Source organism: Trinickia sp. (genome assembly GCF_051953955.1).
GTDB lineage: Bacteria > Pseudomonadota > Gammaproteobacteria > Burkholderiales > Burkholderiaceae > Trinickia.
Map to the genome: position 1 here is coordinate 1 of NZ_JBQCIF010000022.1, position 53,468 is coordinate 53,468.

General features: G+C 64.2%; 41 protein-coding genes. 20 read left to right on the forward strand and 21 right to left on the reverse strand.

Translation table 11 applies throughout. From position 1 onward, the window contains the following. The coding region (locus tag ACTHNZ_RS04030; RefSeq protein ID WP_440541209.1) for a citrate/2-methylcitrate synthase at positions 1-294 on the reverse strand (294 nt) is incomplete at its 3' end. Between the two features lie 35 nt (positions 295-329). Next, positions 330-1,220, reverse strand: coding sequence for a methylisocitrate lyase (prpB, locus tag ACTHNZ_RS04035; RefSeq protein WP_440541248.1), 891 nt, complete (start codon positions 1,218-1,220; stop codon positions 330-332). A gap of 223 nt (positions 1,221-1,443) precedes the next feature. On the opposite strand from prpB, the gene prpR reads away from it, so the two are divergent. Further along, complete coding sequence (gene prpR, locus ACTHNZ_RS04040) at positions 1,444-3,423, forward strand: propionate catabolism operon regulatory protein PrpR (RefSeq protein WP_440541210.1); 1,980 nt, start codon at positions 1,444-1,446, stop codon at positions 3,421-3,423. A 102-nt stretch (positions 3,424-3,525) separates the two neighbouring features. On the opposite strand, the gene ACTHNZ_RS04045 is transcribed toward prpR, so the two are convergent. Continuing rightward, positions 3,526-3,840 (reverse strand): HigA family addiction module antitoxin, encoded by a 315-nt coding sequence (locus ACTHNZ_RS04045; protein ID WP_440541211.1) that lies wholly within the window; start codon positions 3,838-3,840, stop codon positions 3,526-3,528. 12 nt (positions 3,841-3,852) lie between these two features. Further along, complete coding sequence (locus ACTHNZ_RS04050; RefSeq protein WP_440541212.1) at positions 3,853-4,131, reverse strand: type II toxin-antitoxin system RelE/ParE family toxin; 279 nt, start codon at positions 4,129-4,131, stop codon at positions 3,853-3,855. 271 nt (positions 4,132-4,402) lie between these two features. Between ACTHNZ_RS04050 and ACTHNZ_RS04055 the strand changes: the two genes are divergently transcribed. Then, positions 4,403-4,648 (forward strand): hypothetical protein, encoded by a 246-nt coding sequence (locus ACTHNZ_RS04055; RefSeq protein ID WP_440541213.1) that lies wholly within the window; start codon positions 4,403-4,405, stop codon positions 4,646-4,648. A gap of 100 nt (positions 4,649-4,748) precedes the next feature. Here ACTHNZ_RS04055 and ACTHNZ_RS04060 read toward each other — a convergent pair whose 3' ends face one another. Then, the gene (locus tag ACTHNZ_RS04060) at positions 4,749-5,453 is read right to left on the reverse strand and encodes a glutathione binding-like protein (RefSeq protein WP_440541214.1); all 705 of its coding nucleotides are present in this window, start codon (positions 5,451-5,453) and stop codon (positions 4,749-4,751) included. A 167-nt stretch (positions 5,454-5,620) separates the two neighbouring features. Next, complete coding sequence (locus ACTHNZ_RS04065) at positions 5,621-7,792, reverse strand: TonB-dependent receptor (protein WP_440541215.1); 2,172 nt, start codon at positions 7,790-7,792, stop codon at positions 5,621-5,623. Positions 7,793-8,130: 338 nt separating this feature from the next. On the opposite strand from ACTHNZ_RS04065, the gene ACTHNZ_RS04070 reads away from it, so the two are divergent. From ACTHNZ_RS04070 to ACTHNZ_RS04095, 6 genes are all read left to right on the forward strand, one after another. Further along, positions 8,131-10,038: an SPFH domain-containing protein gene (locus ACTHNZ_RS04070; RefSeq protein ID WP_440541216.1), complete on the forward strand. Its 1,908-nt coding sequence runs from the start codon at positions 8,131-8,133 to the stop codon at positions 10,036-10,038. A gap of 73 nt (positions 10,039-10,111) precedes the next feature. Beyond that, positions 10,112-11,188 carry a protease modulator HflC gene (hflC, locus tag ACTHNZ_RS04075; protein WP_440541217.1) on the forward strand — a complete coding sequence of 359 codons (1,077 nt, stop codon included), beginning with the start codon at positions 10,112-10,114 and terminating at the stop codon, positions 11,186-11,188. Next, positions 11,185-12,303, forward strand: a complete 1,119-nt coding sequence (locus ACTHNZ_RS04080) for an SPFH domain-containing protein (RefSeq protein ID WP_440541218.1) — start codon at positions 11,185-11,187, stop codon at positions 12,301-12,303. Before hflC ends, ACTHNZ_RS04080 begins: the two co-directional genes overlap by 4 nt. Further along, positions 12,300-14,246, forward strand: coding sequence for a heavy metal translocating P-type ATPase (locus ACTHNZ_RS04085; protein ID WP_440541219.1), 1,947 nt, complete (start codon positions 12,300-12,302; stop codon positions 14,244-14,246). The genes ACTHNZ_RS04080 and ACTHNZ_RS04085 overlap by 4 nt, the downstream gene beginning before the upstream one ends. 491 nt (positions 14,247-14,737) lie before the next feature. Continuing rightward, positions 14,738-15,550 (forward strand): response regulator transcription factor, encoded by an 813-nt coding sequence (locus ACTHNZ_RS04090; RefSeq protein ID WP_440541220.1) that lies wholly within the window; start codon positions 14,738-14,740, stop codon positions 15,548-15,550. Between the two features lie 4 nt (positions 15,551-15,554). Further along, positions 15,555-17,894, forward strand: coding sequence for a sensor histidine kinase (locus ACTHNZ_RS04095; RefSeq protein WP_440541221.1), 2,340 nt, complete (start codon positions 15,555-15,557; stop codon positions 17,892-17,894). Here ACTHNZ_RS04095 and ACTHNZ_RS04100 read toward each other — a convergent pair. The 6 genes from ACTHNZ_RS04100 to ACTHNZ_RS04125 all read right to left on the reverse strand — a co-directional run bounded on the left by ACTHNZ_RS04100 (position 17,889) and on the right by ACTHNZ_RS04125 (position 24,172). Further along, entirely contained in the window at positions 17,889-18,869 is a 981-nt protein-coding gene (locus ACTHNZ_RS04100; protein ID WP_440541222.1) for a HEAT repeat domain-containing protein, read from the reverse strand. The two genes, ACTHNZ_RS04095 and ACTHNZ_RS04100, sit on opposite strands and share 6 nt — an antisense overlap. A gap of 93 nt (positions 18,870-18,962) precedes the next feature. Beyond that, on the reverse strand, positions 18,963-19,763 hold the full coding sequence (locus ACTHNZ_RS04105; protein ID WP_440541223.1) for an ABC transporter ATP-binding protein: 801 nt from the start codon (positions 19,761-19,763) through the stop codon (positions 18,963-18,965). Next, positions 19,760-20,623, reverse strand: a complete 864-nt coding sequence (locus ACTHNZ_RS04110; protein ID WP_440541224.1) for an ABC transporter permease — start codon at positions 20,621-20,623, stop codon at positions 19,760-19,762. Before ACTHNZ_RS04110 ends, ACTHNZ_RS04105 begins: the two co-directional genes overlap by 4 nt. A gap of 47 nt (positions 20,624-20,670) precedes the next feature. Continuing rightward, the gene (locus tag ACTHNZ_RS04115; protein WP_440541225.1) at positions 20,671-22,098 is read right to left on the reverse strand and encodes an ABC transporter substrate-binding protein; all 1,428 of its coding nucleotides are present in this window, start codon (positions 22,096-22,098) and stop codon (positions 20,671-20,673) included. Positions 22,099-22,147: 49 nt separating this feature from the next. After that, the gene (locus ACTHNZ_RS04120) at positions 22,148-22,393 is read right to left on the reverse strand and encodes a 4Fe-4S dicluster domain-containing protein (protein WP_115534835.1); all 246 of its coding nucleotides are present in this window, start codon (positions 22,391-22,393) and stop codon (positions 22,148-22,150) included. Between the two features lie 39 nt (positions 22,394-22,432). Further along, positions 22,433-24,172 (reverse strand): fumarate reductase/succinate dehydrogenase flavoprotein subunit, encoded by a 1,740-nt coding sequence (locus ACTHNZ_RS04125; RefSeq protein WP_440541226.1) that lies wholly within the window; start codon positions 24,170-24,172, stop codon positions 22,433-22,435. Positions 24,173-24,419: 247 nt separating this feature from the next. Here ACTHNZ_RS04125 and ACTHNZ_RS04130 point away from each other — a divergent pair, with 247 nt between their 5' ends. From ACTHNZ_RS04130 to ACTHNZ_RS04140, 3 genes are all read left to right on the forward strand, one after another. After that, the gene (locus tag ACTHNZ_RS04130) at positions 24,420-25,322 is read left to right on the forward strand and encodes a LysR substrate-binding domain-containing protein (protein WP_440541227.1); all 903 of its coding nucleotides are present in this window, start codon (positions 24,420-24,422) and stop codon (positions 25,320-25,322) included. Positions 25,323-25,548: 226 nt separating this feature from the next. Then, the gene (locus ACTHNZ_RS04135) at positions 25,549-26,886 is read left to right on the forward strand and encodes a dicarboxylate/amino acid:cation symporter (protein ID WP_440541228.1); all 1,338 of its coding nucleotides are present in this window, start codon (positions 25,549-25,551) and stop codon (positions 26,884-26,886) included. Continuing rightward, entirely contained in the window at positions 26,883-28,394 is a 1,512-nt protein-coding gene (locus tag ACTHNZ_RS04140; RefSeq protein ID WP_440541229.1) for an aspartate/glutamate racemase family protein, read from the forward strand. The genes ACTHNZ_RS04135 and ACTHNZ_RS04140 overlap by 4 nt, the downstream gene beginning before the upstream one ends. Here the strand turns inward: ACTHNZ_RS04140 and ACTHNZ_RS04145 are convergent. Both ACTHNZ_RS04145 and ACTHNZ_RS04150 read right to left on the reverse strand, forming a co-directional pair. Next, positions 28,317-29,279 carry a LysR family transcriptional regulator gene (locus ACTHNZ_RS04145; RefSeq protein ID WP_440541230.1) on the reverse strand — a complete coding sequence of 321 codons (963 nt, stop codon included), beginning with the start codon at positions 29,277-29,279 and terminating at the stop codon, positions 28,317-28,319. The two genes, ACTHNZ_RS04140 and ACTHNZ_RS04145, sit on opposite strands and share 78 nt — an antisense overlap. Next, positions 29,264-30,142 (reverse strand): MBL fold metallo-hydrolase, encoded by an 879-nt coding sequence (locus ACTHNZ_RS04150; protein WP_440541231.1) that lies wholly within the window; start codon positions 30,140-30,142, stop codon positions 29,264-29,266. Before ACTHNZ_RS04150 ends, ACTHNZ_RS04145 begins: the two co-directional genes overlap by 16 nt. Before the next feature lie 253 nt (positions 30,143-30,395). Between ACTHNZ_RS04150 and ACTHNZ_RS04155 the strand changes: the two genes are divergently transcribed. The 4 genes from ACTHNZ_RS04155 (at position 30,396) to pbpC (ending at position 41,291) form a co-directional block, all read left to right on the forward strand. Then, positions 30,396-31,409: a succinylglutamate desuccinylase/aspartoacylase family protein gene (locus ACTHNZ_RS04155; RefSeq protein WP_440541232.1), complete on the forward strand. Its 1,014-nt coding sequence runs from the start codon at positions 30,396-30,398 to the stop codon at positions 31,407-31,409. A 38-nt stretch (positions 31,410-31,447) separates the two neighbouring features. After that, positions 31,448-32,803 carry an MFS transporter gene (locus ACTHNZ_RS04160; RefSeq protein ID WP_440541233.1) on the forward strand — a complete coding sequence of 452 codons (1,356 nt, stop codon included), beginning with the start codon at positions 31,448-31,450 and terminating at the stop codon, positions 32,801-32,803. 100 nt (positions 32,804-32,903) lie between these two features. Then, the gene (locus tag ACTHNZ_RS04165) at positions 32,904-38,966 is read left to right on the forward strand and encodes an alpha-2-macroglobulin family protein (protein WP_440541234.1); all 6,063 of its coding nucleotides are present in this window, start codon (positions 32,904-32,906) and stop codon (positions 38,964-38,966) included. 12 nt (positions 38,967-38,978) lie between these two features. Then, the gene (gene pbpC / locus ACTHNZ_RS04170) at positions 38,979-41,291 is read left to right on the forward strand and encodes a penicillin-binding protein 1C (protein ID WP_440541235.1); all 2,313 of its coding nucleotides are present in this window, start codon (positions 38,979-38,981) and stop codon (positions 41,289-41,291) included. 13 nt (positions 41,292-41,304) lie between these two features. Here pbpC and ACTHNZ_RS04175 read toward each other — a convergent pair whose 3' ends face one another. The 3 genes from ACTHNZ_RS04175 to ACTHNZ_RS04185 form a co-directional block, all read right to left on the reverse strand. Next, entirely contained in the window at positions 41,305-42,798 is a 1,494-nt protein-coding gene (locus tag ACTHNZ_RS04175) for an MFS transporter (protein WP_440541236.1), read from the reverse strand. 107 nt (positions 42,799-42,905) lie between these two features. Next, complete coding sequence (locus ACTHNZ_RS04180) at positions 42,906-44,147, reverse strand: MFS transporter (protein WP_440541237.1); 1,242 nt, start codon at positions 44,145-44,147, stop codon at positions 42,906-42,908. 141 nt (positions 44,148-44,288) lie between these two features. Then, positions 44,289-45,464: a hypothetical protein gene (locus ACTHNZ_RS04185; RefSeq protein WP_440541238.1), complete on the reverse strand. Its 1,176-nt coding sequence runs from the start codon at positions 45,462-45,464 to the stop codon at positions 44,289-44,291. A gap of 35 nt (positions 45,465-45,499) precedes the next feature. On the opposite strand from ACTHNZ_RS04185, the gene ACTHNZ_RS04190 reads away from it, so the two are divergent. After that, the gene (locus ACTHNZ_RS04190) at positions 45,500-45,772 is read left to right on the forward strand and encodes a hypothetical protein (protein ID WP_440541239.1); all 273 of its coding nucleotides are present in this window, start codon (positions 45,500-45,502) and stop codon (positions 45,770-45,772) included. Positions 45,773-45,945: 173 nt separating this feature from the next. On the opposite strand, the gene ACTHNZ_RS04195 is transcribed toward ACTHNZ_RS04190, so the two are convergent. The 3 genes from ACTHNZ_RS04195 to ACTHNZ_RS04205 all read right to left on the reverse strand — a co-directional run bounded on the left by ACTHNZ_RS04195 (position 45,946) and on the right by ACTHNZ_RS04205 (position 49,105). Continuing rightward, a complete protein-coding gene (locus ACTHNZ_RS04195) occupies positions 45,946-47,220 on the reverse strand; it encodes a DUF445 domain-containing protein (protein ID WP_440541240.1) in 1,275 nt (424 codons plus the stop codon). A gap of 251 nt (positions 47,221-47,471) precedes the next feature. Then, positions 47,472-48,446, reverse strand: a complete 975-nt coding sequence (locus tag ACTHNZ_RS04200) for a LysR family transcriptional regulator (RefSeq protein ID WP_440541241.1) — start codon at positions 48,444-48,446, stop codon at positions 47,472-47,474. A 92-nt stretch (positions 48,447-48,538) separates the two neighbouring features. Further along, positions 48,539-49,105, reverse strand: a complete 567-nt coding sequence (locus tag ACTHNZ_RS04205; RefSeq protein WP_440541242.1) for a GNAT family N-acetyltransferase — start codon at positions 49,103-49,105, stop codon at positions 48,539-48,541. Positions 49,106-49,563: 458 nt separating this feature from the next. On the opposite strand from ACTHNZ_RS04205, the gene ACTHNZ_RS04210 reads away from it, so the two are divergent. The 4 genes from ACTHNZ_RS04210 to ACTHNZ_RS04225 all read left to right on the forward strand — a co-directional run bounded on the left by ACTHNZ_RS04210 (position 49,564) and on the right by ACTHNZ_RS04225 (position 53,040). Then, on the forward strand, positions 49,564-50,373 hold the full coding sequence (locus tag ACTHNZ_RS04210) for an alpha/beta hydrolase family protein (RefSeq protein WP_440541243.1): 810 nt from the start codon (positions 49,564-49,566) through the stop codon (positions 50,371-50,373). A gap of 229 nt (positions 50,374-50,602) precedes the next feature. Then, entirely contained in the window at positions 50,603-51,124 is a 522-nt protein-coding gene (locus ACTHNZ_RS04215) for a PAAR domain-containing protein (RefSeq protein ID WP_440541244.1), read from the forward strand. Beyond that, positions 51,121-51,849 (forward strand): VRR-NUC domain-containing protein, encoded by a 729-nt coding sequence (locus ACTHNZ_RS04220; RefSeq protein ID WP_440541245.1) that lies wholly within the window; start codon positions 51,121-51,123, stop codon positions 51,847-51,849. Before ACTHNZ_RS04215 ends, ACTHNZ_RS04220 begins: the two co-directional genes overlap by 4 nt. Positions 51,850-51,858: 9 nt before the next feature. Next, complete coding sequence (locus ACTHNZ_RS04225; protein WP_440541246.1) at positions 51,859-53,040, forward strand: DUF3396 domain-containing protein; 1,182 nt, start codon at positions 51,859-51,861, stop codon at positions 53,038-53,040. 225 nt (positions 53,041-53,265) lie between these two features. On the opposite strand, the gene ACTHNZ_RS04230 is transcribed toward ACTHNZ_RS04225, so the two are convergent. Further along, positions 53,266-53,468, reverse strand: a 203-nt coding sequence (locus ACTHNZ_RS04230; RefSeq protein ID WP_440541247.1) for a hypothetical protein, incomplete at its 5' end; no start/stop codon positions are given.

Below are 53,468 nucleotides of genomic sequence, written 5' to 3' on the forward strand. Positions count from 1 at the left end.
CTCCAGCGCGCCCTTCACCGGCGCGGGCAGGCCGCGCAGGCGCTTCAGGCGGGCCTTGTAGTTCTGCAGTTCGGTCCAGTTGGGCAGCACGCCGTACACCAGCAGATGCGCCACTTCCTCAAAGCAGCCCTTGGCCGCCAGGTCGTGGATGTCGTAGCCGCGGTAGTGCAGGTCGTTGCCTGTGCGGCCGACCGTGCAAAGGGCAGTGTTGCCGGCCGTGACGCCCGAAAGCGCGACCGATTTCTTCGGCTTGAACGTGCCGGCGGCCGGCGCTTCCTTTACTGCTTCAGTCATGGTGTTGTCTCCAGCTTCGAGAGTCGAACGATTGATTATTTGGTCGCGGCGAACAGCGCGTCGAGCTTGTCTTCGTAAGCGTGATAGCCGAGGTATTCATACAGGTCCTCGCGCGTTTGCATCGTCGGCACGGCCGCCTTTTGCGTGCCGTCGCGGCGCACCGTCTCGTAGAAGTTGAGCGCCGCGGCATTCATCGCACGATAGGCGCCGCAGCAATAGAGTGCGATATCGACGTTGGCGGATTTCAATTCGTCGGTCGTGAAAAGCGGTGTCGAGCCGAACTCCGTCAGGTTCGCGAGAATCGGCACTTTGACGGCCGCTTTGAACTTGCGGTAGTCGTCGAGCGTGCGCATCGCCTCGGGAAAGATCATATCGGCACCGGCCTCCACATAAGCGACGGCGCGCTCGATGGCCGCATCGATGCCTTCCGACGCCGCGGCGTCGGTGCGCGCCATGATCACGAACGAATCGTCCGTCCGCGCATCGACGGCCGCCTTCACGCGGTCGACCATCTCTTCCTTCGGCACGCACTCTTTGCCGGGGCGATGTCCGCATCGCTTTTGCCCGACTTGATCTTCGAGGTGAACGGCGGCCACGCCAGCCTTGATGAACGAGCGAATGGTGCGGGCGATATTGAAGGCGCCGCCCCAGCCCGTGTCGATGTCGACGAGCAGCGGCAGCGTGCAGGCATCGGTGATGCGGCGCGCGTCGATCAGGACGTCTTCCATCGTACTGATGCCGAGATCGGGAATGCCGAGCGAATTGGCGGCCACGCCGCCGCCCGACAAGTACACCGCCTTGAAACCGGTGGCTTGCGCGAGCTTCGCCGCGTAAGCAGTGATCGCGCCGACGACCTGCAACGGCTGTTCGTTGGCCACGGCCGCGCGGAACGCCGCGCCGGCACGCAGGGGTTGCTGATTACCTATTTCCACGTTAGCTCCCAGAAAGGTGGAACCCATAGAGCAAGGTGCGGACCAGGTGGGCTCGCACCGCCTAACTGCTTGATTTTGCGGGAACGCCTCGCGGTTCGCGCGCCCCGGTGTTTTCAGAAGTGAAATTTATGATTTCATAAAAGAAACATGGCGAGCATAATACGGCCTGCGCCTTCCTGCGCCTGCACTGTTCAATGCAACGACGGAGTTTGCCGCTGTGAGCCGTCTTCTCCCCCATCATTTCTCCGATGTTTCTCCGCGGCCGCGAATTTGGGCGTTCGGCATCAGCCGCTTGCGCGACCTGTTGTTCGAGATCGCGGGCGAATATGACGAGCGCGCCGATCTGCGCGTGATCGCGCGCGCTTACGACGATGCCGTGCGCGAAGTCGAGACGGCGGGGGCGAGGCGCCCGGACGTGATCCTCGCGGGCGGATCGAATGCAGCCTACCTGAAGACGCGGCTGTCGGTGCCGGTGGTTCAGATCAGCCCGACGGGCTTCGACGTCATGCAGGCGCTGGCGCGGGCGCGCAGGCAGGGCGTACGGCAAGTGGCGCTCGCCATGCCGGGCGAGACGCCGCCCGAAGTGCGCGATTTCGTTTCCGTTTACGGTCTCGATGTCGTGTTCACGTCGTATCGGTCGGCGGAGGATGCCGAGGCCTGTGTGCGTGCCTTGCGGGAGCAAGGTGTCGGCGCAATCGTCGGGCCGGGGCTCATCGCCGACTTGGCCGCCGCGTCCGGTATCGACACCGTGTTCCTTTATTCGCATGCGTCGATACGACGAGGCTTCGAAACGGCGATGGACCTGTCCGAGGCCACGCGCGCCGAGGCAAAGCGCCGCCGGCACATCGACAATTTGCTGCAGCACTTGCGCGACGGCGTCGTCGCGCTCGATGCCGACGGCCGCGTCGAGGCGATCAACCGCCGGCTTGCCGATGCGCTCGGCATCGAGGTCGCGCATGCCGTCGGGCAGCCGCTTGCCGAGCAGGTGCCCGACCTCGCACGGACGTTGCCCGATGCGGATGGCGACGTGCTCGTTTTGATACGCGGCGTCAGCTACCTCGTGCATCGCGGCCCGCTGGTGGGCGACAGCGGGGAAGACGGTGTCGTGCTGACGTTCCAGGAATCGCGGGCAGTCGAACGGCTCGATCGCACGTTGCGGTCGAAGCAATTGACGCATCAATTTTCGGCGCGCTATCGGCTCGACGATCTGATCGGCGAAAGCGACTCGATGCAGCGCGTGAAGACGCTCGTGAGGCGCTACGCCAAATCCGATGCGACGGTGCTCGTGCTCGGCGAGAGCGGAACCGGCAAAGAGATGGTGGCGCAGAGCATTCACGGGCTCAGCGCACGCCGCGAGTTTCCGTTCGTCGCCATCAATTGCGGCGCATTTCCCGAGGCATTGCTCGAGAGTGAGTTGTTCGGCTATGAAGAGGGCGCGTTTACGGGCGCGCGCAAAGGCGGCAAGGCCGGACTCATCGAAGCGGCGCACCGGGGCACGTTGTTTCTCGATGAGATCGGCGAAATGCCGTTGCCGCTGCAAAGCCGCCTGTTGCGCGTGTTGCAGGAGCGGGAGGTCGTGCGGCTCGGTTCGACGGAGCCGACGCGCGTGGATATACGCGTCGTTGCGGCGACGCACGGCGCGTTGACGGAGCGAATCGCGGGCGGGACGTTCCGTGCCGATCTGTACTACCGCTTGAATATTCTGAGCATGGCGTTGCCGCCGCTGCGCGAACGGACCGACGACATGATGCCGCTTGCCACGGCGCTGTTCATGCAGGCCGTGCGGCGCGAGCCGCGGCTGTCGGCTCGCGTTCGGGGAGACGAGGCGGGAGCGAACGTCCTCGCGCGTGTTCACGACGTATTGTGCGGCTATGGATGGCCCGGCAACGTGCGCGAGTTGCAGAACGTCGTCGAGCGGATCGTCGTCGAGTTGGCCGATGACGAAACGTCGAACGGCAGTCTTGCACCGCTCGAAGTGGATGCAATGCGCACGATCGCGCCGGAGTTGTTCGCGAGCAGTGCGAGCGGGGCGGGCGATCGGACCGATGCGCAAACGTTGCGCGAGCGCAGCCGGCACGTCGAGGCCGATCAGATACGCGCGGCGATCGCGACGTGCGGCGGCGATCGCGACGCCGCGTGCCGTTTGCTGGGAATCAGCAAGACGACGTTATGGCGCAAGCTCAACGCCGTGAAATAAGCTGCGGACGTCAGGCTCGCCGAGCGCGCCACGTCCAGCGTGCACCGTCGCATTCCGGCCGCGTTGAATCACCGATGATGCTCGGGCCGTGCGAACGGCTCGTTATGCCGCGATCGATTCGCGCGGGCTGACGAGCTTTTCGATTTCTTTGCCGTGCGCGGCGGACGCTGTTTTGAGATCGAATGCCAACTGCAGATTGAGCCAAGTCTCGGCATCGCCGCCGAAATACCGAGCCAAGCGAAGCGCGGTGTCGGGCGTGATGCCGCGCCGTTCGCGCACGATGTCGTTGATGCGGGCCGGTGTGACGTGCAATGCGACCGCCAGTGCGTTTGCCGTCATCCCTAGGGGGACGAGATACTCCTCCCGCAAAATTTCGCCCGGGTGGATCGGACGCATTCCATTGTGAAAGCGCGTCATATTCGCTGTTCCTTAGTGATAGTCCACGAGTTCGACGGCCTCGGGGCTGTCCGGTGTCCAGACGAAACAAACGCGCCACTGACCGTTCACGCGGATGCTGTACTGGCCGGCGCGGTTGGCGCTTAGCGGCTCCAGCCGATTCCCAGGCGGGGAGCGCAGTGCATCGAGCGAGGCAGCCGAGTCGAGCATCTGGAGCTTTCGCTCGGCGATCGCACGGATGTTCGCGAATCGCCGGACGCCGCGGCCCTCGTAGAGCAGCCGAGTGTCGGTGCATTTGAACGACTGAATCATGATGGATGATATATCGTTTATCGATAAATGGCAAGTTAAGGGCGGCTGCATTTGCGAGGCAGCGGGCTGCACCCTACTGGAGAATCGGCGTCTTGCCGCCGGTATGACGGAATCTCGGACGATGTCACGCGCCCTTGCGTGGGCGATGGCTTCCGTTTCGCGTCGTGGCCGAGGTTGTCGCGCACCGAACATCGGTCGCCACCGCGTTTGTGCTAGCTTGAATTCGCGAGTCGCGCCCCCAATAATCCTGCGACTCAACGTGAGGTGTCACATGAAATCGAATCGCAAGATCGTTCTTTTATTCTCCGCGCTGCTCGCGTTCGGAGCGGCTGGGACGGCTAACGCAGTGGGTTGTATGAGCGGTGCCGTGGTGGGCGGTGTGGCCGGCCATTATGCGGGCCACCATGGGGTAGCCGGTGCCGTCGGCGGATGCATCGTCGGACACCATCTGGCGAAGAAAAAAGCGCAGGAGAAAAAGGAAGCGAAGCTTCGAGCGCAGCAAGCACAAGTGCAGTGAGCGCAGGCCCCGTGCGCGTTCGCGCAATGAAAGATGAGGGCGGCGGGCGCGGGCCCGCCGTCGGGTGAGGCGGGGGCAGCGGCACCCGCTGCCGGCGCCGCTATCCCCGGCTAGGAATATCGAGCCCGCGCATCACGGCGGGCCTCGCCAGAAACACATCGAGCGCGCGCTTCACGTGCGGGAAATCGCCGAAGCCCACGAGCTCTCCCGCTTCGTAGAACCCGATCAGATTGCGGACCCACGGGAACGTGGCGATGTCGGCGATCGTATAGTGCTCGCCCATGAGCCATTGCCGCTCGCCCAGCCGCTCGTCGAGCACGCGCAATAGGCGCCGCGCTTCGGCCACGTAGCGATCGCGCGGGCGCTTGTCTTCATAGTCCTTGCCCGCGAACTTGTTGAAGAACCCGACCTGGCCGAACATCGGCCCGATGCCGCCCATTTGGAACATCAGCCATTGAATGGTCTCGTAGCGGCCGGCTTCATCGAGCGGCATGCATTGACGGCTCTTGTCGGCCAAGTAGATCAGGATCGCGCCCGATTCGAACAGTGCGAGCGGCTTGCTGCCCGGGCCGTTCGGATCGATGATCGCCGGAATCTTGTTGTTCGGGTTCAGCGAGCGAAACTCGGGCGTCATCTGATCGTTCGCGTCGAAGCGCACGAGATGCGGTTCGTACGCGAGCCCCGTTTCCTCGAGCATGATCGACACTTTGACGCCGTTCGGCGTGGGCAGCGAATACAGCTGAATGCGCTCGGGGTGCTGCGCCGGCCATTTGCGCGTAATCGGGAAGGCGGAAAGATCGTTCATGCGTTGTCCTTGAGAACGGGGCGACGTCCGCGCCTTGCCATGGCTTGCGGGCGCTCACCGAGGATGAAGGCGAGTCCGATCGAGATTCTAACCGTCGAGGGCGGCGGGCGTGAGCAAGGCCGCCGCGTGCGCTTTCGGTTCCTCCGGCCGTTGCGTCCGCAGCGTCCTCAAAAGTGTTTCGTGATGCCCGCGTAGATCGCGCGCTGCGGTCCATATTGGGGCGCGCCTACCCCGATGCCCGAGCCGTCGCGCAGCTGGTAGACACGGCCGAACGCGTTGATGAGTGCGACGCGCGCATCGACCTTGCCGATGAACGGCCCGTTCAAGTGCTCGACGATGCCGAGGTCGACTTGCGCGTACCACGGCAGACGATCGGTGTTGGCAAACCCGCTGCGCAGCCCGCTTCCGACGATCGCGTCGGCCGTGAACGTGGTCCTGCCGATCGCATAGGCGCCGCCGAACGATGCCGTGATGCGTTGATCGTGGTCGAGGTACACCCAATGATTGGCGATATACGCCGACTCGTCGGGGCCGAAATTGAATTGCGCCGATTCGATGTTCTTGCCCTGCGCGCGGCTGTATGCCACGTTCAGATAAGCCGACGCGTTCTTGTGCCGATAGCTCGCCGTGAATTCGAGCCCGTAGGTGCGGCCCGTTGCATAGTTGAACGGCGTGTAGATCAGTGCGGAGCCGAACTGGCCTTCATCGAGCAGATCCGACGAACGCTTGTAATAGGCGTCGAGTCCAAGCGTCAACGCGCGCGTCACCCGCTGGCTGATGCCGATGTCGAAGTAATGGCTGCGCTCGGGTTTGACGGGATCGTTTTGCGGCGATGGGCTTTGATTCGTCGTGCCGTTGAATACGCCGACCGTCGAATTGGAGACGAGTTCGAACGGCGGCGGCGTGAAGTAGCGTGCATAACCGGCATGGATCGTCGTGGCGTTGGTCGGCTGATAGACGAGCCCGATGCGCGGGCTGACCTGGCCCGCTTGCACGTACTGGTTCATGCGATCGAGCCGTAGACCGTAGTTCAGCGTCACCTTCTCGCTGATCTTCCATTCGTCTTGTGCGTAAAGGCCGAACAGATAGCCCGTTTTGCCGGTCGAATCGTGGACGGTGAAAGGTTGGTCGGACAGCTGATTGCCCGCGGAGTCGATCGGAAATACGGCGACGTCGTTGTCGAATACCGCGCGTTCTTGCTGCAGCATGAGCCCTGCGCGCAGCGTATGCCGATCGGTCAAGCGATACGTCGCATCGGCTTGGATGCCGTTTGCGCGATTGCTGTGAAAGTCGTTCGAGGCGACGCCGTTGAAGATCAAATCGCCGGTCGGATCGGGATTGAAGTGCGTGCGCGTGTATCGCGTGAAGAACGCCACTTGATAGTCGAGCGCGGCGCCGTTGGTCCCTTGAATCGCCATCGCGGCGAAATTCGTGAGCTCGGATTGCGTCTCGTTCAGGGACGCCGAATCGAACGACGACGTTCCGTTCAACGTGAATGCTCCCGTCAAGCCCGGCGTATTGGGGATCTCGAATCGATTGCTTGCCGTCCCGAACATGACGGCAACCCGTGTGAGCGGATTCAGCAGGTACGACAGATAGCCGAACGCGTTGCCCTGCCGGGTGTGATCGTGCAGCGGGTTGCCGTTCGACGTCGGTGCCTCGATGCCCAGATTGTTTTCGCCGAGCGTGCCGCTGAAGTAATAGCTCAGCGGGCCGGCCGAGCCGAATACGTCCGCGCTCGTTTGCAGCGTTCGATGGCTGCCGCCATAAACGTCGATCGTCCCGCCGTTGCCGATATCGCCGGACTTGGTGCGGATGTCGACGATGCCGGCCGTGCGATATCCGTATTGCGCAGGCAACGCGCCCGTTACGAGGCTGACTTGATCGACGATGCGCGTATCGAACGATTGACCGAACCCGCTGATCGGCTCCGGGATCACGATGCCGTCGAGCCGATACTGCAAGTTCGCGTGCTCGCCGCGGACGTGCAACTGGCCGAATGAATCGTTCGTGACGCCTGGCGCCTGGAGCAGCACCTGGTTGAGCGGCGTGTCGGATCCTTTCGGCATCGTCGCGATATCGGCGTCGGAAATGCGATAGACGCTGCTGCCTATTTCGGGCGACAACGCGTTGCGCGCCCGGTCCAGACGCTGCGCGTGCACGCTGACGACGGGCATGCTGACTTCCGCGGCATCCGCAGGCTTCGCTGCGTCGCTTGCCGCCTGCGCGGCGACGGCGCCGGTTGGAGCGGGGCCCGAATCGGCGGCCCGCGCGACGAGCGCCGGGCCGAGCATCGGTAGGATCAACAACACTTGAGCGGGGCGGACGGGACGATTCATTGCTGTTTTCGACGATGAGGCCAGGGACTCGAACGGGATGCGCTCGGCGCGGCGGGGCCATGGAGCGCCGGGCGTATTGGATATTGGATTTTGTTTGATACGATATAACGTATCAAACGATTCGCGTTCGGAGGCCGCGAGCCGCCGAAGTTCACGACGCGGGCGCAATGATATAACGTATCATTTAGAAGATGCAAGCATCCGGGGATCGACCCGCGGCGGTCTTGAGTTTCGGCGGCCGGCAAGCTACATTCACCACCCACGTTTGCCTGCCGGCCGCAACAGTCCCGGTATTCGAACCACCCCATACCCCATACCCCAGACTTAGAGGACGCTCGATGTCGTTTCCGGCAGGGCGCAATACCGAATCCATCGGTGACGAGACGCGAGCGCTCGCGTGGAGTGCAGCCGTCGCTGCCGGCCTTGGCGTGTCGTTCCTTCTCCTGAGTTTCATTGGGGCCTTGCCGCTGGACGGGCGCTGGTACGGGCCGCTTGCCGGCGCGTGGCTCAATTTGTTCATCGTCGCCAACGGTGCGCGTTTGTCGCTGCAAGGCCGAGCCGTGCGAGCGCGCACGGCAAGCTGGGGCCTATTGGCGCGCACCGCGTGGCGGGCGGCGCGCCGGCAGCAGGGATCGGCGGCGTTCTTCGTTGCCTTGCGCTCGGTTTCGTGGCAACCGTGGGGGGCGCTGCTCAGTGCCTGCTTCGCCTTGGCCGCCACCGCGGCAGCCTGGCGGCCATTGCCGCCGGCCACGTTGATTCGTGCGCTGGTTTCGCCCGAACCGGCCATCGCCGACGCCGCCGTTTTGCTCGTGCTCGCCTTCGTGACGCTCGTTGCGGAGCGCACCTGTCATGCCCAGGCGGCGCGTTCGCCCGTCTTGGCTTCATTGGCACGAATGTTCCGTGTGGTTTTGCTCGTCACGATCGTGGCGGCGGCATCGAGTGCTTGGCTAGCCTACGCGGGGGCGGCGCCGAATTGGCCGCTGCGCTTGGCTGCCGCGTTTTGTGTGGCCATCGCGCTCGAATTCGTCGTGCGAGCGGCCGTGCTCTTTTTCCTGCCGCCCGCTAGCCGCGCCGACATGACTCGCGTGCCGAACAGTGCGATCGCGAGCGTCGTTCGATGGCAGCCGTCGCCGTTCGCCGCGCTCGGCGGTGCGGTGCGTCGGCAATACGGCATCGACCTGCGGCAGAACTGGGTGTTGCGCAGCGTGGTGCGGCTGCTGCCGGCGGCGCTCGCGTCGATCGTCGCCGCCGGATGGCTCCTTTCGTCGATATCGTTCCTTTCCCCCGATCAGCGCGCGGTCTACGAACGGTTCGGCGAACCGGCGGCAGTGTGGCAGCCGGGGCCGCATATCGGTCTGCCGTGGCCCTTCGGCAAAGTGAGGCATGTCGATAACGGCGCGGTGCATCAACTGATCGTGTCCGGCGGGGCGGCGGGCGAGAGCAGCGCCGCATCGCCCTCGGTGCACGCCGACGATCCGACTCCCGAAGCGTCGAATCGGCTCTGGGATGTCGCGCATCCGTGGGAGACGACGCAAGTGATCGCGGGCGGAAGCGGCGATCGGCAGAGCTTTCAGATCGTCAGCGCCGACGTTCGGCTCGATTACCGAATCGGCGCCTCCGATGCCGACGCGCGAGCCGCGCTTTATCGAGCGAGCGATGCCGAGCGCTTGGTCCGCTCGATCGCGAACCGCGAGGTCGTGCACTATCTCGCCTCGCACACGCTGGCCTCGCTGCTGGAAACGCGTCAAACGGCGATCGCCGACGTCGTGCAGGCGAACGTCCAGCGGCAACTCGATCGGCTCGGGGCCGGCGTCGAAGTGGTGGCCGTGGTGATCGAAAGCATTCATCCGCCGGCGGGCGCCGCGAGCGCCTATCACGGCGTTCAAGCCGCGCAAGTTCGAGCGCAAGCAAGCGTGGCGCAGGCCCGCGCCTACGCGGCAACCGAACTCGGCGATGCGCATGAGCGCGCGCAAGACGACGTTGCGCAAGCGCAGGGCGAGGCGGCCGAGACGCTGGCTCGGGCGCGCGCGCAGCAGACGGACTTCGATGCCGATCTCGGCGCCGCTCGGCTCGGCGGCCCCGCTTATGCGCTCGAATATTACCTGCGCAAGCTGCAGGGCGGCCTGCACGATGCGCGATTGACCGTCATCGACGACAGGCTCGCGCAAGGCAATCGCGCCACGCTCGATCTTCGCGCCGCGTATGCGGCCGGCGACTTGGCTGGCGTCGCGCACCCCAATCATTGAATGTCGACGAGCGCTTCATGACTTCGCTTGGAGCCTGTATTCCGCACGCGTCGAATCGCTACAAGGTGACACGTTGAGTCTCTTTCATTCGCATGCTCACGGCCACGATCACGGTCATCATCATCACGGTGAGGATGATCACGACGATGGCGCCCCCTCCCATCACGACGATCCGCATCGGCAGCGCCGTTTCGCCCTGCGCGTCGCGTTGGCCGTTCTTTGTGTGATCGTGGCCGCGGCGGTGGCGAGCTTCGTTCAAGTGCGCGCGGGCGAGGCGATGGTCGTGACGCGGTTCGGCCAGCCTGTGCGGGTGTTGCTCGATCCGGGTCTCGCCTGGCGCATGCCGGCGCCGATCGAAGCGGCGATGCCGGTCGACCTGCGCCTGCACACGACGTCGAGTGGCCTGCAGGACGTGGGAACGCGCGACGGCTCGCGGATCATCGTGCAAGCCTACGTGGCATGGCGCGTTGCCGGCGATCCCGGCGACGTCGGGCGTTTCGTGCGCGCCGTGCGCAACGAGCCCGATGAAGCGGCCCGGCAGATCCGCTCGCTGCTCGGCTCGGCATTGCAGACGACGTCGGCCGGCTTCGATCTCGCGTCGCTCGTCAATACCGATCCTGCGCAGGTCCGAATTCCCGCATTCGAGGAGACGCTGCGCCGGCAGATCGATGCGCAGTTGCGCGCGGCCTATGGCGTGCGCGTCGTGCAGGTGGGTCTGGAGCGGTTGACGTTGCCGGCCGTGACGCTCGCGGCCACGGTGCAGCGCATGAGCGCCGAGCGCGAAACGGTGGCTGCACAGCGCATGGCGGACGGTAAGCGCGAAGCGGCGCAGATTCGCTCGGATGCCGACAGCGAAGCGCGCGAGACGGTGGCCGACGCGACCGTCAAGGCAGCGGACATCGAGGCGCAATCGCGCAAGGACGCAGCCGCGATATACGGTCGGGCCTATGCGGCCAATCCGCGCCTCTATACGATGCTGCGCTCGCTCGACACGCTCGATTCGGTCGTCAATTCGAACACGAACCTCATCGTGCGCACCGACGCCGCGCCGTTCAGTGCCCTGGTGCATGGCCCCGCCGGGCTCGATGCGGCCGTGCCGGCTGCCGCGGCCGAAACAGCCGAGCCGAAACGGGGCAAGCGCGCGCGATGAAGCACGACGCCTCTTCCTCGCTCGGCCCCGGCGGGCAGGCCGTGCGCATGTCGTTTTGGTTCATTGCGGCCGTTGCCGTATTGGCCGCCGGTGCATGGGCGTTCTCGAACGTGCGGCGAATCCCGGCGGACGGCCGTGCCGTCGTGATGCGCTTCGGGGCGTTCGTGCGCGAGCAGGACGCCGGGCTGTTGATCGCATGGCCGCGTCCGTTCGAAACGGTCATCGTGGCGCCGGGCAGCGCACAGGTGCTGAGCCTGCCGATTCGGTCGCTGCAGCGCGATGCGCGCGCGAGCGCGAGCGCGGCCGATCCCGCAACCGCGAACGCGCCTGCGACGATGCGAGCCGGCCCGGAATCTTCGATCGACGATGATGCGTCGGCCGACACCGAGGCGGCAGCGGCGTCGCTGCCCGACGCATTGGCCGGATCGGGCTATCTGCTGACGGGCGACGACGGCGTCGTTCAGTTGAACGCGACGCTCTACTACCGCGTCGTCGATCCTTATGCCTACGTATTGCAAAAGGACCGTCTCGATGCGGCGCTCGATCGGATCGTCTGCGCTTCGGCCGTGCGCGTGGCGGCCGCGCGCGATATCGACTCGATTCTCGTGGCGCGCCCCGAGCAGCGCGTGTCCGAGCAGCAAATGGCGCTCGAGCGCGATCGACTGCGTACCGATGTCGCGCGCGAAATCGGGCGGCATTTGGCGGCGCTCGAGCGGGCGCATGCGGGCCTCGGCGTGGAGGTCGTGCGCGTGGATGTGCAAGCAGCGTTTCCCGCCGCAGCCGTCGGTGCGTTCACAGCCGTCCTGACTTCTCTGCAGCAGGCGGAGCGCACCGTCGCCGAGGCGCGGACGTTCGCGGAGCAGCATCGTCAGGAAGGGCGGCAGCGCGCGGATCGCATCATCGCGAACGCGCGAGCGAGCGCGGTGGAGCGCGTGGCTCAGGCGCGCTCGAGCACCGTCGCGATCGAGCAGTTGGAGAGCGCGGCGCAGACCGATCCCGGGCTCGTGGCGCGCTCATACCGCGACCGCATGCGGCAAATCGTTTCGAAGGCGCACGTCGTGACCGTCGATCCGCACGATACGTCGAATTTGATCTTGCCGGGGAATGCCCGATGAGCCACATCGAACCCGCTGACTTCCAGACGACCGGAGCGGAACGAACGGAGGAGCCTGCCGCCGTCGCGCTCTCCGAGCACGAGCGGCAGGCGGCAACGCGCCAGATCGCGTTGGCGTTGGCCGCGGCAGGCTTGCTCGGATTGTCAATGGCATGGCGCTATTGCGTCGACGGCGGGCAACCTCTTTCCGACGTACTGGCCGGCTTGGCATCGTTGCTGGTTGCCGGGCCCGTGTTCGCGGGTGCCTGGTACAGCTTGCGGCGGCCGAGCCTGCACGGCGTGACCGACCGCCTGATCGCATTGGCGATGCTCGCCGCTTGGGCGACCGGGGACATGGTGACGGCGGCGCTGTTGCCGATCGTCATGACGCTGGGCCATGCGCTAGAAGAACGAAGTGTGCTGGGCTCGCAAGAAGCGATTCGCGCGCTCGGCAGGCTGACGCAAATTCGAGTGCGACGCGTGAATGCAGCGGGGCATGTCGAGGAGGTCGCCTTCGATCGCCTCGTGGCCGGCGACGTCGTCGAAGTCGTCGCCGGCGCGCGGATTCCCGCGGACGGTATCGTCCGCTCGGGCCGTTCGAGCGTCGACAACGGCCCGATCACGGGGGAGTCGATTCCCGTGGAGGTCGAGCACGGCAGCACCGTGTTCGGCGGCGCGATGAATCTCGACGGAGCGCTGCGCATAGAAGTCACGCAAGTCGGCAAGCAATCGACGCTCGGCAAGATCATCGAACTCATGCAGCGGGCCGAGCGGGCCAAGCCGCCCGTCACGCAGGTCCTCGAACGTTATATGGGCGGCTATCTCGCGCTCGTGCTGCTGATTGCCGCGATCGTATGGTTCACGTCGTCCAATGCGGCGGCGATGCTGGCCGTCATCGTCGCGGCGTGCCCCTGTGCGCTGGTACTTGCCGCGCCGGCGACGGCGATCGCCGGCATCGCGGTAGGGGCGCGGCACGGAGTCTTGTTCCGGAGCGCGGTGTTTCTCGACAAGCTGGCAGAGATCGACTCCGTCGTGCTCGACAAGACCGGCACGCTGACGCACGGAGAGTTGCGCGTGGTGGACGTCGCGCTGCAGCCCGGTTTCATGCTCGGCGATGCGCTCGAGCTGGCAGCGCGGCTCGGGGAGGGCAGTGCGCATCCCGTCAGTCGCGCGCTGGTCCGCTATGCCGCCGAAGCGGACCCGGCGCACGCCGACAAAGCGCCGTTCGATGCGATGCACGAGTTGCGTGGATTGGGTGTGACGGCGCAGACACCAAACGGCCTGGCCGTGCTCGGGCGTCATGCGTTGTTGGCCGGGCACGTCGCGGGCCTGCCGCTACCGGTGACGCGCGCCGATGGCCCTTGTGTCGGGCTCGCGCTGAACGGGCAGCTCGTCGCATGGTTCGAGTTCGCCGACGTCTTGCGGCCGGAGGCGCATGATGCACTGGCCGATCTGCGTGAGCTCGGGCTGCGCCGCCACGCATTGGTGACCGGCGATCGCGCGCCGGTGGCTCATGCGCTGGCTCGGCGCATCGGGATCGACACCGTAGTGGCCGAGGCATTGCCGCATGAGAAGCTCGAATTCGTCATCGGCGAGATGAAAGCCGGCCGGCATCCGCTCGTCGTCGGCGATGGCCTCAATGACTTGCTCGCGATCAAGGCGGGCACGACGAGCATCGCGATGGGCGAGCGGGGTATCGACGTGACGGTGGCGTCGGCCGATATCGTGCTGCTCGGCGATGATCTGCGCCGCATTGCGACCTGCGTTCGGCTGGGGCGTCAATGCCGGCGGACGGCAACGATCAACGCTGCGATTGGCCTCGGGTGGACCGTGGGCGTGATCGCGCTTGCGGCGCTCGGCCTCATGGGTGCCGTGGCCGTCGCACTGCTGCACAACATCGGTACGTTCATCGTCATCGCGAATGCGGGACGTCTATTGCGTATCGATGAGCGCTCCGTGGGCTGAGCCACTCAGCGCGGCGCGACACGGCGCAAGAGAGGATCAGCCTCTCGCTCCCGCTACGACGCGTATCGCGACGTTAGCCGGCGTGCCGCCGAGATGAGTGAAGTTGTTTGCGTCCGCCGGCGCCGCCGGCACCAGCATCAGCGCTGCCATCACGATCAGCGACGATCTGGCGTAGCGGCCGCGCGCGCCGATTTCGACCGCTGCGCGCTGCCGCCCGGTTCGCCGCGGCGGCGCGCATGCCTGTGCCGGTCGTGCCTCGGCCGGCGCGGGCCTACGACGGCTGTTGTCCATCACTTCCTCTTTTCGAATGTTCCCGCCGCCAACTCGACGATCAACGGTTGACGACCGCGGAGCAGGCGGATGACTAGCCCGCTCGATTCCCCCGCGCATTATGGGAATGCGTCGCGTGGGCAGCTTTTGATGGAGCGGCAAAATCGTTTGCTGGCGCGAATACTTTTAAGATATCGTTTCCGATTCGCCCGAAGCCCCCTATGTTGAACAGCCGCTCGCTTCTGACCGACGCGCACGTCCTCATCGTCGACGACCAGCCGGACGAACTGCGCCTGCTGATCGAGATCCTGCGCGGTGCCGGATGCCGGATCAGTGTTGCGTTCGACGGATCGCAGGCCTATCAGCGTGCACAGGCGATTTCTCCAGACCTCATATTGATGGACGTCCGGATGCCGCGCATGGATGGTTTTGCGGCGTGCCGGCTGCTGGCCGAGACGCCCGCCACGCGCGCGATTCCCATCATTTTCTTGACCGCGGCCGGTGGCCTGGACGAACGCCTCGAAGGCCTGCACATCGGCGGGGTGGACTATGTCACGAAGCCGTTCGAACCCGCTGAGGTGCTGGCGCGCATCCGGGTGCACCTCGCCCGTGCGGACCGCTTTCGGCAAGCGCCGGCCGATTCTCCCGCATCGGACGCAAGCGATGGTGACGCCGTGATCGTCCGGGCGGCCATGCGCCATCTGTCCGAGCGATTGAGCGCGCCGCCGACGGTCGATCAACTCGCCCGCCTCGTCGGCACGAATGAAAAGCGGTTGTCGCACGCCTTCCGCGAAACGCTCGGCCAGACGGTGTTCGAATACGTGCGAAGCGAACGCCTGCGCGTCGCGCAGCGCTTGCTCGCCGGCACGGCCTTGAGCATCGCGAACATCGCCGAAGAAATCGGATTTTCGAGCGCGGCGAATTTCGCCACGGCTTTTCGCGAGCGCTTCGGCGTCACGCCGTCCGTCTATCGCGATGAGCAGCGTGCGCGGGGCGCAGCCGATTCCGGTGGGGCGAGCCTTGGCCTCGCATAACGGCATGGTACGTACCATGGTGCGGCTGCTGCTCTTTCTGTGCATGATCGGGCGGGCTGCCTGTGCATGCGCCGGTGTGCTCGACACGGCCCAGCTGCCGAAACCGCCCACACAACCCGTTCCCGTGCTTACGCAAGCCGAAGTCTTCGAAGACGTGTCGGGCCGGATGCAGCTCTCCGACATCCTCGCGTTGCCGGCGGGAGCGCCGGGCGGTTTTCGGCCGGTGCCGGGCGCGTGGCCGAAGCCGGGGTTCACTCGCTCCGCATGGTGGGTGCGCGCGGTCGTGCGCAACGGCGGTGCCACGGACATGCCGCTCGTGCTGGCCCTGCGCGATCCGCGGCTCGAATACGTCGATTTCTATGTCGAAAGCGGCGGCCATTGGACGTATGACAGCATCGATTCCACCCCCGATGCGATTTCGCGCTCGCCGCTGCATCGCTACCCACGCGTTCGATTCACGCTGAGCCCGGGCGAGCAGGTTTCGGTCTTGATTCGCGAGGCCGGCGATATCGGGCTCATGCTCGAACCGAAGCTGTATTTAGCGTCAGCCTACGAGGCCTTGGAGCAGCGGGCTTTGCTATGGGGCGGCGGCCTGATCGGCGGCATCCTGGCGCTCGGCTGGTGTGCGCTGCTGATCGCCTATTTCTCCCGCAGTGCGTCGTTCCTCGTCCTAGCGGGGCTGTGCTGCACGACGGCCTTGTATGAAGCCGCCATTCGCGGCTTTTCGAAGCTGTACCTCTGGCCGCACGCGGTCGAATGGAGCGCACGCAGCATTCCGGTGTTCGGCTGCATCAGCGCCGTGCTGCTGCTCGCGTTCATTTTGCGCATCGCCGATGGAGAAAGAACGCATCTCCCGGCGCGGCGCGTCCTGTTCGGTTTCGCCGTGTTGGAGGCCATCTCGGCCGCCGGCGCTGCGTTCGGAAACCTCTATTTCTTCGATCAAATCAGTATCTACGTCAGCGCGGCCGTCGGCATCGGGCAAGTGTGCATCGCGGCCGCGCTGTCGAGGCGGGGGACGCCCACGGCGCGCCTGATGCTCGTCACGGTCAGCTTCGGGGTGGTCGACTTCGGGTTGCATATCGGCGAAACGCTCGGATGGCTGAACGCGGGCCCCGCTTGGCTCAATTCCGATATCCACCCGAACCCCATCGTCGCCGTCACCGCGCTGGCTGCTCACCTCGTCGTGCTCGCGGCGTGGATCAACCATGTCGGCAAGCAGCGCCAAGATGCGCGCAAGGCGTTGGCCGAGCAGCAAGACAGCGAGCAGCAGCGCTTGCGCGACGAAGTTGCGCGACGCACGCTCGCACTGAACGACGCCTTGCGCGACGCAGAAGAAAAGAACCGGCAGAAGATCGAAACGCTAGGCTATGTCAGCCACGATCTGCGTGCCCCGCTGGCGACGATCTCGAGCTATGTGACGTTGCTGCAAAACGAGGGCGACTCGAAGCAGGCGCCGCTGATCCAGGCGATCGAGCGCAGCGTGAATTATCAGTTGAGCCTCATCGACGAATTGGTCGGATACGCGAAGGCGGAGTTGCGGCCCTTGGCCGTCGCGCCGGAAGCGACCGATTTGCCCGCGCTGCTGAACGATATCGCCGAGTATTCGATCGCGCTTTGCGCGCAGTTGAATAACGAATTCTTTTATCAGGCACTGACCTCGCTGCCGTATCGGTTGATGATCGACGGCCGGCGACTGCAGCAGGTGCTGTTGAACCTTTTATCGAATGCATCGAAATTCACGCGCGACGGCATCGTCATGATGACGGTGCGCGCGCGCGAGCAGGACGGCCGGTGGCGCCTCGGTTTCGAAGTGGCCGACACCGGTGTCGGCATCGACATCGAACGTAAGTCCGAGGTCGCCTCCGTTCTTCAGCAGATGCAGTCGATGAATGGCGCCACAGGGCTCGGCCTATTCATTGCGCAGCGTATCGTCCATACGATGGGCGGCGAACTGAGCGCGTCCAGTACACCGGGCGAGGGCACGTCGTTTTTCTTCGAGGTCGTCGCGCCCGCGCTGCGGGGTTCCGACGCGGGCGCCTCGGCACGAATCACGGTGCCCTATTCATCGGTGGGATCGGGCGATGACCCGGTGCGGCGCGCCCGTCGCCATCGGCCTGCGTTCGTTGCACCGCCCGAGCCGGATCGCCAGGCATTGGCCGGGCTCGCGAGGGATGGGCGCATGACCGACATCGAACGGTGGATCGACGGCATGAGCGATGCGCAACCGGCTTATGCTGCGTTCCTGGCCGAGTTGCGCCGGCGCCTCGATGCGCTCGATTTCACGGGCATCGAGGCGCTTGCCCGAATCGACGTCGCGACGGTTTCGCCACCGGCAGTCTCATGACGTCGTCTGCTCGATCTGCGCGATCGCGATCCGTGCCGCCTTGCGTACGTCGGGGTCCGCGTCTTGCGATGCGCTTTGCAATGCCGGCAGCGTGGCCCGCGCGGCGAGTTCGCCGAGTGCGAGCGCCGCTTCCTTGCGCAAATTGCTGATCGAATGCCGCAGCAATGCGGCGATGGGGGCGGCGGCCTCCGCATGGCGTAATTGACCGAGCGCGCGCACCGCGCGCAATCGGACTTGCCAGTACGGATCCTCGAGCGCGGCGACGAGCGGTCCGCCCGCCCTGGGCGAGCGTAGTTTGCCGAGGGTGGCGGCCGCTTGTTCGCGCACTTGCCACGCGTCGTCGGATAAAGCCGTCAACAGTGCGGTGACGACCGTATCGTCGTTCGCCGCGGCAAAGCCGAGTGCGCCGACGGCCGCGTGCCGCACTTGCGCATCGGGATCGGAGGCCGACAGCGCTGCAAGCGCGGGCAAGGCGCGCGGGTCCTTCAGCCAGCCGAGCACTGCGATCGCTTCCAAACGCAATGCCGGTGCGCTGTCGCTCAGCGCGTGATCAGCAACGGCGAATGCCTCGGGGCAGCGCAGCTCGCGCAAGCTCCGCAGCACCGCTTCCCGCACGAACGGCTCCGGGCGTTCGGCCCACGGGAGCAGGATGTACGCTGAGCGCGGGTCCTTCAACTGCGATAGGCTGCGGGCGGCGGCTTCGCGGACGGTTTCCTCCGTGTCGTTCAGCGCGGCGGCGAGCGCCTGCACGACATCGTCTCGTTCCCATTCGGCGAGAACCTGTGCGGCTTGCTCGCGGACATCTGGCGAAGCGTCGCCGCGCAATGCGGCGATGAAGGACGGAACGAGATCGGGATCGCCAAGGTCGGCTAGCGCTAGGAGCGCGACGCGCCGCACGTTGGGATCGGCATCGGCGAGGCGGGCGACGGCATCGGCGGCCTCGGGCGGCGTGGAAGTCACGAGCGAAAGGGTCATGGTGGGCGTATGCGTTGGAAAGGCGGCGATCGTTGATCGCCGGGCACCGTCATGCTGGCTTGACGACGGCTTGACGATGACTTGGTGACGGCTTCACGCCGGCTCGCGCAGCAGGGCGAGGCAGCGGCGCTTCAGTTCGACGAAGGCCGCATCGAGCGTGCTTTCGTCGGTGCGGGGGCGCGCGAACGGAATATCGATGTCGGCGATGATGCGCGCGGGCTGTCGCGAGAGCATCACGACACGCTCGCCGAGAAAGAGCGCTTCGTCGATGTCGTGCGTCACGAAGATCACGGTCGTGCGAACCCTCGACCAGACATCGAGCAGCAGGCGCTGCATCTTCTTGCGTGTCTGCGCATCGAGTGCGGCGAACGGTTCGTCCATCAGCAGCACGCGCGGCCGATTGATGAGCACGCGCGCGATCTCGACGCGCTGCTGCATGCCGCCCGACAATTGCGCCGGGTAATGCGACTCGTATCCGTCCAGCCCGACGAGCTCGAGCAGCTCACGGGCCTCGCGACGGCGCGCAGCTGCACCGACGCCCCGCACCTTGAGCCCGAACGCGACGTTGTCGACGACGCGCTTCCAGGGAAACAGGGTGTGCTGCTGAAACACGAGACCGCGATCGGGATGGGGACGATCGACGCGCACGCCATCGACTTCGATTCGCCCCTGGGACGCAGCGAGGTGTCCGGCGATGGCAGCGAGCAACGTCGACTTGCCGCAGCCGGAAGGGCCGAGCACGCAGACGAACTGGCCGGCCTCGATGTCGAGATCGATGCCATCGAACGCCGTGACGCGCGCGTCCGGTGGACCGACCTCGACCGTCAGCGCCCGTAAGTCCACTCGCCCCGCGTGTGAAGAGACGGCCGATCCGATGGATTGCGCGGCGCTCATCGCTTGCCCCCATGCTGCCGATACCAAGGTGTCAGTGCGAGGCCGATGCGCTTGACGAGCAAGCTGCTGCCCGTGCCGAGCGTGCCGATCAATGCCATGCCGACCACGATGTCGGCATAGCTCTGCAACGTATAGGACTTCCAAGTGAAATAGCCGATACCGTACTGGCCGGCGATCATTTCCGCCGTGATGAGGCAGAACCACGCGGTGCCCATGCCGATCGAGAGTCCCGTGAAAATCGCCGGTGCGGCGCCCGGAACGATGATGTCGGTATAGAGCGCGATCGGCCCGGTGCCGAGGCCGCGCGCCGCGGCGACGAGGCGCGGATCGACGGCCTCGACGCCGTGCACGGTATTCAGCAGGATAGGAAACAGGGCGCCGACGAACGTAATGAAGATCATGCTCAGTTCCGAGGATGGAAACATGAGGATCGCCATCGGAATCCAGGCGACGGCCGGAATGGGCCGTAACGCCTCCAGCGGCGGCAGGATCGTATCTTCGAGCAGGCGGTGGCGTCCGATCGCGAGGCCCAGCACGACGCCGATCACGGCTGCCGCGCAAAAGCCGCTCAAGACGCGCAAGAGGCTCGCCGCTAGATGCATCGGCAGCTTCGGCGAATGCAACTGCACCCGGAGTGCCTGCATGACGTCGACGGGTGCAGGGACGTCGGCGAACGTAATGAAGCCGAGCGACAGCCGCAGGTGCACGGCGAGTTGCCAGGCACCGATGCAGACGACGATCGATGCGGCTTGCAGCAGGCGGCGCCGGATCGCAGCCGAGGCGGTGCGGCCGAGAATCGTTTGCGTGCGCTTCGGCGTTCCGCTCACGGCGGTTTCGGCGAAATCGAAGGTTGTGGCCATGCTCGAATCGGCTCCGGAATGAATTGAACGATCGGCGGCGGAACGATTCATCGAGCGGCGACGGAGTCGGTCGAGGCGCCGGCCGCTGCCGCATAGTCGAGGACCTTGCCCGACACGCGCCGTGCATAGGCATCGGCACCCGAACGAAGCAGGAATGCAACGACGGCGCCGCGCTCGTTCTTGACGTACCACGCTTGATTCGCGAACAGCTTCAAGCCGCTCCCGTGGTCGTGCACGAAGACGGCGCGCACCTTCGACCCGGCCGGTTGAAGCTTGCCGAGCGCAGCGAATGCTTCGGCGGGGCTCGCATAATCGCGCACGTGGGCTTCGTTCGTCAGCCATACCTGAGCCACGTCATTGAAGTCGCTTATCGGCTTGCCGGTTGCCGCGTCGTTTGCGATCAGCGGCGAGCGCGCGTAGTTATCGAGCGCCGCGTCGTAGTCGAGCCCCGATTCCTTGAAGGCTTCGCGAATGTAGCGATCGTCGATGAACGTGTTCGCATCGAGCTTCACGTCGGTTTTCTTCAGCAGTTTCAATGTATCGATTGCCGTGGCGAGCGCGCGGCGGTACTCGGGCTTCCAGGTCAGGTCGCGCGTTTGGATGCCGAGCGGTCCGTCGTACAGATAATCCACCGGCGCTTCGATGCCGGTCACCTTCTGAATCAACAAGCTGTACTTCTCCGGATCTTCCGTCATGAGGCGATTGGCGTCGATGGCCGCGCGCAGATACGCGACGACGATTTCCGGGTACTTGCGCGCGTAGGCGGCATCCACGAGCGCACCATGAAACGTCGGCGCATGGCTTTGCGAGCCGTCATAGATCTTGCGCGCGATGCCGCGATACGGGAACAAGTCCGCGAACGGAACGAAGTCGGCGTGGGCGTCGATCTTGTCGGCTTTCAATGCGCTGCCGGCGACCTCGGGCGCCTGCGTGACGATATTGACGTCGGTGTCGGGATTCCATCCCTGCGCTTCGATGGCGCGCAGCAGCATGCCGTGCGCCGTCGATGCGAACGGCACGGAGATCGTCTTGCCCTTCAGATCGGCAATCGAGTGCACGGGCGAGTTCAACGGCACGACGATGCCGTTGCCGCTGCCGTCGATGCTGCCCGAGAGCACGGCGATGAAGAGGCTTCTCTTGCCGGCTTTCTGGAACGCCGCGCCGTTCAGCGAACCCGGGAAGTCGGCCATCGCACCGAAGTCGAGCCTGCCGGCGACCATTTCGTTCGTCATCGGTGCGCCGGACGTGAAGTCCCTCCATTGCACGTCGTACTGAACGTCTTTGTATTTGCCTGTGTGCGGCAGGTACTTGTAGAGCAGATGCAGCTCGCGAATCAAGAGGCCGCCCGTGGCGCAATTGATCGTCGTGTCTTGCGTGCCGATGGCGACGCGGATCGTTTCGGCGTGCGAAAGCGCGGCTGTCATGCCGACGAGTCCGGCGACGAACCACCGCAAGAATGTGAGGCCGTTGTTCATGGCGTGTCTAGATGAATGGCTGCGGACAGCGTGAGCGTGCGTTGCCCGCTCAGCGCAGAAGATAGGGAATCGCGACTTTGATGGCGCCGGTTGGGCAATCTCGCTCGCAAGGCATGCAGTACCAGCACTCGTCGTACTTCATGTAAGCCTTGCCCTTCGAGTAGTCGATGGCGAGCAAATCGAGCGGGCAGGCGTCGATGCAGACCGTGCAGCCCTTGTCGGCAATGCAGCGCGATTCGTCGACGGTCACGGGGGCGCTGCTGCGCTGGAAAATGTCGTGAGGGGTGTGAGACATGAATGCAGTCCTGGTTGTTCTCGTTTGCCTGCCGCTCGCTCAGTGCGCCGCGGGCTCCGGCTCGCGCCGGCCGATGCGCAACGCGTCGTAGGCGCTGCGCTCGTCGTTCTCGAGCGGCACGACGTAGGGCTCGACGGCGCGTTTCGCGTGGGCCATCTTTCCGTCGCCATCTTTGTAGAGATGCGTATGGCAGAACCATTCCGCGTCGTTGCGCTGGGGGTAATCGACACGGTGGTGATAGAGGCCCCAGCGGCTTTCGGTGCGAAACAGCGATGCTCGCGCGGCCATTTCGGCGCAGTCGCGGATCACGCTGACCTCCGCTGCGCGCATGAGCTCGTGCGGATCGTTCGCCTTGATCGCATCGATGTCTTGCGAAATTTCCTCGAAGCGTTGCAGCCCGATCGTCATCTTGCGAGTCACCTTCGGCGGCTGCAGATAGTCGTTGACGAAGCGCCGCAGCTTGTATTCCACCTGAGCCGGCGCGAGCCCGGTCGTTCGTGCGAGCGGGGCGAGCACGCGCGTGCGCTCGGCGGCCACTTGCCCTACGTCGAGCGGGGCATGCTCGCGGCCTTCGACATATTGCGCCGCGTGTTCGCCCGCGAACCATCCGTAGGTGAAGGCGCCGAGCATGTAGTTGTGCGGCACGGCGGCCATATCGCCGGCTGCATAGAGCCCAGGCACGGTGGTTTGGGCGTTTTCGTCGACATGGACGCCCGATGCGCTGTGGCCGCTGCAAAAGCCGATCTCGGAGATATGCATTTCGACCATGTGCTGTCGATAGTCGGTGCCGCGCCCCTCATGAAAGCGGCCCCGGCTCGGCCGCTCGTTCGTATGCAAGATTTGCTCGATCGTCTGGATCGTTTCCTCGGCGAGATGATCGAGCTTCAGGAACACGGGGCCGTTGCCGCTTTGGAGCTCCTGGTAGAACTCCCACATCATCTGACCGCTCCAATAATCGCATTCGATGAAGCGCTCGCCCTTGCCGTTTGCCGTGAATCCTCCGAGCGGTCCCGTGACGTACGCGCACGCGGGACCGTTGTAGTCTTTGATCAGCGGATTGATCTGAAAGCATTCGAGATTGGCGAGGGCCGCGCCCGCGTGATAGGCCATGGCATAGCCGTCGCCGGCATTGGTTGGGTTTTCATAAGTGCCCATCAAGTAGCCTGACGCGGGCAGCCCGAGCCGGCCAGCGGCACCGCAGCACAGGATCACGGCCTTGGCTCGGACGACCGAGAATCGGGCCGTCCGGCAATCGAAGCCGAGCACGCCGGCGGCGCGGCCCTGCGAGTCGGTCAGCACGCGCGTGACGACGATGCGGTTCGTGATCTCGATGCGGGCACGCTTGAGCTGCCGATACAGGATCTTCTTGATGTCATGGCCTTCGGGCATGGGCAAGACGTACGAGCCCATGTGATGAACCTTCTTGACGGCGTAGTCGCCGTTGCCGTCCTTTTCGAATTTGACACCCCAGCGGTCGAGTTGCTCGATCGTCTTGAAGCTGTGTGTCGCGTAGGCGTGCACGGCACGTTGATCGACGATACCGTCGTTGGCGATCGTGATTTCACGTGTGTATTGCTCGGGGGTGGCATGGCCGGGAATGACGGCATTGTTCAGGCCGTCCATACCCATCGAGATTGCGCCGCTGCGCTTGACGTTGGCTTTCTCCAAGAGCAGCACGCGCAAGCTCGGGTTCCGTTCCTTCGCTTTGATGGCAGCCATGGGCCCGGCGGTGCCGCCGCCCACGACGACGATGTCGTATTCGAGTGCTTCAGTGTTCAACGGTGGTCCTTACGTGCGTGTGCAATCGTTGCCGGTCGATGCCGGCAGGAGCATGCCGGGCTCGTCATGGCGAGGCGAAGGCCAGTGTAAAGAGCCACTCGGTTCTCGCGAACGAAGCATTTTTGCTATCGATTCCATCCGAAGAAGAAAGGGCGGCCCGCGTCAGGGCGGCCCGCGTTAGGGCGGCCCGCGAAACATGCAAAAATGCCGCTATTCAGAGACTCTCCCAACGAGCCCCGGCGCTGCCATGGAAATTAAGTGGATCGAGGATTTCATCGCACTCGCGCAGTACCAAAGCTTTTCGCGCGCGGCCGAGTTCCGGAACGTGACGCAATCGGGGTTCAGCCGCCGCATCCAATCGTTGGAGCAATGGGTCGGCGCGGAACTGATCGACCGCAGCAGCTTCCCGCCCGTGCTGACGCCGGCGGGCCGGCTGTTTCGAGAGGTGGCCGAAGACGTGCTGCATAAGCTCTTCGACACGCGCGCGGTCATTCGCACCGAGCAGCGGATCGGCGGCACGAGCCTCCAAATCGCGGCGGGGCACACGATCTCGTTGAATTTCTTGCCCGCGTGGCTGAAGACGCTCACCGCGCATTTCGGCGACGTGCGCGCGCGCGTGATTCCGACGAACGTTCACGACTCGATCCTGATGCTCGTGAATGGCAACTGCGAGCTGATGTTCGCCTACCATCACCCGGAACTGCCGCTGCATCTGGACCCGGCGCGCTACGAGCATCTGACCGTCGGCATCGACACGTTCATGCCGGCGAGCAAGGCGAACGCGCGGTCCGCGCCGATCTATCGTTTGCCCGGCACGGCGAAACAGCCGTTGCCGCTGATTTCGTATACGGAAACGAGCTACTTCGGCCGCTGCTTGGCGCTGCTGCTCGGCCGCGCCGCTACCCCCGCGGCGTTCGTGCTGCACTACGAATCCGATATGGCGGAGGTGCTCAAGAAACTCGTCATCGAAGGCGAGGGCGTCGCATGGCTGCCGAGGAGCGCCATCGCCGAGGAACTGGCGGCCGGCAGCCTCGTACCGGCAGGGCCGAGCAGTTGGAATCTCGAAGTCGAACTACGCGTCTACCGCGATGCGTCGAATCGTAGCGACTTCCTCGACAGGCTTTGGCAGCACCTTCGCGCGAGTAGTTAGCGTCTCGTCCCACTGGTTTCGAAAAGGTCTCGAAACGGCCCATCCCTAGGGTTTTCCCTTGTTATGCGAGAACGGAATAGGCCGATGCAGCACTAGCATTCGCCTATTTTTGACGACACCTACCATCTGTCCTAACCGATGAGCGGCGCAATGCGAACGACGCTCGACTCTCTCGCGCGCCGTTCGCCATCGTGGCGGCCACGGGCGCAATCAAAGGACGGATGACATGAAAAATCGCCTCACGCTCTACATTGCCGCCGGCATGGTGCTCGGTGTCCTCGCGGGCTATGCCTGCCACGCAAGCGCGCCCGATGCCGCGGCGGCCAAAGTCGCCGCCGGATATTTCTCGATCGTCACGGATATCTTTCTGCGGCTCATCAAGATGATCATCTCGCCGCTCGTATTCGTCACGCTCGTCTCGGGCCTGGCCGGCATGGAGAGCGGGCGCGACGTCGGAAGGATCGGCGTACGCACGGTAGGCTGGTTCGTTTGCGCTTCGCTCGTATCGCTCGCACTGGGCCTCGTGTTGGCGAACGCGCTGCAGCCAGGCGCGGGGCTGCACCTTGCCGCGAGCGCGAGCGCGGGCGAGGGCGGCACGGGGCTCAATACGGCCGCCTTGAACGTGAAGGACGTCGTTACTCACGCATTTCCGACCAGTCTGTTCGACGCCTTCGCGCGCAACGACATTTTGCAGATTCTCGTGTTTTCTCTGTTCTTTGGACTCGGGCTCGGGGCGTTGAAGCACGATCCGCGCGTGGCGGGACTCGTGCGCGCGATCGACGGCCTGGTGCCCGTGATGCTGCGGTTGACCGACTATGTGATGCGTGCCGCGCCGTTCGGCGTATTCGGCGCCATTGCATCAGCCGTCACGCTGCGCGGTCTCGACGTGCTCTACACCTACGGCAAGCTGATCGGCTCGTTCTATCTGGGGCTCGCCATCCTCTGGGCCGTGCTGATCGGCGCCGGACATCTGTTCCTGGGCCGCCGTGTCGGCACGCTGCTGAAGGCGGTTCGCGAGCCGGCCATGCTCGCGTTTTCGACGGCGAGCAGCGAGGCGGCTTATCCGCGTCTCGCGGAGCAATTGGAAAAATTCGGCGTCGACAAAAAGGTGATCGGGTTCGCGCTGCCGCTCGGCTATGCGTTCAATCTGGACGGCTCGATGATGTATCAATCGTTCGCCGCGATCTTCATTGCTCAGGCGTTCGGTGTCGATATGCCGCTGTCGCAGCAGATATTCATGCTGCTCGTGCTCATGCTGAGCAGCAAGGGGATGGCGAGCGTGCCGCGCGGATCGGTCGTCGTCGTGGCCGCCGTTGCGCCGCTCTTTCATTTGCCTGCGGCCGGCGTGGCCCTCGTGCTCGCCATCGATCAGATTCTCGACATGGGCCGCACGATGACGAACGTCATCGGCAATAGCGTGGCCACCGCGGTCGTCGCCAAATGGGAAGCGGGCCGTCAAGGCCAAGCCCAAAGCCCAAGCGCGGGCCGCAGCCGTACGCCCCCGTTCGCGCAGGAACGAATCGAAGCCCCTATCGAAGCGCAAATTCAAGCGCAAGCGAAATGAAACGAGACGGCATTCGCAGGTTCGGCGTGATCGGCGGGCTCGGGCCGCTTGCCGGTGCCGACGTCCTGTTCAAGTTGATGAAGGCCGCGCCGGCATCGGCCGGTGCGGGCCACTTCGATGTGACCTTTCAGCAGCATGCATCGCGCGGCGCGGAGCCGATCGATACGGTCACGACGGAACGCAAGCTCTACGTCTTCGATCTGATGCGCGACTTCGAGAAGCGTGGCGTTACCACGATCGTGCTGCCGTGCTTCCTAAGCCATACGTTCATCGACGAGTTGCGTGCCAATTCGACGCTCGAGATCGTCGATATCGTCGAGGCGGTGTGCCGGCATATCGAAGAGCGGTTTCCGAGGGCGAGGCGTGTCGGCGTACTCGCTTCCGCGTATACGCGCGAGAAGCGCTTGTTCGAGCGGTATTTCGTCGCGCCTCGGTTCGAGGTCGTTCACCCCCGCCTCGAAAATGGCGTCGATTGCGTCAACGAAGCCGTCTACGGTGCCGACGGCATCAAGGCGGGCAACCTGTGCGGGCACGCTGTCGATTGCTTGCGGCGCGCATGCGAGGATCTGATCGAACAGGGCGTGGACGTCATCGTGCCCGGCGTAACGGAAATCGCGCTCGTGGCCGGCCAACTCGGCACCTTCGAGGTGCCGGTGATCGACTCGAATCTGGTTTATGCCCGGTACGTGATCGAAGGTGCGGGCGGTGGCGAGCGGCCGGCCTTCAAGGTGGGGGTCGTGGGCGGGGTCGGTCCGGCGGCGACGATCGATTTTCTCGGGAAGATCGTGCGCAATACGCCCGCCAGCCGCGATCAGGATCACGTCAAACTGCTCGTCGAGCAGAACCCGCAAATTCCCGATCGCACGGAGCATCTCGTCGCAGACGGGCCCGATCCCACGATCGCGCTGTACGCGACCTGCAAGAAACTGGAGGAGGGGGCGGCCGATTTGATCGCGATTCCGTGCAATACGGCCCATGCGTTCGTCGAGCGCATTCAGCCGTACCTGGGCATACCGATCGTCAATATGCTGACGGTCACGGCACGCCACTTGCGCGAACGTTATCCGACGCTGCGCGAAGTGGGCGTATTGGCGACGTCGGGAACGATCGAAAGCGGGGTTTATCGCGAGGCGCTCGAGGCCCAAGGTTTGACGCAAGTGGTGCCCGACGCGCGCTCGCAAGCACGCGTGATGCAAGCGATCTACGGCGAGCACGGCGTCAAGGCCGGATTCACCGACGGCCAATGCCGCGAGGACATCGCCGCAGCCATGGAAGCGCTCATCGACGCGGGCATCGAGGTGGCGGTCCTGGGCTGCACCGAGTTGCCGCTGCTGCTTCCTGGAAGCGAATACATCGGCCGCCATGGCACGCTTGTGAAGCTCATCGATCCGACCGACGTTCTCGCGCGCCAGTGCGTCGCCTATGCCGTGTCAGCGCGTGCGGCGGCGGGCACGAGCAGCACGCGGCGCGTGCTCGACACACGCATTGAGCACATCGAGAAAGCGTAGGAGCGCGGGATTGTCGTTGCTGCGCAGATAAGCGAAAGCCAGCGTCAATTGCACCGGAGACGGTTTGATCGGGACGAACTTCACGCGCACGGGGGCACGCGCGCGGTTCGCGCAATTGACGAGCGCCGCGCCGATCCCGGCGGACACGAGCGATAGGATGGCCGATTCGGTTTGCTCTTCCTGCGTGACGCGCAACGTCAACCCGGCTTCGCGGCATGCGGCGATCAACGTGTCGTAGTAAGCGGGATAGACGTGCCGCGGAAACGAGACGATCGGCGTGTCGCTGAGGTCTTCGAGCGTGACGGAACGACGCTTCGCCAGCGGCCAGTCGTTGGGCGTGGCCAAGACGACCTCGTGCGTGGCCAAATCGACGGTGTCGATGCCGGCCGGCGTTTCCCCGAATACGTAGACGAACCCGCCGTCGAGCGAACCCCCGTGCAGCGCATCGAATTGCTCGGGTGTATTGAGCAACGAAACTTGAATCGCCAAATGCGGATGGTCGCGTTCAAGCGTGCGCAGCGCGTCGGGCACGGGGCCGTCCCAACTGGCGTTGTCGATGACCCCTAGGCGTAGCGTGCCGGATTCGCCGGCCACGAAGCGTTGGACCGCGCTCGACGCGGCCCGGACCGCTTCGAGCGCCTTGCGGGCTTCACGCAGATAGAGATCGCCGGCCGGGGTCAGCTCGACACCGCGCGCGGTGCGCTTGAGCAGCGTTGCGCCGAGCGCTGCCTCCAAGTCGTGAATCTGCCGTGTGATGGCCGGCTGCGTGATGTTGATGCGCTCGGACGCCAGCCGGAAGCTGCCGCATTCCGCGACGGCAATGAAATAGCGCAAATGACGCAGTTCGATGGGCGCGCTGCTCGGCATGATCAAGCGAACTGCCAAACGAAGGCGCCATCCGTATTCCGACGGATGCGCCCCGCCGACGTTCCCGCGAAATGCGACGTGAACACCCGCGCTCCGTGATCGGCCGCATAGTCGAAGATGCGGCGGCGAGACACCGAGGCTTGCGTGCGGTCGGCGCAGAACGATGAACTCCAGTCGGGCTGCGTCACTTGGATCGGATGATGAACGACGTCGCCCCAAAACAAGGCGCGCTCGCCGCCCGAAGAGAGCTCGATCGACATATGGCCGGCGCAGTGCCCAGGCGTGGGGATGAAGCGAATGCCCGGCAAATAGACGCCGCCTTCGTCGCCGATTTCATCGGCCAGGCCGGCCTCGATGACCGGCAGCACGCTGTCCTCGAACACCATCATCCGGTTCGCCGCTGCAGGCGTCTCGTAGTACGCGCGCTCGGCCGCTGCGAATACGTAGCGTGCATTCGGGAACGTGGGCACCCACTTGCCGTCGACTAGGCGCGTATTCCATCCCACGTGATCGACGTGCAAATGCGTGATGAGCACGAGATCGACGTCCTCGGGCTGAACGCCGGCAGCGGCCAGGCGTTCCAGATATGGCGTATCGAGTTGATGAAAGATCGCGCCGAACGGCCGGTCCTTGCCGTTGCCGCACCCGGTATCGACGAGGATCACGCGGTCGTCCCATCGGATGACCCAGGTATGCACGCTCAACTGCGCCGAGGCGAGCGAAGGGCCCGCATGGTCAGGAACGAGCCAGGAGGCGTGCGCACGCCATGCCGATGGATCGAAGTCGGGAAAGAGCCGCGCCGCATCGATGCCGAATGTCTGCTCGGTCACGCGCGTGATCGAGGCGTCGCCAACTCGATAGATCGTGGATTGCGTCGACATAAAAGGCTCCCAAAGCGTCGCCGCGCCCGGCGCTGCCGGGCTTGCGGCGTTGAGCGTACTTTGCCCGATCGATGCGATGCTGTCCAATGCCTTTAAGGCGAGGCTCGATGCCCGGCGGGCATCGCTGAGCCGATGCCTGCCGGGCATCGATGCGGCCATGATTCGGCATTGGAAATATCGGGGCGTCTCGCCGATAGTCGGCTTCGACAGCGCACCGCATTCTCGGTGCCGCTCGCCCTTCAGGAGACGCCAAATGACCGCTCAGCCGCGAAGCTTGATCCAATGCGACCTCGATTTCGATCTGCCCGGATTTCAGGCCGGCACGCTCAGAGTGCCGTATTCGCACGATCGTTCCGCCTACGGCCACATCCCGATCCCGATCGCCGTGCTGAACGGCTCGTCCGGGCCGACGGTGCTGCTGACGGGCGGGAATCACGGCGACGAGTTCGAAGGCCCGCTCGCGCTCATGAAATTGCTGCAGGCGCTCCCGCAAAAATCGATACGCGGCCGGTTGATCGTCATTCCCGCGCTCAATTTTCCGGCATTTTTGCAGGGCAAACGAACGTCGCCGCTCGACGGCTGCAACATGAATCGAATTTTTCCGGGCAATCGCAACGGCTCGGTCACCGAAATGATCGCGCATTACGTCGACAGCGAACTCTTTCCGCTTGCCGATATCGTCATCGACCTCCATGCCGGCGGCGCGTCGTTCAACCATTTGCCGATGGTACTGGCGTCAATGCCGGCCGATAGCCGTCGCCACGACGAATACATCCGCTTGATCGACGCTTTCGGCGCGCCGCACACGATGCTGATGGATTTGCTCGGAGAAGACCGCACCTACGGGGCGGCCGTCGAGCGGCACGGCAAATTGTTCATCTGCGGTGAGTTTGGAGGATTCGGCACGTGCAACGTCGACGGCCTCGCGCTCGTCGAGCAGGGGCTGGCTCGCCTGCTCCACGCGGCGGGGCTCACCGATGCACCCGACGTTCCGTGCAGCGGCCCTACTAGAGTGCTGCGCGTGGAGGGCGCGAGGCATTATCTGTTCTCGCCCGAACGCGGCGTGTTCGAGCCGATGTTCAAACTCGGCGATCGCGTTCGGGCGGGCCAGCCGGCGGGACGGTTGTTCGATCCTCATGCTCCGTGGCGGGCGCCGCACTTGCTTCGCTTCGAGGCGGACGGAATGGTCGTCTGCATCCGCTCGTTCACGGGCGTGGAGCCCGGAGACTGCATCGCGCTGTCGGCAAGCGACGCCAGTTGGTCGTAGATCGATTTGCAACCACGAACCATAACGGAGACAACCCCATGGCCCGCCTGTCTACCTTGTCGAACGTCGCGCCCGAGATGCCCGGGCGAGCGGGCATTCCCCGCAGCGCGTATGTCGTGTCGATGTTTTTCCTTTGCTTCGTCTTTTCCTACATCGATCGCCAGATCGTCAGCATCCTCGTGCAGCCGCTCAAAGCGGCGATGCGCTTGTCCGATGCGCAAATCGGCATGCTTCAGGGCGTTGCATTCACGGTTTGCTACGCCACGGCCGGCGTGTTCGTCGCCAAGCTCGTCGATCAATCCAATCGGGTTCGATTGATCGCCGTATGCGTCGCCATATGGGGCGTGTCGACCGCGATGTGCGCAACGGCTCACAGCTTCTCCGAACTGTTGGTCTGGCGAGCCGGCACGGCGATCTCCGAAGCTGCGCTGAGCCCAGCCGCGCTGTCGATCTTCAGCGATCTATTCTCGCCGGGCAAAGTATCGCGGCCGACGAGCGTATTCATGCTGGGCCCCTACATCGGTGGCGGCGTTGCGCTCGTTGGAGGCGGTGCACTGCTCGACTGGACGGCACATTCCGGCCACGGACACGCGTTCGGCGGCATCGGTATCGAGCCTTGGCGGTTGGCGTTTCTCGTGGTCGGCTTGCCGGGGCTGCTGCTCGCGGCGCTCGTTGCGGCGACGATCCGCGAGCCCGCGCGCAAGCGCGACGTCCGCGGCGGATGCAGTGACGACGACGGCGTGCCGGACATGAAAGCCGTTTTTCACACGCTCACCGTGACGCACCGTTTCTGCGTTCCGTTCTTTCTCGGATACACCGCGCTCATTTTGTTGTTCTATGCGCATTCCGCGTGGTTTCCGACGCTGCTGATCCGCAAGTTCGGGCTGACCGCGGGAGAGGTGGGACGGTTGGCCGGCCCAGCTTATATGGTGGGCGGCATCGCGGGCGTCATCAGTGCAAGCGCACTGGCGGGACGCATGACCGACGCGCAAGCGCTCGCGAAAACGCTTCGGATCGCGACGTGGGCCGCGTGCGCTTTGATCCCCGTGGCGTTCGCGGCCCCGCTGGCCGGGAATGTGTACGGCGCGCTGATCGCGTACGGGCTTTGCGCATTCAGCGCCAGCATCGTCATGGCGCTGGCACCCGTGCCGGTGCAGGTGGCGCTGCCCAATCGCATGCGAGGACGCGCCATCGCGATCCTCGTCTTCTTGACGAATACCGTTGCCGGTGGCTTGGGGCCGTTCACGGTGGGCCTGATCGCCGACCGCTTGGCGCTCGGCGCGAATGGCCTTGCGATTGCGCTCGCGGCGGTGGGTAGCTCGGCCGCGCTGGCGAGCGCCGTTCTTTATTTCTTTGCCACGCGCATCGCGCATGCGCGCTCCGGTAAATCCTAGTATTCAGCGAGATAACGGCTGCGGCTTCCCGGAACCGTCTCGCATCTCGGTTAGAATCGCCCGGAATTGCAAAAAAAGACTAAGTCCGGGAGCGTCGGCGATGCAACGCGGCACGATTGAAAGAACAAGCAAATGGGTGGCTGCGGGGATCGCGGCATTGGGCCTTTTCGCATTGACGACATGGCGTGCCGATGCGGCGCGCATCACGCAAGTCTCGCCGCAGGGCACGGTGAAGAAGGTTCGCCAAGTGATCGTGAAGTTCGACGAGCCGATGATCGCATTCGGCGCGCCCAACTTGCCGGCTCCGGCGACGATCAAATGCAACGAGCCGTCGGCCACGGGCGGTCAATCGCATTGGATCGACGATAAAACCTGGGCCTGGGATTTCACGTCGGACCTTCCGCCGGGCGTCGCATGCTCCGTCGATTTGAAAGATGGATCGAAATCGGCTAAAGGCACGGCCTTGAGCGGGCCGAAGCATTACGCCTTCCAAACCGGCGGCCCGTTCGTCGAAAGCATCGAGCCAGACGGCGATACGATCGAAGAGCGTCAGGCGTTCGTCTTGCATTTGAACGGCGCAGCCACGGATGCATCGGTGCTCGCCAACGTCTGGTGTGAATCGAGCGCACTGGGCAACCGGATTCCGGTGAAAGAAGTGGATGCGGCGACGCGCAAGGCGCTGCTCAAGCACTTCGATTTGCTGAAGGATGCAGCGCGCGTGCTGACGTTGCAATGCCAGCAGGCGTTGCCTTCGGGGACGAAGGCGCAACTCGTCTACGGCAAGGGCGTGGCGAGTCCGAGCGGCATTGCGAACGACGTGGAGCGCCGCTTCAACTATTCCGTGCGTGATCCTTTCTCGGTCAGCTTCTCATGCGAGCGCGAGAATGCCAAGGCGCCGTGCACGCCGCTGCGCCCGCTGCGGCTTCAATTCAATGCGTCGATCACGCGTGCCGATGCGGAAAAGATTCGCATCAAAGGCCCGGACGGCGACATCAAGCCGAAATTTTCCGACGACGACAAAGGACCGGAAACCGATACGGTCGAGTTCGCCGCGCCGTTGCCCGAACGGGCGGAATTGACGGTCATATTGCCGCCGAACCTGAAGGACGTCAGCGGCCGGCCGCTTTCGAATGCCGACTTGTTTCCGCTGAAGACGACGACTGCGCCGCTGCCCCCGCTCGCGAAATTTTCGTCGGGTACGTTCGGCATCATCGAACGGTTCGCCGAGCCTGGCATGCCGGCGCTCGTGCCCGTGACACTGCGCAACGTCGAAGCGGATCTGCATATCCAGGGCCTCAATGCAGGCCCGGCACGGTTCAACACGCTGCGCGTCGATTCGGACGGGAGCATCCTGAAGTGGATGCATCGTATCGATCAATTCGACGAGTACGGGATGACGCGCAGCGAGATCGATAAAGCGATGCCGCAGTTGCTTGCCCGCAATCCGCATCCCGTGATCGTGCATACGGAGGGGCAAACGCCGGAGCAGACCGCGAAGGACGCCAAAGACCCCACGATCGACGTGCGCTCGCTGTCGCTGCTCGCAGGCATGCCGGGCGTCGAAACGTTGACGCTGCCGAAGGCCGATCCGACTAAGCTACGGCCCTTCGAGGTGGTCGGCGTACCGATCGCGAAGCCGGGTTTTTACATCATCGAATTGTCGTCGCCGGCGCTCGGCGCTTCGCTGCTCGGCAAGCAAGCGCCGATGTACGTGCGCACGGCCGTGCTCGTCACGAATCTCGGCGTTCATCTGAAGCTCGGGCGCGAGAACAATCTCGTCTGGGTCACGACGCTCGACAAGGGCGAGGCCGTGCCGCACGCCGACGTGCGGATCAGCGATTGCAACGGCGGGCAAATCGCGTCAGGCAAGACGGACGCGCACGGCGTGCTGACGATCCCCGGCCGGCTCACCGCGCGCGGGGAGTGCAAGGACGGCTTCGACGGGTTTTTGGTTTCGGCGCGCGTCGACGATCCCAAGACGGGCCCCGACATGGCGTTCGTGCGCTCGGATTGGAACCGCGGCATCGAGGCCTGGCGCTTCAACGTGCCGACCGATTCGAGCCTCGACAAAACGGTTCGCGTGCAAACCGTGTTCGATCGGACGCTGCTTCGCGCGGGCGAGACCGTTTCGATGAAGCATTTCATCCGCGTCGAGACGATGCAGGGCCTCGCATTTCCGAAGAACTATCCGACACGGCTGACGATTCGCCATCTGGGCAGCGGGCAGACATGGCATTTTCCATTGAAATGGGCCGCCGATCATACGGCCGATTCGACGTTCGCGATTCCGGCTTCCGCGAAGCTCGGCGAATACGACGTGTCGCTCGACGACGGCAAGCTGAACGGCACCGCATCGGGCAACAGCGGTAGCGGCAGCGATGACGGCGATGACGGCGATTCGCCGGCTCACAGTTACGACTCGGGCAGCTTCCGCGTCGAGGAATTTCGGTTGCCGGTATTCAAAGGCTCGATCGGCGTGCGCGACGAGAAGGCGCATCCGCTCGTTGCCGCGAAGCAAGCGCCGCTCGCCGTCCAGATCGACTACACGTCCGGTGGCGGTGCATCGAGCCTGCCCGTGCAGATTTCGGCAATGATGACGACGACGTCCCCCTCGTTTGCCGACACCTATCCGGATTTCAGCTTCGAGCCCTACGTGAAGCCGAGCGATGGCGCGACATCGTCGCCGTCCGACGACGAGGCGCAAACCGAGAGCCAAGCGAACGACGATTCGTCGAAGCTCATCGCCGACAAAGAACCCTTGACGCTCGATCGTAACGGCTCGGGTTCGTTCGTGCTCAAGAACTTGCCGCACGTCGACGCGCCGAAGCGGCTTCAGCTCGAAGCGACATTCGCCGACCCGAACGGCGAGGTGCAGACGATCAGCGGCGACGCGACGCTCTGGCCGTCGGCCGTCGTCGCCGGTGTGAAGTCGGGTCAGTGGGTGTCGGTGGGCAACACGGTGCCCGTGCAGGCGCTCGCACTCGACTTGCAGGGCAAGCCGCGCGCGGGCGTGCCGCTCGACGTGCGCGCCGTCGCGCGCATCACGGTGTCGACGCGCAAGCGCATGGTCGGCGGCTTCTATGCTTACGACAATCGCACCGAAACGAAGGATCTCGGCACGCTGTGCAGCGGCAAGAGCGACGACCACGGCGTGCTCCATTGCGATGCGCAGTTGAAGCAGGCCGGCAACATCGACTTGGTGGTAACGGCGAAGGACGGCGACGGCAACGCATCGACGGCGACGACTTCCGTTTGGGTGACGCACGAGGACGAGCTCTGGTTCGGCGGCGAGAACACCGACCGCATCGACGTGCTTCCGGAAAAGACGTCCTATCAGCCCGGCGAAACGGCGCGCTTCCAAGTGCGCATGCCGTTCCGCTTTGCGACCGCGCTCGTGGCGGTGGAGCGCGAAGGGATCATCGAAACGCACGTCGTGAAGCTCGACGGGAAAGACCCCACGGTTTCGCTGAAGGTGCAGCCGGGCTGGGGGCCCAACGTCTACGTGTCCGTGCTCGCGTTGCGCGGTCGCATCCACGAGGTGCCGTGGTACTCGTTCTTCACCTGGGGATGGAAGGCGCCGCTCGAATGGGTGCATGCCTTCTGGTATGAAGGCCGCCGCTACGAGGCACCCACGCCGCTCGTCGATCTATCGAAGCCGGCTTACCGGTACGGCTTGGCCGAGATCAAGGTGGGAACGGCGGACCACACACTCGGCGTGACGGTCGTGCCCGACGCGAAGCGCTATACGGTGCGCGGCAAAGCCCACGTGAAGCTGCGCGTGCAAATGCCGGACGGCAAACCGGCGCCGGCCGGAACGCAAATCGCCGTTGCGGCTGTCGATGAAGCGCTGCTCGAGCTCATGCCGAACGACAGCTGGAACTTGCTCGATGCCATGTTGCAGCGCCGCTCCTACGGGATCGAAACGTCGACTGCGCAAATGGAGATCGTGGGACGCCGGCACTTCGGCAGAAAGGCCGTGCCCGCGGGCGGCGGTGGTGGGCACAGCCCGACGCGCGAGCTGTTCGATACGTTGCTGCTGTGGAATCCGCGCGTGACGCTCGATGCGCAGGGCGAAGCGATGGTCGACGTGCCGTTGAACGATTCGCTGACGAGCTTCAGGATCGTTGCGATCGCGGCCGTCGGCGACGGCATGTTCGGCACCGGCAGCACGACGATCCTCAGCACGCAGGATCTGCAATTGATCTCGGGGCTGCCGCCGCTCGTGCGAGAAGGCGATCGGTTCCGCGCGCAATTCACGCTGCGCAACACGACGGCGCGGGCGATGAAGGTCGTGGTCACGCCCAACGTGCCGGGCGTGCCCTTGCATGCCCAAACGGTCGAGTTGGCCGCCGATTCGGCGCGTGAAGTGGCGTGGACCGTCACGCCGCCGGATGGCTCGTCCGACGCGAACCCCGCCGCGCTGACCTGGAGCGTGGGGGCGGCCGAGCAAGGCGGCCCGCATGCGAGCGATGCGCTCAAGGTGACGCAGCGCGTCATGGCGGCGGTTCCGGTGACGGTGCAGCAAGCGACGCTCACGCAAGTCGATGGTACGTTCACGCTGCCCGTGGCTGCGCCGCCGGATGCGTCGGCCACGCAGTCCGGTGTGCTACGCGGCGGCATCGCCGTATCGTTGCAGCCGAAGCTCGCGGACGGGCTGCCGGGCGTGCGCCGCTGGTTCGAGCGCTATCCCTATGGCTGTCTCGAGCAGTTGACCTCGCGCGCGTTAGGCATGGCCGACGTCGCGCAATGGCAGGCCGTGCTCGCCCGAATGCCGGTGTACCTCGATCGCGACGGCTTGGCGAATTACTTCCCGCCGAGCGACGACAGCGGCAACACGGGCAGCACGACGCTCACCGCGTATCTGCTCGCGGTCACCGACGAAGCCGCGAAACTCGATCCGCGCTTCGCGCTGCCGGACGACGTGCGAGCGAAGCTCGAAGGCGGGCTCGTCAATTTCGTCGAAGGCAAGATCACGCGCAAGACGTGGGCGCCGCGGCAGGACCTCGATCTGCGCAAGCTCGCTGCCATCGAGGCGCTGTCGCGCTATGGGGCCGCACGCCCGCGCATGCTCGAATCGATCGAAATCGCGCCCAATCAATGGCCGACCTCCGCCGTGCTCGACTATTACGCGATCCTCTCGCGCGTGAAGGACGTGCCTCAGCGCGACGAGAAGCTCGCACAGGTCGAGCAGATCGTTCGTGCGCGCTTGACGTATCAAGGCACGCGCTTGACGTTCTCGACGGCGGACAACGACGACCTCTGGTGGCTGATGACGGGCTCGGAAACGAATGCCGCGCGCACGGTGCTTACGTTCGTCGGGCTACCTGGCTGGAAGGACGAAATGCCGCGTCTCGTCGCCGGGCTGCTCGCCTTGCAACATGGCGGTGCCTGGTCGACGACGACGTCCAATCTCTGGGGCGAGCTTGCGGTCCAAGCGTTCTCCCGTGCGTTCGAAAGCACGCCCGTGACGGGGCAGACGAAGATCGATCTGGGCGCGGCGTCGAAGACGATTTCCTGGAGCCAGCTGGCGGCAACGAACGTCAACGCTGCCTCGGCAACCGCGGTGACGCAGACGGCCAACGTGCGCAGTGCGTCGTTGCCGTGGCCTTCGAATTCGCATGCGGGGCCCGTTCCGCTGACGCTGACGCAGCAGGGCACGGGCAAGCCGTGGGCGACGATCGAGAGCTTGGCCGCCGTTGCACTGAAAGCGCCGTTCTCGGCCGGATATCGAATCACGAAGACGATCACGCCCGTCGATCCCGCGGTGAAGGGCGTCTATACGCGCGGCGACATCGAGCGCGTGCACCTCGATATCGATGCGCAAACCGATATGACGTGGGTGGTCGTCAACGATCCCGTGCCGGCCGGTGCGACGATTCTCGGCTCGGGGCTCGGGCGCGACTCGCAAGCGGCGACGGCCGGCGAAAAACAGGACGACGGCGTATGGCCCGCCTTCGTCGAGCGCGGCTTCGACGGATACCGCGCGTATTACGATTTCGTGCCGAAGGGCAAGTTCTCGATCGAATACACGATTCGGCTCAATAATGCAGGCACGTTCGGTTTGCCGCCGACGCGCGTGGAAGCGCTCTATGCGCCTTCCACGTTCGGAGCATTGCCGAACGCGAACGTCGTCGTCCAAGCGCCGGCGGCAGCGAAGCAATAGGAAGGAGAGCGCATGCAGTCGAAGCGAAGCGCGGCGAGCGCACGTGCGGTGCTCTGCGCGCTGCTGATCGTGGCGGCGCCGTGCGCGCACGCGCTGCCGACGTTCGAGCAGGTCCGCGCGCAATGGCGCAGTTCCGATTGGCTGCTCCTGTCGCGCGACGGCGTGCCGCTCGAGCGAACGCGTGTCGACAAGAAAGCGCGTCGCGGCGATTGGGTGGCGCTCGCCGACGTCTCGCCGGCGCTGCGCGAAGCGATCGTCATGTCGGAAGACAAGCGCTTTTACGAGCATAGCGGCGTCGATTGGCACGGCGCCGCGGCAGCCGCGTGGGCCAATCTTTGGAATACGCGCACGCGCGGCGCCTCCACGGTCACGATGCAATTGACGGGGCTTTTGAGCGATGAACCCGAGCGCTCGGGGCGACGCTCGATCGTGCAGAAGGCGGGGCAGGCCGTGGACGCGCTTTGGCTCGAACGGTCTTGGCGCAAGGATCAAATTCTCGAAGCGTATTTGAATCTCGTGCCGTTTCGCGGCGAGACGATCGGCCTATCGGCATTGTCGTTGACGTTGTTCGGCAAGGCGCCCAGCGGGCTCGACGAGCGCGAGTCCGCCATCGCCGCGGCGTTGATTCGCGCGCCGAACGCGCCATACGAGAAGGTCAGCGAACGGGCGTGCCGCATCCTGCGCGAGATGAAGGCGCCCGATCATTGCGAGAATCTCGACAGCTATGTCGAACTCGCCTTTGCTCGGCCCGCTCCCGCCCTCCTGACGGTATCGCCCGACCCCGAATCGCTGGCGCCGCATTTCGCGCGGAGAATTGCAGGGCAATTGCATCCCGTCGCGGGCGCGCGCGTCGTGACGACGCTCGACGCCAAGCTCCAGCGCTTTGCCACCGATACGCTCAGGCGAACGTTGGCCGAGCTCAACGCGCCGGCGCATGCACGCAACGTCCATGACGGCGCGGTCGTCGTGCTCGACAACGCGACGGGCGACGTGCTCGCCTGGGTCGGTTCGTCGGGCGGGCTCTCGAATGCGCGAGACGTCGATGCCGTGCTGGCGCGGCGTCAACCGGGATCGGCGCTGAAGCCGTTCCTGTATGCCGAGGCGATCGACGAGCACCGGCTGACGACGGCATCGCTGCTCGACGATGCGCCTATCGATCTGCAAGCGGGCGGCGGGCTCTATATCCCGCAGAACTACGACAAGGACTTCAAAGGCTGGGTGAGCGTGCGCACGGCGCTCGGTTCTTCGTTGAACGTGCCGGCGGTGCGCACGATCGTCTTGGTGACGCCGCACCGGTTCGCGAAAACGCTGACGGCGCTCGGGCTGCCGCTTGCGCAAAACGGCGACTACTACGGTTATTCGCTCGCGCTCGGCAGTCCCGACGTGACGCTGCTCTCGCTGACGAATGCCTATCGCGCGCTCGCCAATGGCGGCGTTGCCACGGCAACGCACGATTTGCCGCCGCCTCCAGCTTCGCGCGGTCGGAGGGACGCTGGAACCCCGCACCGCGTATTCAGCGCGGACGCGACGTACATCATCACGACCGTGCTGTCCGACAACAACGCCAGAACGCGGACGTTCGGGTTCGACAGCCCATTGGCGACGCGGTTTTTTTCAGCGGTGAAGACGGGTACGAGCAAGGATATGCGCGACAACTGGACGATCGGCTTCACGTCGCGCTATACCGTCGGCGTTTGGGTGGGCAATGCGGAAGGCGATGCGATGTGGGACGTATCGGGCGTGACGGGAGCGGCGCCGATCTGGGCCGCGATCGTCGGATATCTGCATCGGAACGTGCCGAGCGTGGCTCCTGCTGCGCCGCCCGGCGTCGTTCGAATGCGGGTGACGTTCGAGCGCAACGTCGAGCCCGCGCGCAACGAGTGGTTTCTCAAAGGCACGGAAATGCCGACGGTGCATCTGGCGGCCGATGCGAACGGGGCATCGGAGCGTTCGACGTCGTACGCGCCGCCTCATGCGCCGCGCGCGCAGAGTGCGGCTGCTCCCGGTATCGGCTCGCCGACCAGCGGTACGGTGTTCGCGCTCGATCCCGACATTCCGCCGGAGCGTCAGCGCATCGTGTTCGAGCGCGCGAATGGGGCGTCGACGCGCAGCGCATGGCGGCTCGATGGGAAACCGTTAGGTCATGCCGAGCGCGTGCTGTGGATGCCGTGGCCCGGCCGGCATGTGCTCGAACTCGTCGATGCGAAAGGGGCGAGCGTCGATGCGGTGCGCTTCGAAGTGCGTGGGGCGACGGCACGGACGGCGACGGAGCCGGGTTCGGCACGGGCCACGCGCGGCGGGGCCCCGGCACGGACGGGACGATAGCGGGCTTTCTCTCTCAATGACGCGTCCGCAAATTGTCTCCCGCATTATCGGCCAACCGAACGTATCCCCAGATCGAAACGAGCGTGAGCAACCCGGCGCTCAAAAACGCTAGCCGAAAATCCGAAAGCGTGAACGCGTGCTGCGCACCTTCGCCGTTCAAGGCGGACGCAGCCCGCAGCGCGAGCGCCCCAAACGCGATGCCGAGCCCCGTGGCCATTTGCGCCGTCGCGTTCCAGAGCGTATTGGCGGCGCTCATCTGGGGCGACGGCACGTCGGCATAGGCGAGCGTCGCCATCGTCGAAAACTGCATCGAACGCGTGATGCCGTAGACGAGCACGACGAACAGCGTCCATGCGAGCGGCGCTGTCGGCGTCAACAGCCCGCATGCGATCGTGAATGCGCCGCAGACCATGCAATCGATGATCGCGACGTGCTTGAAGCCGTAGCGCTGCAAGATCGACGTCGTGAGCGCCTTCATCCCGAGATTGCCGAGCGCACTCGCGAGCAGCAGCAAACCCGATTGGAACGCCGACAGGCCGAAGCCGATCTGAAACAGCAGCGGCATGAGGTAAGGCACGGCGCCGATGCCGATCCGCGTGATCGACCCCGTCATCACCGTCACCGAAAACGTGGGAATCCTCAGCGTCGAGAGATCGATGAGCGGATGCGCATGCCGCCGCGCATGCCGAACCGCGCCGACGCCCACGAGCACGCCGAGCACGACGCACGAGAGCCCGACGAGCGGATTCGTACCGGGTTGGCTCGCTAAGTCGGCGCCGTAAAGAATGGCTGTGAGCGCGAGGCCGCTCAATGCCAGGCCGCCGAGATCGAGCGGCCTGCGCTCGTCGCCGCGCAGGTTCGGCACCCATGCCGCGACGGCGCACAGCACGGCAAGACAAACCGGTACGTTCAATAGAAAGATCCAGCGCCAAGACGCGTAGGTCGTAATGAACCCGCCGAGCGGCGGTCCGATCACGGGCGCGACGATGCCGGGCCAGGTGATCGTGGAGATCGCTTGCATGAGGCGCCGCTTGTCGGTGCTGCGCACGACGATCAGCCGCCCGACGGGCACCATCAGCGCACCGCCCATGCCTTGCAGCACGCGCGCGCCCGTGAATTGGACGACGTTTTGCGAAAGGCCGCACAGGACGGACGCAATCGTGAACGTGACGATCGCCGAGAAGAAGACGCTGCGCGAGCCGAATCGATCGGCCACCCAGCCGCTCGCCGGAATGAAGATCGCAAGGGCGATCATGTAGGCGCTCATGCCGAGACTCAATGCGTTCGGACTGGTTGCGAACGCATGCGCCATCTGCGGCAGGGCCGTCGCGATGATCGTCGTGTCGAGATACTCCATGAAGAACGTTGCCGCCACGACGTAGGGCAGGGGGCCGAGCGGGTGTCCCCCGGCCGGGCCGCCATGCTTCGATGAAGTGTTGCTGCCCTGCCCAGGTGCCATCGTTCGAGGCGAGTCGCGCCGTATGTCGGTTTCTATTTGTTGGGTCATGTTGACGTGTGATTGCGCTTTTAAAAAGCGAGCAGACGTTCATTTAATCGAATTGTCGTTGTGCGCGCAACCGAGGCGAGGTTTTTGCTGGGCGCGATCGGTGCCGGTCAGTCGTCGGTTGTGCCCGCCGCTCGAAGCCGGCGTTCCGCGGCCAACGCGCGCGCCGCGACGAAGGCCGCCGCGAAGCCGGATGCCGCACCGACGACGATGGCCCAACGCGGACCGCAACGATCGGCGACCCAGCCGACGATCGGTGCCCCGAGCGGTGTGCCCCCGAGTGCGACGGCAAGGCGGATCGCCATCACGCGTCCTCGCATCGCCGGCTCGGTCGATAACTGCATCAGGCTGTTGGTTGTCGTGAGAAACATCAGCGAGGCCATGCCGATGACGACGAGCGAGGCGCCGAACGTCCAATAGCCGGGTGCCAACGCGGCGACGGTGCAGCCGGCTCCGAAGACGATCGACGCGACGAGCATCGAACGAAAACGCGGATGGTTCGCGCGAGCGCTGGAGAGCGCGCCCGTGACGGTGCCGAGCGCCATCATCGACGAAAGCGCACCGTAGCGGCTGGCGTCCACGTGAAAGACGCTGACGGCCATCGTCGAAATGAAGATCGGAAAGTTCAGACCAAACGTGCCGATCAGAAACAGCATGATCACCGTGGCTTTCAAATCGGGGCGCGCCCACACATAGCGAAAGCCGGCCAGAAGCCCGCCGCGCGTGCGCGACGCCCGCACCCCGGTGCGCAACTCGTGCGTGCGCATGAACCACAGCGAGGCCAGCACGGCCGCGAACGACAATCCGTTCAACACGAAGGCCCAGCCCGTATCGACCGACGCAATGACGAACCCGGCTACCGCGGGGCCGACCATCCGTGCGAGGTTGAACGACGTCGAATTGAGCGCGACGGCGTTGGGCAACTCCGCATCGCCGACGAGCTCCGATACGAACGTCTGGCGCACGGGTGCATCGAGGGCGGTGGCGCATCCGAACAGGAACGCGAACAAATAGACGTGCCACAGTTGCACCACGCCTGCGATCGTGAGCACGCCAAGGCCGAATGCGAGCGCACCCTGTGCGGCTTGTGTAAACATCAACAGCTTGCGCCGATCGAGATGATCGGCGGCGTATCCGCTGACGGGCAACAGCAGAAGCTGCGGGCCGAACTGCAGCGACATCACGATGGCGACGGCGGAGGCGCTGTGATGCGTGAGCCCCGTGAGCACGAGCCAGTCTTGCGCCGTGCGCTGCATCCAGGTGCCGATGTTGGAGACGATCGCACCGGCTGCCCAGACTCGGTAGTTGAAGTAACGAAGCGACCGAAAGACGCCTGCTGCGATGTCGCTCATGTCGATCGGCCGCAATCCGCTTCTTAAGCTCTGAACGCTCTATCTTACCTTCATATCAAGCACCGAGCGGGCGTGCCCGCCGCACGCAGCGCAGCGCTACGTTACGTCGCGTTACGCTACGCGACGTGTCCGCTTGCGGGGCTACTGCGGCTCGTACCACGAGTACGTCGCCAGCGTGCTGACGGGCGGCGTGCCGATCTGTAGCGTGACGTCGCGATGGGACGTCAACTCGATCGCGCGCAAATCGCCCATGTAGCGGCGCGATTCGCCGTTGTCGTTGATATAGGCGACGACGTCGCCCGTAATACCGGCAACGTTCGTGTTCGTCAGCGGCTCGCCCCAGATATCGAAGAAATTGCCGAGCGTGTAGTTCTTCACGGTGGGCGCTTCGATATGGATGATGCCCGTGTGATCGTGCGTGTGCATTTCGTAGTCGCACGATGCAGGCAGGCCGATATGTTGCGGCAAGGTGAGCCATTGCCCGTTGTAGACGATCGCCAAATGCGCGTGAACGTGATAGTTGACCGCCATCCCGGGCGAGCAGGTGATGCCGTCGACGTCGGCGCCCGAACCACCCGTGGCCGTGTCGCCGTCGGGCCAATAGGGCGTGGTGCCCACCGTTCCGCCATAGACGAGCGTGATCGGGTTGGGATCGAACGGAGGCGGGTCGGCCCACGTGTAGGTGGGAATCTGAGTGAGCGGGGTGCCGATCACGAGCGTCACTTCGCCTTGCGGGGGCAGCACGAGGTTGGTCAGATCGCCCGTGTATCGGGTCAACGTGCCGCCGTTGTTGACGTAGGCGGTGACGGTCGCGGCTTGGATCCCCGCCACGTTCGTCGAACTGAGCGGCTCGCCCCAGACGGAGAAGAACTCGCCGAGCGTGTACGCCGTGCCGCTCGTCACGTCCATGTGGATCTTGCCCGTCCCGTCGACGGTGTTGAGCGGATACACGCAACCTCGCGGTGCGGCCAGCGTCGGTTGGACGCTGCCGATGCCCGACGGCAGCGCGAGCAACTGGCCGTTCTCGTAGATCGATAAATGCGTGTAAGCGTAGGTATTGCCGGGCACGGTGCAGTTCAGCCCGTTCACGGCTTGTCCCGTTCCGCCCGACGAGGTCGAGCCCGACGGCCAGTTCGCCGTGCCGAGCGTGGCGCCGTCGGTGACCGAGCTGGCGGCTGCGAGCGTGGGCATCGAGTTGCCGGCGCTGCTGCCTGCACCCGGACCCGTGCCGGATGAGCCGCCGCCACCGCCTCCGCAGCCTGCCAGCACCAGAGCTACACCGATCGCTAGAAAGCCTGAACTGATCTTATGCAACATATCGCCCCTGTTTTGATAGTCGATGGTTCAATCGAATGGACGCAAACGCGCACTGCCGAAAGCCGGCCGCGCAGCCGGAGGCATCGAAGGCCTACGTGCTTGCGCAGGTGATCGTTTCTGCTGGTGTCGTCGCTCGCGGTTCCGCTGCTTCGCAGTCGGACCGAGTGGTCTCGCCGCACGGTGACGTGCCGGTGGATGAGGGAATGGAACTGTGTCGTGTCGTTGTGGATTGTGCGTTCTGCGCGATGAAGCGTAGCTGCGGCGCATTTATGCGGCAAGGAAAAAAACTCGAGCGTACCGATGCCTAAACCCGCATCGGCCTCGGAGCGCGCTCGAAAAAAATCGAAAGAAATTCCAACGCACGAGCGCAGGCACGAAGCTTGCGCTCGCAACGAGTTTTTGCCGTCGTTGCGCTGCGCTGCGAGGTTTCATTTACCGGTGCGGGTCATTCCGGCACCCGCGTTGCCGATGGCCGGGAAACTCAGAACACGAGGACGTCGAGCGTGTGGAGCACGAGCCCGACGATGCCGCCGATGACGGTGCCGTTGATGCGGACGAATTGAAGATCGCGTCCGACTTCGAGTTCGATTTTTTGCGTGACGGTATCCGCGTCCCAATGGTGGACCGTCTCGGAGATGAGGCGTGCGATCGCGTGGCGTTGTGCGGCGATGGCCGCGAGCATCGTTTCCCTGAGCCACGCATTGAGCCGCTCGCGCATCGCATCATCGACGAGCAGTCCCTTGGCGATCCCCGCAATCGCTTCCTCGATTCGCGCCCGAATATAGGAATGAGGCGCTGCCGCATCGCGCTCGATGCTGGCTTTGATATCGCGCCAGATCGATGCCAGATATTCCCTGAGGGCTGGATGCTCGATGAAGCGATCCTTGAGAGCCTCCCACTTGGCGAGGTACTCGGGTGACGTCCGCAACTCGACCAAGAATTGGCGGATCGCCTCGTCGAAGCCGCGGCGCCACGCGTGCTCGGGGTTTTCGGCGAGTTCTTTGAGCGTGTCGTCGACTACGGCGATGAGATTGTCGGAGACTCTTTCGTCGATCGACAGCTTCTTCCAAATCCAGGCCGTGCTTTCGCGCACGCGTTGGCGAACGAGCGGCTTGTGCTCCTCGAATAGGTGGGTCAGTTGCTCGAGCAATTCCGTGACGACGGCTTGATGGCGATCGTCCTCGAGCAGCGTATCGGCAATGGTGCCGACGATGAGCGGCGTATCGACGTCGCGCACACGCTGTGCAACGTTGTCGTGGATGAAGCGCCGGACGTCTTCATCGTCGATTGCGGCAAGCAGGCTCGGGAGGAAGTCGAGCGTCCATTGGGCGATTTGCCGGCCGCGTTCGGGGGCGGCCAGCCAATGCGCGAACTGAGTCGTGAAGTCGATTCGTTCGAGCTTGCCGGCGATGAGCTCGGGGGCGAGGAAATTCGTTTCGACGAAGGTGGCGAGATTTTCGCCGATGCGGTCTTTGTTGCGAGCAATGATCGCCGTGTGCGGCAGCGGCAAGCGCAACGGATGCCGGAATAGGGCGGTGACGGCGAACCAGTCGGCGATCGCGCCCACCATGGCAGCCTCGGCCGTGGCGCGCGCGAAGCCGAGGGCGGGAAAGCGTGGCTCGAGGATGCGCGAGATGGCGTAGACGCCGGCCATGGCCGCAAGCAGCGCGGTGGCGAACAGTTTCATCCGCTTGTACGCGCGCAGCTTGGCGTCGGGGTGGCGGGTTTCGGCGCGTTCGGCCGGCGTGTCGTTCATTTATATTCGGTATCTCAGTCCTCATGTGATCATAATGGTCGCATCTTCGTGGCCGATTCGTGGTGATACCTGTCAGCCATTCGTTCCCGCTCGGAAGCGGACTTCGGACCCGTACGGGCTTGCATGCAAGTTGGTTTCCGATCGGAAACGAACTGATGGCGCTTCGCCCCATTTCCTTTATTCGATCCCGATCGGGTACGAAAGAGCACGAAAGCTTACGCTGAGCTAGCAACCGAATGGCGCGCTATGCCTCACGCCGTCACCGCATCGCGCCGCGGCCGCTTTTGCGTGTCCGCCGCCTGCTCGGCCGTGCGCGACACGTCCTCCAACGCCGGCATCGAGTCGAACAATTCGGCGATCCACTCGGCGAATGCCCGCACCTTCGCGGACAGATGCCGATTATGCGGATAGACGATCGAGATCGGTTTGGGCTTCGGATTCGACCCCGGCAACACTTCTTTCAGCGAGCCGTCGAGCAGATGCGGCAGCGCCATGAACAACGTCGGCTGGATCATGCCGAACCCTTCGACGGCGCAGGTGACGTACCCATCGGCATCGTTGACGGTGATGAGGCTGTTCATCTTGGCCTCGACGGGTTCCCCATCGACGATGAACACCCAAGGGATGGGACGGCCGCCATGCGCGGCACGGAAATTGACGGCGTAGTGCCCGGCGAGTTCCTCGATGGTCTTCGGCTCGCCGAATTTGGCCAGATACCCGGGCGACGCGCACGTGACGCGCTTGAGCATGCCGATGCGGCGCGCCACCATCGACGAATCCTCGAGCGGCCCGACGCGAATCAAGCAATCGACGCCTTCCTCGACCGGATCGATGAGGCGATCCGACAACCCGAGATCGAGCGTCACGTCGGGGTAGCGTTGATGAAACGTCGAAAGCGCGGGGATCACGATGCGCCGCCCGAGCGAACTCGGCATGTGAACGCGCAGCAGGCCGCTCGGCTTGCGTTTGCCGGCTTGAAAGCTCGCGTCGGCCTCGGAAATCTCGGCGATGATCTTGATGCAATGTTCGTAGTAGGCGGCGCCGTCCGGCGTCAGCGACAGCCGGCGCGTCGTTCTGTTCATGAGCCGCACGCCGAGAAACGCCTCGAGGCTTTGAATGATCGTCGTGACGGATGCACGCGGCATGCCGAGCGTTTCGGCCGCGCGCGTGAAGCTGTTTGCGTCCACGACACGCGTGAAGACTTCCATTGCTTGAATGCGGTCCATGCTCGCTCCCTCGAAAACCAACGGAACAGAATAGTCCCCTTGGCACGACGGATTCAAGCCCCTCGAGCCGATTTTTGCAAAACCGGTGGCACTCAGACGGCCGGATTGATCAGCGCCGTCAGGACGTGATCGGCCCACGCACCGTTGATTTTCAAGTAGGCCCGCGCGTATCCCTCGCGCTCGAACCCGAGCGCGCTCAATAGCCGCTCGCTGCGTGTGTTCTCTGGCCGATAGCTGGCCATGATCCGGTGCAGCCCGACGCGTTCGAACACGTAATCGATGGTCGCCGTCAGCGCTTCGCGCATCAGGCCGCGGCCTTCGCGCCGATGATCGATCGAATAGCCGAGATGGCAGGCCAGAAACGGCCCTCTGACGATGTTCGTGAAGTTGCATTCGCCGATGACGGTATCCCCCTCCAGCATCAACCAATGCAATGCTTCGCCGGCAGCCATGCCGTTCGCCATGGTGCGGGCGCGGGCCGCCATCGTATCGAGCGTGAAGAAGTCGCTTCGGCGCAGCGGCTCCCACGGCTGAAGATGCGCTCGATTATCGATTTGGTACTCGAGCAGTTGATGAGAAAAAGCGACGCTGGCCGGCTCGAGCACGATGCGCTCGGTGACGAGACGATGGTCGAGACGCGGCGAGAGGATCGACGTCATTGTGTCCGGCGCGTGAAAGGGGCGCGCAGAGCGTATCTCGCCGCAAATGCGGCGTCAACGCACTACCGCACACGCGCCACCGCGCGCGTAGCCGCGCAATTATGGTGAATCTGGCCGGCGAGGCTTGTCCTACACGGGAGAGGCGTTGGACGACGGCTAGTATGCCGTCAGAAATACCGTCACATGACCGTGTTAGTGGCGGGGCGAAGATAAACGACGTTGGACTACCCGCATTTCATCGCAAGACGTCTGACGCGGCACTGATCGTAGGGTATAAACGATGCCGTGAGCCAGCCTCGACGGCACGATATGCACGCTGACGCAACGACTGGTTGCTGCAGGCGCCGAGAAGGCTGTCCCGACAGTACGGTACTACCGCGTGGATAGCCCACGTGTGATACGAATCAATCCAATTGAGGCGGAGCGCGATGATGCGACTGCGCCACGGGGAATCAAACATGAAGCGTTTTTGTTATGCAGTGACCGCCTTGCTCGTCGCCGCACATGCCTATGCGGCTCCGCTCGACCATGGGGACCTCGTCAGCTTTGCCTCGCGAGCGGGCGTGACGCAAAGCCTTTTCATCGAGTCGCCAACACCGGCCCCGCCGCTCGTCGTCATCCTATATAGCGGTGGGGACGGTACGCTCCAACTCGACGAAACGGGCGCAACCGAGATGCACGGCAACTTCGTCATTCGCACGGCACGGTATTGGGTCGAACATGGCTACGCGACTGTGTTGGTCGATGCGCCCTCTGACCGCGAACGCGCGGGGATGAACGATTACTACCGGCGCGGCAAGGATGCGCTGGCCGACCAACAGGCTGTTATCGAGCAGGTCCGCAAGCGCTTCCCGACTTCGAGGATTGCGCTGGTCTCGACGAGCCGCGGGACCGTCACCGTGGGCAACGTGCTCGAGCACGCCCCCGGTCTAGCTGACCTGTACGTGCTGACGTCGCCCGAGTCGGGCGGCATGCGGCATCCGGGAATAGCAGACTTGGATGTACCGAAGGGCTACGAGTCGCGTACGCTGATCGTCTCGAACGAGCATGACGTCTGCCCCGTATCGACCTTCGATGGCGGCAAGGGTCTCGCGTCGCGCAACAAAGTCGCGTTCGTCGCGGAGGATTCGAGCGAGGGCGGCGGGGACATGCGCGCCAACTGTGGCGGTCATTCGCCGCACGGCTTTCTTGGTGTCGAGCAAAAGACGCTCGACGATATTAACGACTGGATGCGCCAGAGGTTGGTGGCCACTGCTCCTTCGGAGTAGCGAGAGCAGCGTAGGTGACACATTGTTGCTAGGCCATCCGTCGAACCCGCGGTTCCTCTCACGAGTCGCGTGTCTGCGGTTCGAGTCCCCGGTATTGCCGTCTCCGGAATTTCATGGAGCGTCGCGGCAAAGAATGTGGCTCACGACAACTGCCAACAATGACAGGGTGGCTCGGGGAAAACCCGCCGTGCTACATTCCTGCGACTAAAAAAAGAGAGGGCATTGCAATATGAGTTTTGCGTTCATTCGCGAGGGCGACACGACCTCGCATGGCGGTCGTGTGCTTGCATGTTCGCCGGAGAACAAGTCGGACGATGTCGCAATCGCGCTCTTGGGCGACAAAGTATCGTGTCCCAAGTGTCGTGGGGTCTATCCGATCGTCGGGGTCAAGAACCTCGGTGTGACGTTCGATGGTCGGCCGGTTGCCTCGGAAGGCGATACGACCGCATGCGGCGCGACGCTCATCGCCTCGCAAAACAACACGACGGCCGAGCCGACCAGCGGTCCGGGCGCGTCTATCGGCGGTGGTAAGAGCGTGCTATCGCAAGCGAGCACGGACACGTCCCATCGCGGGCGATTTCAGGTGCTCGATGATGTCACGCGGAAACCGATCGCTGGACACCCCTACACGGTCACGTCGGCCGACGGCCGAGTACTCCAAGGTAAAACGGACGCGAACGGATTCACCGACTGGCTCGAAGGGCACGAGGCTTCATCGCTCTTGTTCCATCAGCCTGGAAGCGACGCATGAGCGGATACGCCCCGGGATCGTCGTCCGGGGGAATGAGCCCGGGCGACGGTCAAACAACCAAGGTCAGCGTAGGCGCCGCCAGGCTGTCTCCGAAGGACCGGGAGGTTCTGTGCCGCGTCTTCTGCAAATGCAGGTCCATTGGTGTCGCGACGCAGGCCGGGAGAATACAGCGTCAGCGCTGCGTCGAGCAGCGCCTGAACTTTGCAAATGAAGTATCCAAAGATGGAACTGGTGTCCCAACCGAGTACCGCCCCGAGCAGCCGTATGACATGACCGAAGAGCCGCCGGCGCCGATCATGGATTACGACGATCCGCTGGAGCCTCACTCGAGCGTCCGTCAGTGGATTCGGGATGTCTGGCCCAGCAAAGGCAAGAAGTACCAGTCCGGGGACGTCCGCCGTCCCGACGTAGTGATCGTGAACGATCCGTCGGGACCGCCCGTACAATCGAACATCAAGACGGTTGTGGAGATGAAGTTTCCAGGGGATAGGTATCGGCCCGATCAGGAGGACGACTACGTCGAAATCGCGGGAAGTCCAGCGAAGTTTGCGCACCTTGGCGCCACCGAATGTGGGTGCGGTGACGATGATGGACAGAAGAAAACGGCGCCCTCTAGGCAACCCGCGCCGCAATCCGATCTGGACGAACTGTACGGTGGTGGGAGCACCGCTCCTGGGGGACCTCCACTCCCGCCGATGCCGCCCACCCCAGCCCCTGCTTGGTAAGTTGATACGATGACGAACGATGAGATCGAAGCCTGGGCCAAAGATCCGCGCCGCGCGGATACCATGCCTTTTGGGCTCTACGAACCCGCACACCGCAAGGGCGTCACCGGCGCAGCACTGGTCGTCCGAGGAGTGCTGTACTTCCGCAATGGGTTCACCCCCGAAGTCAGGCAAGCGCTCGTGCGTTGCTTCGAACAGTACAGCGCTGCCATCACCGACTACCACCGCGCCCTGCAAGAAGCGGCCGGCCAAACGCCCTCGAAGACTGGTCCCTTGCGCTGGTTCTACGCCGAAGGGGAAGATCCGGCCGCATACGACCAGGCCCCGGGGTTCGAACGCCTTGCGCGTACGGTCCCTGCCAACCAGACGCTCGCCGTTGCGATGACGAGCGCCGAGCACAAGCTGGCCACGGGCTTCTACGATTTCACGGTGTTCGCCCTTAGCGACTGGAAGGCTGAACGCAAGCGCGGGCTCGACGGACTCGCCTTTTCCGTGCCGAGAGCATTCCTCCTGCACCGCCCCGCCGTTTTCCAGGCGATGTTCAACGCTTTCGCTGAAGCGCTGCCGACCGTTCACGGACACGCGGGGTTCGCTGTGAATGTACCCCCGATGGATCGCCGGCCCAACGAAGCGAGCGAGTATTTCTACGCGCGTCGGTTCGGCCCGGGCATCGATGTCGGCGACCCGATGCGTTCAAACGTCCGCAAACTGTTCACCAAGATCAAGACCGTAGATTGGCTGAACGCGCTTGATGCAGATCTGGTCCGCGAGGTCGGCGGAGCGTCATCGCTCGTGCTCCCTCCGGACTGGTTCATTCGCGAGCCGCTCAAAAACGGAGGTTTGCTTATCCAAGCGGGCGCTGCGCCTGAATCCGGAATCTCTAACGGCCCGGGAAAGCCTGTCGCACCACCGGCGGCGTACGTCCTGCTGAATCAAGCATTGCGCCCGATCGTGGCGGATACGCTTGACACGCTCCAGGACGGGACGCTCGACAGCACCGCGCCGCTTTTGAGCACAGTAGTCGCCACGGAAGGTTGGTTGCGCCGGTTCGACGTGCCGGAAGACCAGCTCAATATCTGGTGGATTGAGCTGCATAAGACGCCCAAGGTTACGGACGAGCACACGGTTATCGTAGAGCAAACGCGTAAGCTTCGAGAACGGATGGGTCTTCCGGTCGAACCGAGTAGTTGAGAGCTCATGGAAGGAGCGGAGCGAAATCTCGCGCCAAGGGGCGAGGCACCGAGGTCTTTCGCGATGAGCCCACGGCGCACTTCCGCCTCGATCGACGTCACCCGCTAGCTTTGAACAATATCTGGGATGTTCGTGCACGACGGAGAAATGTCCAGTTTTCGGAAAAGTTGTTTAGTAGCCGCTCCCGGTCGACGGGCGGCATTTGCTGAGGCGAGGGCCCGCTCCTCAGGTATCAACATCATCGAAGATACTCCGGGTGCCATGTGGCTTATCGACGGTCTCGGCTGCGCCAAGCGATCGGGGCGCCCTATCTGGACGTTCACGGTCGTTGTCATTGATCCAGTCTTCTGCCAGATTGATCTCGCGATCAATGATCCGAACGGCTTCAGTGTCATCGCCAAACTGTTTCTTCAGCGTCTTGAAGCTTT

Coding starts and splice junctions, on each gene's coding strand:
- ACTHNZ_RS04045 (WP_440541211.1), bottom strand. CDS start 3,840: ATGACGCGCTTTCACAATGGAATGCGTCCGATCCACCCGGGCGAAATT.
- ACTHNZ_RS04050 (WP_440541212.1), bottom strand. CDS start 4,131: ATGATTCAGTCGTTCAAATGCACCGACACTCGGCTGCTCTACGAGGGC.
- ACTHNZ_RS04055 (WP_440541213.1), top strand. CDS start 4,403: ATGAAATCGAATCGCAAGATCGTTCTTTTATTCTCCGCGCTGCTCGCG.
- ACTHNZ_RS04060 (WP_440541214.1), bottom strand. CDS start 5,453: ATGAACGATCTTTCCGCCTTCCCGATTACGCGCAAATGGCCGGCGCAG.
- ACTHNZ_RS04065 (WP_440541215.1), bottom strand. CDS start 7,792: ATGAATCGTCCCGTCCGCCCCGCTCAAGTGTTGTTGATCCTACCGATG.
- ACTHNZ_RS04070 (WP_440541216.1), top strand. CDS start 8,131: ATGTCGTTTCCGGCAGGGCGCAATACCGAATCCATCGGTGACGAGACG.
- ACTHNZ_RS04080 (WP_440541218.1), top strand. CDS start 11,185: ATGAAGCACGACGCCTCTTCCTCGCTCGGCCCCGGCGGGCAGGCCGTG.
- ACTHNZ_RS04085 (WP_440541219.1), top strand. CDS start 12,300: ATGAGCCACATCGAACCCGCTGACTTCCAGACGACCGGAGCGGAACGA.
- ACTHNZ_RS04090 (WP_440541220.1), top strand. CDS start 14,738: ATGTTGAACAGCCGCTCGCTTCTGACCGACGCGCACGTCCTCATCGTC.
- ACTHNZ_RS04095 (WP_440541221.1), top strand. CDS start 15,555: ATGGTACGTACCATGGTGCGGCTGCTGCTCTTTCTGTGCATGATCGGG.
- ACTHNZ_RS04100 (WP_440541222.1), bottom strand. CDS start 18,869: ATGACCCTTTCGCTCGTGACTTCCACGCCGCCCGAGGCCGCCGATGCC.
- ACTHNZ_RS04105 (WP_440541223.1), bottom strand. CDS start 19,763: ATGAGCGCCGCGCAATCCATCGGATCGGCCGTCTCTTCACACGCGGGG.
- ACTHNZ_RS04110 (WP_440541224.1), bottom strand. CDS start 20,623: ATGGCCACAACCTTCGATTTCGCCGAAACCGCCGTGAGCGGAACGCCG.
- ACTHNZ_RS04115 (WP_440541225.1), bottom strand. CDS start 22,098: ATGAACAACGGCCTCACATTCTTGCGGTGGTTCGTCGCCGGACTCGTC.
- ACTHNZ_RS04120 (WP_115534835.1), bottom strand. CDS start 22,393: ATGTCTCACACCCCTCACGACATTTTCCAGCGCAGCAGCGCCCCCGTG.
- ACTHNZ_RS04130 (WP_440541227.1), top strand. CDS start 24,420: ATGGAAATTAAGTGGATCGAGGATTTCATCGCACTCGCGCAGTACCAA.
- ACTHNZ_RS04135 (WP_440541228.1), top strand. CDS start 25,549: ATGAAAAATCGCCTCACGCTCTACATTGCCGCCGGCATGGTGCTCGGT.
- ACTHNZ_RS04140 (WP_440541229.1), top strand. CDS start 26,883: ATGAAACGAGACGGCATTCGCAGGTTCGGCGTGATCGGCGGGCTCGGG.
- ACTHNZ_RS04150 (WP_440541231.1), bottom strand. CDS start 30,142: ATGTCGACGCAATCCACGATCTATCGAGTTGGCGACGCCTCGATCACG.
- ACTHNZ_RS04155 (WP_440541232.1), top strand. CDS start 30,396: ATGACCGCTCAGCCGCGAAGCTTGATCCAATGCGACCTCGATTTCGAT.
- ACTHNZ_RS04160 (WP_440541233.1), top strand. CDS start 31,448: ATGGCCCGCCTGTCTACCTTGTCGAACGTCGCGCCCGAGATGCCCGGG.
- ACTHNZ_RS04165 (WP_440541234.1), top strand. CDS start 32,904: ATGCAACGCGGCACGATTGAAAGAACAAGCAAATGGGTGGCTGCGGGG.
- pbpC (WP_440541235.1), top strand. CDS start 38,979: ATGCAGTCGAAGCGAAGCGCGGCGAGCGCACGTGCGGTGCTCTGCGCG.
- ACTHNZ_RS04175 (WP_440541236.1), bottom strand. CDS start 42,798: ATGACCCAACAAATAGAAACCGACATACGGCGCGACTCGCCTCGAACG.
- ACTHNZ_RS04180 (WP_440541237.1), bottom strand. CDS start 44,147: ATGAGCGACATCGCAGCAGGCGTCTTTCGGTCGCTTCGTTACTTCAAC.
- ACTHNZ_RS04185 (WP_440541238.1), bottom strand. CDS start 45,464: ATGTTGCATAAGATCAGTTCAGGCTTTCTAGCGATCGGTGTAGCTCTG.
- ACTHNZ_RS04190 (WP_440541239.1), top strand. CDS start 45,500: ATGGACGCAAACGCGCACTGCCGAAAGCCGGCCGCGCAGCCGGAGGCA.
- ACTHNZ_RS04195 (WP_440541240.1), bottom strand. CDS start 47,220: ATGAACGACACGCCGGCCGAACGCGCCGAAACCCGCCACCCCGACGCC.
- ACTHNZ_RS04200 (WP_440541241.1), bottom strand. CDS start 48,446: ATGGACCGCATTCAAGCAATGGAAGTCTTCACGCGTGTCGTGGACGCA.
- ACTHNZ_RS04205 (WP_440541242.1), bottom strand. CDS start 49,105: ATGACGTCGATCCTCTCGCCGCGTCTCGACCATCGTCTCGTCACCGAG.
- ACTHNZ_RS04210 (WP_440541243.1), top strand. CDS start 49,564: ATGAAGCGTTTTTGTTATGCAGTGACCGCCTTGCTCGTCGCCGCACAT.
- ACTHNZ_RS04215 (WP_440541244.1), top strand. CDS start 50,603: ATGAGTTTTGCGTTCATTCGCGAGGGCGACACGACCTCGCATGGCGGT.
- ACTHNZ_RS04220 (WP_440541245.1), top strand. CDS start 51,121: ATGAGCGGATACGCCCCGGGATCGTCGTCCGGGGGAATGAGCCCGGGC.
- ACTHNZ_RS04225 (WP_440541246.1), top strand. CDS start 51,859: ATGACGAACGATGAGATCGAAGCCTGGGCCAAAGATCCGCGCCGCGCG.